Source organism: Natronorubrum sp. A-ect3, assembly GCF_041821125.1.
Lineage (GTDB): Archaea > Halobacteriota > Halobacteria > Halobacteriales > Natrialbaceae > Natronorubrum > Natronorubrum bangense.
The window spans coordinates 55911-112857 of record NZ_JBGUBB010000008.1; the positions used below are offsets into that span (position 1 = coordinate 55911).

54 protein-coding genes (1 of these 54 running past the window's edge) are annotated in these 56947 nt (G+C 60.8%); 30 read left to right on the forward strand and 24 right to left on the reverse strand.

The window, feature by feature from the left end; translation table 11 throughout:
• The first annotated feature begins 42 nt into the window (after positions 1-42).
• A complete protein-coding gene (locus ACERJA_RS17385; RefSeq protein ID WP_373609501.1) occupies positions 43-873 on the forward strand; it encodes a hypothetical protein in 831 nt (276 codons plus the stop codon).
• A gap of 122 nt (positions 874-995) precedes the next feature.
• On the opposite strand, the gene ACERJA_RS17390 is transcribed toward ACERJA_RS17385, so the two are convergent.
• The gene (locus ACERJA_RS17390) at positions 996-1280 is read right to left on the reverse strand and encodes a DNA-directed RNA polymerase subunit L (protein ID WP_373609502.1); all 285 of its coding nucleotides are present in this window, start codon (positions 1278-1280) and stop codon (positions 996-998) included.
• A 115-nt stretch (positions 1281-1395) separates the two neighbouring features.
• Here ACERJA_RS17390 and ACERJA_RS17395 point away from each other — a divergent pair, with 115 nt between their 5' ends.
• The 4 genes from ACERJA_RS17395 (at position 1396) to ACERJA_RS17410 (ending at position 6810) form a co-directional block, all read left to right on the forward strand.
• Positions 1396-3222, forward strand: a complete 1827-nt coding sequence (locus ACERJA_RS17395) for a rhomboid family intramembrane serine protease (RefSeq protein WP_373609503.1) — start codon at positions 1396-1398, stop codon at positions 3220-3222.
• A 312-nt stretch (positions 3223-3534) separates the two neighbouring features.
• Positions 3535-4299 carry an ABC transporter ATP-binding protein gene (locus ACERJA_RS17400; protein ID WP_373609504.1) on the forward strand — a complete coding sequence of 255 codons (765 nt, stop codon included), beginning with the start codon at positions 3535-3537 and terminating at the stop codon, positions 4297-4299.
• Positions 4289-5566, forward strand: a complete 1278-nt coding sequence (locus tag ACERJA_RS17405; protein ID WP_373609505.1) for an ABC transporter permease — start codon at positions 4289-4291, stop codon at positions 5564-5566. The genes ACERJA_RS17400 and ACERJA_RS17405 overlap by 11 nt, the downstream gene beginning before the upstream one ends.
• The gene (locus tag ACERJA_RS17410) at positions 5563-6810 is read left to right on the forward strand and encodes an ABC transporter permease (RefSeq protein WP_373609506.1); all 1248 of its coding nucleotides are present in this window, start codon (positions 5563-5565) and stop codon (positions 6808-6810) included. Before ACERJA_RS17405 ends, ACERJA_RS17410 begins: the two co-directional genes overlap by 4 nt.
• Before the next feature lie 76 nt (positions 6811-6886).
• Here ACERJA_RS17410 and ACERJA_RS17415 read toward each other — a convergent pair whose 3' ends face one another.
• A complete protein-coding gene (locus ACERJA_RS17415; RefSeq protein WP_373609507.1) occupies positions 6887-7519 on the reverse strand; it encodes an METTL5 family protein in 633 nt (210 codons plus the stop codon).
• Between the two features lie 136 nt (positions 7520-7655).
• On the opposite strand from ACERJA_RS17415, the gene ACERJA_RS17420 reads away from it, so the two are divergent.
• Positions 7656-7853 (forward strand): zf-TFIIB domain-containing protein, encoded by a 198-nt coding sequence (locus tag ACERJA_RS17420; RefSeq protein ID WP_373609508.1) that lies wholly within the window; start codon positions 7656-7658, stop codon positions 7851-7853.
• A 60-nt stretch (positions 7854-7913) separates the two neighbouring features.
• Here ACERJA_RS17420 and ACERJA_RS17425 read toward each other — a convergent pair whose 3' ends face one another.
• Both ACERJA_RS17425 and ACERJA_RS17430 read right to left on the reverse strand, forming a co-directional pair.
• On the reverse strand, positions 7914-8945 hold the full coding sequence (locus tag ACERJA_RS17425) for a hypothetical protein (protein WP_373609509.1): 1032 nt from the start codon (positions 8943-8945) through the stop codon (positions 7914-7916).
• Between the two features lie 98 nt (positions 8946-9043).
• On the reverse strand, positions 9044-9949 hold the full coding sequence (locus ACERJA_RS17430; RefSeq protein WP_373609510.1) for a permease: 906 nt from the start codon (positions 9947-9949) through the stop codon (positions 9044-9046).
• Between the two features lie 253 nt (positions 9950-10202).
• Here ACERJA_RS17430 and dph2 point away from each other — a divergent pair, with 253 nt between their 5' ends.
• The 5 genes from dph2 (at position 10203) to ACERJA_RS17455 (ending at position 16050) form a co-directional block, all read left to right on the forward strand.
• A complete protein-coding gene (gene dph2 / locus ACERJA_RS17435) occupies positions 10203-11252 on the forward strand; it encodes a diphthamide biosynthesis enzyme Dph2 (protein ID WP_373609511.1) in 1050 nt (349 codons plus the stop codon).
• Between the two features lie 415 nt (positions 11253-11667).
• The gene (locus tag ACERJA_RS17440; protein WP_373609512.1) at positions 11668-12387 is read left to right on the forward strand and encodes a hypothetical protein; all 720 of its coding nucleotides are present in this window, start codon (positions 11668-11670) and stop codon (positions 12385-12387) included.
• Between the two features lie 77 nt (positions 12388-12464).
• Entirely contained in the window at positions 12465-13298 is an 834-nt protein-coding gene (locus tag ACERJA_RS17445) for an MBL fold metallo-hydrolase (protein WP_373609513.1), read from the forward strand.
• Between the two features lie 70 nt (positions 13299-13368).
• Positions 13369-15057, forward strand: coding sequence for an AAA family ATPase (locus ACERJA_RS17450; RefSeq protein WP_373609514.1), 1689 nt, complete (start codon positions 13369-13371; stop codon positions 15055-15057).
• 54 nt (positions 15058-15111) lie between these two features.
• The gene (locus ACERJA_RS17455; protein ID WP_373609515.1) at positions 15112-16050 is read left to right on the forward strand and encodes a hypothetical protein; all 939 of its coding nucleotides are present in this window, start codon (positions 15112-15114) and stop codon (positions 16048-16050) included.
• 294 nt (positions 16051-16344) lie between these two features.
• Here ACERJA_RS17455 and ACERJA_RS17460 read toward each other — a convergent pair whose 3' ends face one another.
• From ACERJA_RS17460 to ACERJA_RS17495, 8 genes are all read right to left on the reverse strand, one after another.
• Positions 16345-17382: a tyrosine-type recombinase/integrase gene (locus ACERJA_RS17460; RefSeq protein WP_373609516.1), complete on the reverse strand. Its 1038-nt coding sequence runs from the start codon at positions 17380-17382 to the stop codon at positions 16345-16347.
• Positions 17375-17764 (reverse strand): DUF5805 domain-containing protein, encoded by a 390-nt coding sequence (locus ACERJA_RS17465; protein ID WP_373609517.1) that lies wholly within the window; start codon positions 17762-17764, stop codon positions 17375-17377. Before ACERJA_RS17465 ends, ACERJA_RS17460 begins: the two co-directional genes overlap by 8 nt.
• A 1050-nt stretch (positions 17765-18814) precedes the next feature.
• Positions 18815-18970 carry a hypothetical protein gene (locus tag ACERJA_RS17470; protein ID WP_373609518.1) on the reverse strand — a complete coding sequence of 52 codons (156 nt, stop codon included), beginning with the start codon at positions 18968-18970 and terminating at the stop codon, positions 18815-18817.
• A 429-nt stretch (positions 18971-19399) separates the two neighbouring features.
• Positions 19400-19633, reverse strand: coding sequence for a hypothetical protein (locus tag ACERJA_RS17475; protein ID WP_006067551.1), 234 nt, complete (start codon positions 19631-19633; stop codon positions 19400-19402).
• A gap of 275 nt (positions 19634-19908) precedes the next feature.
• Positions 19909-21327 (reverse strand): class II fumarate hydratase, encoded by a 1419-nt coding sequence (locus ACERJA_RS17480; protein ID WP_373609519.1) that lies wholly within the window; start codon positions 21325-21327, stop codon positions 19909-19911.
• Between the two features lie 54 nt (positions 21328-21381).
• Positions 21382-23079: a PH domain-containing protein gene (locus ACERJA_RS17485; RefSeq protein ID WP_373609520.1), complete on the reverse strand. Its 1698-nt coding sequence runs from the start codon at positions 23077-23079 to the stop codon at positions 21382-21384.
• An 8-nt stretch (positions 23080-23087) separates the two neighbouring features.
• On the reverse strand, positions 23088-23549 hold the full coding sequence (locus tag ACERJA_RS17490) for a PH domain-containing protein (protein ID WP_006067548.1): 462 nt from the start codon (positions 23547-23549) through the stop codon (positions 23088-23090).
• A gap of 145 nt (positions 23550-23694) precedes the next feature.
• Positions 23695-23943, reverse strand: coding sequence for a BolA family protein (locus ACERJA_RS17495; protein WP_373609521.1), 249 nt, complete (start codon positions 23941-23943; stop codon positions 23695-23697).
• A gap of 88 nt (positions 23944-24031) precedes the next feature.
• On the opposite strand from ACERJA_RS17495, the gene ACERJA_RS17500 reads away from it, so the two are divergent.
• The 3 genes from ACERJA_RS17500 to ACERJA_RS17510 all read left to right on the forward strand — a co-directional run bounded on the left by ACERJA_RS17500 (position 24032) and on the right by ACERJA_RS17510 (position 26506).
• Positions 24032-24553 (forward strand): hypothetical protein, encoded by a 522-nt coding sequence (locus tag ACERJA_RS17500; protein ID WP_373609522.1) that lies wholly within the window; start codon positions 24032-24034, stop codon positions 24551-24553.
• Between the two features lie 86 nt (positions 24554-24639).
• Positions 24640-25500: an SDR family oxidoreductase gene (locus ACERJA_RS17505; RefSeq protein WP_373609523.1), complete on the forward strand. Its 861-nt coding sequence runs from the start codon at positions 24640-24642 to the stop codon at positions 25498-25500.
• The gene (locus ACERJA_RS17510; RefSeq protein WP_373609524.1) at positions 25493-26506 is read left to right on the forward strand and encodes a patatin-like phospholipase family protein; all 1014 of its coding nucleotides are present in this window, start codon (positions 25493-25495) and stop codon (positions 26504-26506) included. Before ACERJA_RS17505 ends, ACERJA_RS17510 begins: the two co-directional genes overlap by 8 nt.
• A gap of 18 nt (positions 26507-26524) precedes the next feature.
• On the opposite strand, the gene ACERJA_RS17515 is transcribed toward ACERJA_RS17510, so the two are convergent.
• A complete protein-coding gene (locus ACERJA_RS17515) occupies positions 26525-26776 on the reverse strand; it encodes a hypothetical protein (RefSeq protein WP_373609525.1) in 252 nt (83 codons plus the stop codon).
• A gap of 130 nt (positions 26777-26906) precedes the next feature.
• Between ACERJA_RS17515 and cysS the strand changes: the two genes are divergently transcribed.
• Positions 26907-28400 carry a cysteine--tRNA ligase gene (cysS, locus tag ACERJA_RS17520; RefSeq protein WP_373609526.1) on the forward strand — a complete coding sequence of 498 codons (1494 nt, stop codon included), beginning with the start codon at positions 26907-26909 and terminating at the stop codon, positions 28398-28400.
• An 83-nt stretch (positions 28401-28483) separates the two neighbouring features.
• A complete protein-coding gene (locus ACERJA_RS17525; RefSeq protein ID WP_373609527.1) occupies positions 28484-29539 on the forward strand; it encodes an ATP-binding protein in 1056 nt (351 codons plus the stop codon).
• A 153-nt stretch (positions 29540-29692) separates the two neighbouring features.
• On the opposite strand, the gene ACERJA_RS17530 is transcribed toward ACERJA_RS17525, so the two are convergent.
• The 4 genes from ACERJA_RS17530 to ACERJA_RS17545 all read right to left on the reverse strand — a co-directional run bounded on the left by ACERJA_RS17530 (position 29693) and on the right by ACERJA_RS17545 (position 32547).
• On the reverse strand, positions 29693-30724 hold the full coding sequence (locus tag ACERJA_RS17530; RefSeq protein WP_373609528.1) for a presenilin family intramembrane aspartyl protease PSH: 1032 nt from the start codon (positions 30722-30724) through the stop codon (positions 29693-29695).
• A 155-nt stretch (positions 30725-30879) separates the two neighbouring features.
• On the reverse strand, positions 30880-31134 hold the full coding sequence (locus tag ACERJA_RS17535; RefSeq protein WP_373609529.1) for an H/ACA ribonucleoprotein complex subunit GAR1: 255 nt from the start codon (positions 31132-31134) through the stop codon (positions 30880-30882).
• Position 31135: 1 nt separating this feature from the next.
• Positions 31136-31417, reverse strand: coding sequence for a signal recognition particle subunit SRP19 (gene srp19, locus ACERJA_RS17540; RefSeq protein ID WP_006067537.1), 282 nt, complete (start codon positions 31415-31417; stop codon positions 31136-31138).
• A 59-nt stretch (positions 31418-31476) separates the two neighbouring features.
• Positions 31477-32547 carry a PGF-CTERM-anchored ABC transporter substrate-binding protein gene (locus tag ACERJA_RS17545; protein WP_373609530.1) on the reverse strand — a complete coding sequence of 357 codons (1071 nt, stop codon included), beginning with the start codon at positions 32545-32547 and terminating at the stop codon, positions 31477-31479.
• A gap of 60 nt (positions 32548-32607) precedes the next feature.
• Here ACERJA_RS17545 and btuC point away from each other — a divergent pair, with 60 nt between their 5' ends.
• The 3 genes from btuC to gatE all read left to right on the forward strand — a co-directional run bounded on the left by btuC (position 32608) and on the right by gatE (position 37155).
• On the forward strand, positions 32608-33705 hold the full coding sequence (gene btuC / locus ACERJA_RS17550) for a vitamin B12 ABC transporter permease BtuC (RefSeq protein ID WP_373609531.1): 1098 nt from the start codon (positions 32608-32610) through the stop codon (positions 33703-33705).
• A complete protein-coding gene (locus ACERJA_RS17555; RefSeq protein WP_373609532.1) occupies positions 33702-35144 on the forward strand; it encodes a heme ABC transporter ATP-binding protein in 1443 nt (480 codons plus the stop codon). The genes btuC and ACERJA_RS17555 overlap by 4 nt, the downstream gene beginning before the upstream one ends.
• A gap of 142 nt (positions 35145-35286) precedes the next feature.
• Entirely contained in the window at positions 35287-37155 is a 1869-nt protein-coding gene (gene gatE, locus ACERJA_RS17560; RefSeq protein ID WP_373609533.1) for a Glu-tRNA(Gln) amidotransferase subunit GatE, read from the forward strand.
• A 1306-nt stretch (positions 37156-38461) separates the two neighbouring features.
• Here the strand turns inward: gatE and ACERJA_RS17565 are convergent.
• Positions 38462-38944 carry an Lrp/AsnC family transcriptional regulator gene (locus ACERJA_RS17565; protein ID WP_006067530.1) on the reverse strand — a complete coding sequence of 161 codons (483 nt, stop codon included), beginning with the start codon at positions 38942-38944 and terminating at the stop codon, positions 38462-38464.
• 181 nt (positions 38945-39125) lie between these two features.
• Here ACERJA_RS17565 and ACERJA_RS17570 point away from each other — a divergent pair, with 181 nt between their 5' ends.
• Entirely contained in the window at positions 39126-40184 is a 1059-nt protein-coding gene (locus tag ACERJA_RS17570) for a DMT family transporter (RefSeq protein WP_373609534.1), read from the forward strand.
• A 105-nt stretch (positions 40185-40289) separates the two neighbouring features.
• The gene (locus ACERJA_RS17575) at positions 40290-40949 is read left to right on the forward strand and encodes an HTH domain-containing protein (protein WP_373609535.1); all 660 of its coding nucleotides are present in this window, start codon (positions 40290-40292) and stop codon (positions 40947-40949) included.
• A gap of 381 nt (positions 40950-41330) precedes the next feature.
• Here the strand turns inward: ACERJA_RS17575 and ACERJA_RS17580 are convergent, their stop codons facing one another.
• A complete protein-coding gene (locus ACERJA_RS17580; protein WP_373609536.1) occupies positions 41331-42104 on the reverse strand; it encodes an RNA methyltransferase in 774 nt (257 codons plus the stop codon).
• A 1059-nt stretch (positions 42105-43163) separates the two neighbouring features.
• On the opposite strand from ACERJA_RS17580, the gene ACERJA_RS17585 reads away from it, so the two are divergent.
• The 4 genes from ACERJA_RS17585 (at position 43164) to ACERJA_RS17600 (ending at position 47879) form a co-directional block, all read left to right on the forward strand.
• A complete protein-coding gene (locus ACERJA_RS17585; RefSeq protein ID WP_373609537.1) occupies positions 43164-44396 on the forward strand; it encodes a Cdc6/Cdc18 family protein in 1233 nt (410 codons plus the stop codon).
• 99 nt (positions 44397-44495) lie between these two features.
• Positions 44496-45680 carry an AMP-binding protein gene (locus ACERJA_RS17590; protein ID WP_373609538.1) on the forward strand — a complete coding sequence of 395 codons (1185 nt, stop codon included), beginning with the start codon at positions 44496-44498 and terminating at the stop codon, positions 45678-45680.
• 75 nt (positions 45681-45755) lie between these two features.
• Entirely contained in the window at positions 45756-46949 is a 1194-nt protein-coding gene (gene folP, locus ACERJA_RS17595) for a dihydropteroate synthase (RefSeq protein WP_373609539.1), read from the forward strand.
• A 231-nt stretch (positions 46950-47180) separates the two neighbouring features.
• Complete coding sequence (locus ACERJA_RS17600; RefSeq protein WP_373609540.1) at positions 47181-47879, forward strand: 6-hydroxymethylpterin diphosphokinase MptE-like protein; 699 nt, start codon at positions 47181-47183, stop codon at positions 47877-47879.
• A 112-nt stretch (positions 47880-47991) separates the two neighbouring features.
• Here the strand turns inward: ACERJA_RS17600 and ACERJA_RS17605 are convergent, their stop codons facing one another.
• The gene (locus ACERJA_RS17605; protein WP_373609541.1) at positions 47992-48186 is read right to left on the reverse strand and encodes a hypothetical protein; all 195 of its coding nucleotides are present in this window, start codon (positions 48184-48186) and stop codon (positions 47992-47994) included.
• A gap of 414 nt (positions 48187-48600) precedes the next feature.
• On the opposite strand from ACERJA_RS17605, the gene ACERJA_RS17610 reads away from it, so the two are divergent.
• From ACERJA_RS17610 to ACERJA_RS17625, 4 genes are all read left to right on the forward strand, one after another.
• Positions 48601-50352 (forward strand): ABC transporter substrate-binding protein, encoded by a 1752-nt coding sequence (locus ACERJA_RS17610; protein ID WP_373609542.1) that lies wholly within the window; start codon positions 48601-48603, stop codon positions 50350-50352.
• Between the two features lie 138 nt (positions 50353-50490).
• The gene (locus tag ACERJA_RS17615; RefSeq protein ID WP_373609543.1) at positions 50491-51363 is read left to right on the forward strand and encodes a phosphatase PAP2 family protein; all 873 of its coding nucleotides are present in this window, start codon (positions 50491-50493) and stop codon (positions 51361-51363) included.
• 86 nt (positions 51364-51449) lie between these two features.
• Positions 51450-52853: a deoxyribodipyrimidine photo-lyase gene (locus tag ACERJA_RS17620; protein WP_373609544.1), complete on the forward strand. Its 1404-nt coding sequence runs from the start codon at positions 51450-51452 to the stop codon at positions 52851-52853.
• A gap of 203 nt (positions 52854-53056) precedes the next feature.
• The gene (locus ACERJA_RS17625) at positions 53057-53389 is read left to right on the forward strand and encodes a HalOD1 output domain-containing protein (protein ID WP_373609545.1); all 333 of its coding nucleotides are present in this window, start codon (positions 53057-53059) and stop codon (positions 53387-53389) included.
• Between the two features lie 66 nt (positions 53390-53455).
• Here ACERJA_RS17625 and ACERJA_RS17630 read toward each other — a convergent pair whose 3' ends face one another.
• A complete protein-coding gene (locus tag ACERJA_RS17630) occupies positions 53456-54424 on the reverse strand; it encodes a sugar phosphate isomerase/epimerase family protein (RefSeq protein WP_373609546.1) in 969 nt (322 codons plus the stop codon).
• A 145-nt stretch (positions 54425-54569) separates the two neighbouring features.
• Between ACERJA_RS17630 and ACERJA_RS17635 the strand changes: the two genes are divergently transcribed.
• Complete coding sequence (locus ACERJA_RS17635) at positions 54570-55082, forward strand: hypothetical protein (RefSeq protein WP_373609547.1); 513 nt, start codon at positions 54570-54572, stop codon at positions 55080-55082.
• A gap of 49 nt (positions 55083-55131) precedes the next feature.
• On the opposite strand, the gene ACERJA_RS17640 is transcribed toward ACERJA_RS17635, so the two are convergent.
• The 3 genes from ACERJA_RS17640 to ACERJA_RS17650 form a co-directional block, all read right to left on the reverse strand.
• A complete protein-coding gene (locus ACERJA_RS17640) occupies positions 55132-55440 on the reverse strand; it encodes a carboxypeptidase regulatory-like domain-containing protein (RefSeq protein ID WP_373609548.1) in 309 nt (102 codons plus the stop codon).
• A gap of 202 nt (positions 55441-55642) precedes the next feature.
• Positions 55643-56710: a Gfo/Idh/MocA family protein gene (locus tag ACERJA_RS17645; protein WP_373609549.1), complete on the reverse strand. Its 1068-nt coding sequence runs from the start codon at positions 56708-56710 to the stop codon at positions 55643-55645.
• A gap of 233 nt (positions 56711-56943) precedes the next feature.
• Positions 56944-56947 carry the final stretch of an ABC transporter ATP-binding protein gene (locus ACERJA_RS17650; protein ID WP_373609550.1) on the reverse strand. The gene runs 1184 nt beyond the window's last position, so 4 of the gene's 1188 nt are visible here — the last part of the coding sequence; its start codon lies beyond the right edge, outside the window; it ends in the stop codon at positions 56944-56946.

A 56947-nucleotide genomic window follows, 5' to 3' on the forward strand; every position in this document is an offset into this window, starting at 1 on the left:
TTTCCAACATGCTTATATCGACACAGTCGTGCTCTACTACCAGTGAAGTGGCGGTGTACGTGGTGTGGGAAACCACACGAAACGAACGATCCACCCTGTGACGACTGCGGACACAACACCTTCGAGAAGGCAGTCGTCCGCGAGGGAGACGACGAGCCAGCGGTGTCGCCGGCCGAAACGGTCGACACCGGCACGACGTACGTCTGGGCCTGTCCGAACTGTGACCGCGAGCACGTCAAGAACAACCCACCCTGCTCGCGCTGTGGCAATCCCGACCTCGAGAAGACCGAACAGACCTACGACGACGTGGCCCGTGACCTCGAGACGCCGAGCTGGCTCGAAGTAGCCAGACCCTACGCCCCAGTATTCGCCGTCTTCGCGGTGGTCGCTGCACTGTTTGCGACCGGTATCATCCCGCTATCGATCATTCCCGGCATCGGCGCGCCGTCGCCACCCGACGCACCCGGCGAGGGCACCAACGCAGCCGGGATCGACCTCGAGGTGACCGAGCGCGAGGTTCACGAGCGACTCGAGGCCGACCGCGCTGCAGACGAGTCACGAACGTACGACGACGGGCTCGGGGCGTATGCCGAATACATGAATCGCGCACTCGTGGCGATCGAATACGACGATGCAAACCCAGAACGAGTCGACGTGGGCGATTTCGGTGTCGACTGCCAGCGTGATCCGATCGTCGGGCAAGCGGAACCGACGCTCACGCTCTCCGACTACGATGATGAAGCCGCACTCGCTGATGCGGTCGCCGACGCCTTACAGTCGAGCAACAGCCTCGGTGGGGCAGACCGCACTGCTGAGGGAATCGACATCCACGTCGTCGACGAGTCGGTCTACGTGTTCTACGCGGCGTGCTAGTGGGCCGCTTTTCGACGGTCACAAAACTGGTCGCTGACGAGAGCCAACTGAACTCGACACTCGAGTCCGAGTCGAGAAACGAGAGAAAATCGGTCGGGTCTCGGTTCGAGTCTGTGTCGTGGTTATGCAGCTGCTTCGAACGCGTCCCGGAACGAGGTGGCCTTCTCGCGAACGTCGACTGCTGCATCCTCGAGTGCCTCGAGTGGGTCGACGCCGGCTTCGGTTTTGATCGTCAGGATCGGTTCCGTCTGGCCACCCGACTGTTCGGGATTGACGTCGTAGGTGGCGGCGCTGACATCGTCGTGCTCGAGCAGTGTGCCTTTGAGGACGTTCATGAAGGTGTGATCCTCGCCGGTGATTTCGATTGAGAGTTCGTTCTCGCTGCTCTCGGTGACCCGCAGTTCCATACTCCCTTTTCCGTCCGTCGGCCGCTTGTACCTTTCCTTTCAGTCGAGCGATGCGGTTGGCGAGTGAAAACAGAAGGATGTAAATCCATATACACTCGCGCTCGAACCACAGACTATGTTCTCGACTGCGGCCCTCCTGGGAGTGGTCCTCCCTCTTCTTACGGTGGCGACGATGCTCGTCTCCATCGTGGTCATCAGACGGCTTCACCAGCCCGATCGGCAGTGGGGCGCTGTCGCTCGCTCGCGACTCGTACTGGGTATCCCGTGGGGTTCGGTGCTCGTGATCGGCTTCGTCTGTGGAGTCTATCTGTTTGTCCAGGATGGGATCACGGCGTTCGACGATCCGGTGACGATCCCCTACCGTGCGTATTCGTACTTCTATCCGCTGGGAATGCTGACGGCGTCGCTTTCCCACGCCGGGCCAAGCCATCTCATTGGAAACCTCTCCGGTGCCATCGTTGTCGCCCCCATCGCGGAGTACGCCTGGGGTCACTACCCAAACGGACGAGACGAGCACACAACAGACTCGTGGTACACGAATCCATGGGTGCGAGCGCTGGTGATCTTCCCGCTTGCCGTCGTCGGGATTGCGATTCTGACGAGCCTGTTCGCACTCGGCCCCGTCATCGGCTTTTCTGGCGTCGTCTTTGCTTTCGCCGCGTTCGCGCTCGTCCACTACCCGATCGTCACTATCGTCGGCGTCCTCGGTGTTCAGGGCGTCCTCCTGACGCTGTATCGGGCACTACAGAATCCGATCGGCGTCTACGTCGCTGAGTCGAGCCCACCGTCGGCCCCATCGTGGGCCGGAATCGCTATCCAGGGCCACGCACTCGGCTTCTTTATCGGCCTCGTGCTCGGGATCGCCCTGCTGCGAAAGCGTGGGCTCCGACCCGATCCGTTCAGACTCTGGCTTGCGATCTTGCTGTACGGGTTCGCACAGGGGCTGTGGCAACTCTACTGGTTCGGCAGCGAGAACACGTACATCCTCTTTCAGGGCCCCGGCGTCCTCATCGTCACTACACTCGCACTCGTGGTGACACTCGCGATTGCGGCCCCCCAGAGCCTCATCGTTCCACAACGGCTCGAGCACATCCTCACTCGCGGGCGCCGGAGGCGTCCAGATTCACCCCTCGATCGATCGCTCGAGATCGCTCGCGGCGCCGGCGATCGGGCGACGGCCACGCCTCCGCGACTCGAGCGGATCAGCGAACTCGCCACAGGGGCACGATCGCGTGGATCGAGCTGGCTGTGGAACGTCGATCCACGACGGACTGCATCCGTGATCGTCCTCCTCGTGCTCGCGATCCTCGCCGGGATGGCGATCCCGCTCAACCTGTTCGTGCTCGACGATGCGACCGCCTCCTCAGACGCCGCCGTCGAAATCGAGGATTACACGATCCAGTACGCCGAGAGTGCTGAGAACGAGCTTACGGCACCGATTAGAGTGGGGCCACTCGAGGATGCCGTCTCGATCGAATCGAGCGGTGTGATCGTCGCCAGCGAACAGCGACAGCTCTGGTTGGAAGCCGTCCCAGCCCAGCGTCTCTCCTTTACCGGCAACGAGTCGGTCGTCGTCGGCGGCCCCGGCTGGCGCGAGACGGTCCACGTCGAGCGAACGGGCTGGGAGCCGGTCGGCAACGACACGGTGTATCAGGTCGAACTCTGGGCTGACGGCGACGAACCACAACTCGCCCACGAATCCAACAGCTCACGCGCCGACATCCGCATCGATAATCGGACCGTAACACTCACAGCCGAGAACAGTGCGTTCGGTCTCGAGGTCGAATCACTCGAGACTGAGACCGTCGAGACGACGGCGATCCCCGAGGACGGTTCGTCGGCGACAGCTGGTGGGCTCACGTTCGACCGCGACGACGAGACGATCTATGCGAGTTCGAACGGGACCCGGATCGCCGTTGCGAGCAAGGAAACGTACAACTGAGCCGTGGCTGCGGCCGTTCGCCCGGAATCCATCCGACTGGCTCTCCGGAGTCGGTGTGTGTTCGTGACGGCGGCGACAAACACATTTGAAGAACAGACAGTCGCTAGTACGTGTACGTTTCAGCGCTGTCGTCGTCGGTTATCGGTCCCAAACACGTTTGCATAGCAGACGGTCGTGGCTCGAGTACAGTAGTGGCTGCAAACCAGTTCGTTGCACACTGGACACGGAGTTAACCCCGTCCTTGCTGTGGGAAGCCGGAGAGAAACAATGTCCGGCTGTGGCATCGATTCGAGCGAGTTGAACTTCGGACAGATGAGCAACCACACACTGGAGCGGGCGACCGGCACGGATGGCCAGCCAACTGCCGATATCGCGTCGACACCAGCCGTTCGCCTCGAGGCCGTCAGCCACGAGTACGGCTCGAGTGGTGGCCGTACTCGATCGGATGGCGACCGAACGGTGATGGCACTTCGGGACGTCTCTATCGAGGTACAACAGGGCGATATCGTTGGTCTCAAAGGCCCAAGCGGCAGCGGCAAGTCGACGATTTTGCACACGGTCACCGGGCTGTTGGTCCCGACTGCGGGCGCTGTCGAACTGCTTGGGACCGATCTCACCGCCCGCTCGGATCGGGAGCGAACGCGGCTGCGACGACAGCATATCGGGATCGTCTTCCAGCGGTTTCATCTCTTGCCGTCGCTGTCGGCACGAGCGAACGTCGCGTTACCCCTCGTTCAGGCGGGCGTTCCAAGAGCGACGCGACGCGAGCGCGCCGAGACGTTGCTCGAGAAGGTCGGGCTCGCTGATCGAACGGGCCATCTGCCGGGCGAACTCAGTGGTGGCGAACGCCAGCGAGTCGCAATCGCGCGGGCGCTCGTGACTGATCCAGACGTTATCGTTGCCGACGAACCGACGGGCGAACTCGACACGGCAACCGGCGCGGATGTGCTCGAACTGCTGACCGACATCGGCCGCAACCGGGCCGTCCTGGTTGCCTCACACGACGAGGCGACGCTGTCAGTCGCCGACCGCGTGGTCGGATTGCGCGATGGACGGGTGGTCACGGATGGCACGTGACGACGCGTTCGACGCGGATTCGACCGGATCACGCCGCACTCGCTGGCGTGGACTCATCGGTATCTCGATCGTCAGACTGTGGAAACGACTGGCACAGACGCGGTCTAGACGGCTCGTCGCAACGGTCGGTGCCGTCGCGTTGACGATCGCACTACTGGTGGTCGTCACAGGCGTCGCGCTGGGGCTTGCCGACGGCGGTGCAGTTACCGATGACGATGCCGACATCCGGATCACTCCCGAAGAGAGTGCGACGCTGTCGGCTGTCGACGGCGTCGAAGGACCACGGCTCGGAGCGACGAACGAGCGCGCCGAAACGATCCGCGAACAAGACGGCGTCGAGCACGCATCACCGGTTCTCGTCGAACCGGTCCAACTCGAGTCAGCAGACGGCGAGCCACAGACCGTCCTGCTCGTCGGCATCGTCCCCGACGAGGAACCACGGACCATCGGCGGGCTCTCGACGGAGACACTCGAGTCAGGCGACCCGCACTACGCGAACGGCTCCTACGACGGCCCGCGAGAGGACGCGATCGTACTCTCTGACGCTGCTGGCGAGCGTCTCGAGGCCGACACAGATTCGAATCTCACCGTCACGGGGCCACACCGTTCAGACGAGCGACCAGCACCGTCGTTTACTGCAACCACCGTCGAGACGAGCGGCGATGACGAGGATTCGACGCCGATCGCACTCGTTCACCTGAGCGAACTACAGACGATCGCTGGCGCTGACGGTGGCCAGCTCGCCGATCACATACTGGTCTGGGGTGAGCCCGACGCAGCGACGGCTGCTGCCGACGAGACGTACCCCGATGCTGCAGTCGAAACCGTCGGCGGGACCGACCCGTCCTCACTGTTCGGTGACGGGCTGGCGCTCGCGACGAGCCTGCTTGCGCTGGTCGTCGGCGTGGCGATCTGTGCATCGTTCGTCGCAACGACCGCGGGGATGACCGTCAACGAAGATCGCCGAACCCTCGCCGTCCTCGAGTCGGTCGGCTACCCCACACACAGTCGGCTCGTGATCATCGCGGTGTCGACGCTCATCACGACGCTGTGTGGGGCGCTGCTGGGAATCGTCCTCGGCGTGGGCGGCATCCATGCCGTCAACATGGCTGCCAGCGCGACCGTCGCCCCAGGGGCCGTCGCGCAGGTCCACCCGGTGTTCGTTCCCTACGCCATCGTCGTCGCACTCATTTCAGGACTCGTCGCCGTCCCCTACCCACTCGCGGTCGCTGCTCGCACGTCCGTCCTCGAGGAGGTGGGGCGATGAGTCTGCGGCGAGCCGCGGTCCGAGCGCGAGCCGTCGTCGGCCTCGCCTCCGCACAGCTCCGGCGCACCCCCGGTCGGACCGCACTCACGATCATGGCTGTGACACTCGCCGTGCTCTCGGTGACGCTACTCGCCAGCCTCGGTGTCGGCGTCGTCGAGACGGGCGAAGACGGCCTCGAAAACGCCAACCGGGATATCTGGATCTCGAGTGATCCGATCGATCCCTCCGCCAGCGGAACGGCGAACCCGATCGTCGGCTCGCACGGTGTTTCGGCAGACATCACCGAGCGTGATGACGTCAGCTCCGCCTCGCCGATTGCGATGCACGACGTCTACATCGGGACCGACGGCGACGATCTCGAGCGGACATCAGCAGTCGGTGTCCACGAAACCCACGACGACTTTGACTTCGAGTCCGGCGGCGGGTTCGAAACCGAACTGAACGCCTCGGAAGGCGACCACCTCGAGAGCGAACGTGCCGCCGAGCCGACACACGAGGAGATCGTCCTCGATCCCAACACGGCCGAGACACTCGACGTCTCGGTCGGTGACACGGTCTATCTTGGGACCAGTCGTGAGACAGCACGCGACCACGAGTTCACTGTCGTCGGGATCGCTGCGTACTACTCACAGTATCTCGGGTCAGACGCAGAAGCCGTCCCGCTGACTGACCTCCAGGCCGTCGCTGGAACCGCTGGGACGGATCGAGCGACGTTCATCACCGCAAGTGTCGAAGACGGTGCCGATCGAGACGCCGTCGGAGACGATCTCGACGACGAGTATGCGGCCTACGACGTCCGTACCAGCGACGAGCAGGTCAGTGCGATGTTCGAAGAGCAACCGCTCGTGCTCGCCAGCGGGGCGACGCTGGTCGGCCTCGCTCTCGTTGGTGGCGTCGTGTTGACAGTCAATCTGTTTGCCCTCGTGGCCTACCAGCAACGGGACGAACTCGCCGCACTCCGGGCAATCGGGCTCTCCAGGTGGGTGCTCGCGGGAACGATCGGCGTCCAGGGACTCGTCATCGGCCTCGTTGGTGGGATCGTCGGGCTTGCAGCGACACCCATCCTCGCGATGGCGCTCAACTACCTCGCCGCGTCGGTCATCGGCTTTGAGGCACTCTTGCAGACGCCACTCGAGGTCTACGGTGTCGGCCTGGTGCTGGCGATCGTCGTCGGGACGGTCGTCGCCGTCGTCACCGGCTGGCGGGCCAGTCGGTACGCGCGCATCGAACACCTCGAGGGGTAACCAGCGCCCGTGAGCCGTCCATTACATGCCTGCGCTCGGCGTGTGGAGACGCCAGCAGATCGGAAAATCGACGATCTTACTCCCACTCGATCCGGAACACTTCCGCCTCGAGCGTCTCCTCGGCTTCGGTGTGGAACTCGAATCGGTTCGCGATCGGAAACTCGGCCCGAAATGCGTGTGTCACCTCGCCGCCTTCGTCGTCGGCGAACGACTCGACGAATTCCTGACTCCCCTCGTTGTGAATCGTATAAGAGACGCTCGCGATCGAACGCGTCGTCTCGAGAAACTCGCGGTCGGCGTGGCGATTGCCACGCTGTGCGCCAAACGGCGGGTTCGAGACGACAGTCGCGTCAGTCAACGAGAGCGGTGGTCGGGTGGCATCACCGCGGAGCCACTCGAGACAGCCGTGTTTGCCCGCCTCATCGATCCGTGCAGCGTTCTCTCGGGCCACAGCGAGTGCGTCAGGGTCGATGTCGAGGCCGACCACCTGCCTGGCGCCTGCAAGCGAGGCTGCGATCGCCAACATTCCTGTTCCAGTGCCGAGATCGACGACCCAGCCCTCGAGGTCGTCCTGCAGGCGCGCCTGATGACAGATATGCGCAGCGATCTCCGGCGGCGTGAGATACTGCTCGAGCGCCGCAGTTGGGTCAGCAAAGTCCGCGAGCGTTTCGAGCGCTCGAGCGAGGGTTCGTCGCGACGGTCCGGCCATTGTGACGGGGTTTTGCCTCGAGTGTCATAGCTCCGTCGGGTTCACATCTCACGCTCGCGACTGTCCGTCAACCGCGGTGTTCTGTGGACATGACAAGTTCGAATAGAGTTAAGAAGAGTCCGTCTAACAGATGGGTATGGAGTGTCCACGGTGTCAGGGCTCGCTCGAGGAACTCTCGCTGGGTGACGTCTCGACAGTGACGTGTCCACACTGTTCGTTCGCGGACGTTCCCGTCGATCACGTCAGCGAGGACGACGAGCCCGAATCCTGGCGGGACGCGTTCAACCGGTTTTATGAAGACAACGTCGGTCGTGAAGACGCCACTGAGCACTGAAGGCTGCAGTATCGTAAACCGCGAACGTCACAGTGGACGTCCACGGAGAATCTCTCGAGCTTACTCGTTTGCAGCGGCCGCTTCGACTTCTTCGTCGTCGCTGTCGTGGTCGACGTCCTCGTCGGATCGGGCAGCGACGAGGCCACCACGTGCCACGCTGTAGAGTGGCTCGTTGGCGTGGGAGACGCCGCTGATCGAGAACGGAATGTTCGCGTCGCTGAGATGGTCACGGAACAGCGCCTCGAAGCCGCTTGGACTCGAGGTGCCGCCGGTGACGACGACGGGCACGTCGAGACCTTCCTCGACGTCTTCCTCGTCGACTTCCTGAACGATCTTGTCGATGACGTAGTCGAGCAGGTTCTCGTAATAAATCGAGAGCGCCCCTTCGACGCCGCCGACGTCGGTCGTAAAGTCGAGTTCGAAGTCGTCTTCTTTGATCGAGGTCACCTTGTCGACTGGCGTCCCCGTCGCACGGGCGGCCTGTTCGTCGACCCAGTCGCCACCGCGGGCGACGGAGAACTTCATGACGGGCACTGCGTAGTAGGACAGACAGACGTTCGTCATCCCGGCACCGAAGCTGATGCCGAGTCCGGTGAAGTTGTTGTCCGCGAGTTCGCTGTAGATGACGGACATCCCTTCGTTGATCGGTTCGGCGTCGTATCCCATGTCGTCGAGGAACGACTCGATCGTCTTCTGGTGATACAACGTCGAGAGATCCGAATCGATCGGATCTGCAGGGGAGGAGAAGTAGAGCTTCTCGTCCGGATAGGCAGGTTCGCCGACGACCTGTTCGATGATGAGTTTCATCATCGGAATCGCGCTCTTCTCGTCGTTCGAGAGGATCCCGTGTTTCATCGGGCGGCGGGTTTCCTTGTTGAAAATGTTCGCAAAGTTGAGTGCGTCGTCACCGACGACGTACACCTTATCGTCCTTGCGAATGTGAAGTACTTCGCTTCGCGAGAGCATCTGCTCGGCCATATCCGAGTACTCGATCTCTACGAAGGAGTTGCGCTGTTGCACGAAAACCGTGTCGTTGCCATCCTGTTGTGCAGACAGGATGTTCATCGTCCCAACGTCTAGGCCTTTGGCCATAGTTGGGCAAGGCAACCGACGGATTATAAATCTATGTGGAATACCCACATCTCAAAACTAATGACGGAACGGACTATTTTAATCGTCTGCGAACGGGATTACTTTCGGCTAACGAGATCGCGGAGCCGCTCGAGCAGGCCCGAAAGCGGCGTTGATGAGCTGTCGTCATCGGCTGTCGCCAACTCGTCGATGCGCTGTTGTTCACGGAGTTCTTTGAGCTTTGCCGTCTGATCGTCGACCGTCGATTGCGAGGTTGTCTGTTTCGTCTCGCCGCCTTTCAATCCCTTGAGGCCGGCGACCTGTGCGTCGACGCCGGTCGAGCGGGTCGTCTTCGCCGCGCCGTCAGTGTTGACTGAGACGTCGTCGAACTCGTTTTCGGAGAAGCTGAGTCGTTTGTGTTCGGTTTTCTCGACGCCACCCCAGGAGAGTTCGACGTCTTCCATCGCGTCGTCGATATCCTGCTGGACGTCGAAATCGGGCTCGTCGTCTTCATCGTCCTCACTGTCGTCGTCGATCTGGGTGACGGCACGGGCCATATCGAGGTAGTGAGCGATCAGTGCCGCACCGGTCGAGGCAGTGATTCCGGCGAGTCCCACGGCGTACACTGCGACGACTTCTGCCGTGTAATCGTTCCCGTAGCCGTTCCAGTCGTCAGGGTAGGCATAGAGGAACCCGGCGACGGCCGCGAACGTGATCGTGACGCCGGCGATCGAGGCGTACAGCACCCGACGTTCCGACGGCAACAGAACCACAATTCCGAGCATCAACAGCGGCAACGCAATCATGACGATCGCGTACGCCGGCTCGGCCCACGTCACGTGGGCGACGCTGCGGGCCTCGAACGTGCTACTCCAGAGAAAGAGCACCAGCGCAACGATCGCGAGGCCGATCCCGCCGAGGAACAGACCAAACCCGACGTAGACGTCAGTCCGGTCTTCTGGTTCGCCGATGTATCGACGGTAGAGGTCGAAGAGATACCCGTCTGCAGGCTGTTCCGCTGACATTAGCCCCTCGTTTAGACTCCAGTACTATGACTGTTGGGACAATTGTGACTGTCTACGAAACAGACCTGACCGAACGCCAACACACTCGGGTTGCCGTTGTGTGACCCAGGTCCACGCGTCCATGGTCGGCGTCCGCTGACGGCCGACCCACGAGCGAGGGCGAAACTGGCCACCGGTGGCCCGCCGAGTCACATCGATTCGTCGAAATTGGCGAAGCGCCGCTGTTATACGTTCGTGGCCGTTAGGACGGTCAATGAGTCAGGAGTCGGAGTACACCGAGGGAGACCTCCGGAACACCGGAATGCGTCTCAAACACGATCGCGAATGGGACTACGAACTCGAGCAGATCGTCGACGCAATCGAGGAACGAGACGCGACAAAGGTCGGACTGCAGTTCCCCGAAGGGTTGAAGCGCCGGGGACCTGCCGTCGCCGACGACCTGCGCGAGCTGGCCGGCGACGACGTGACGTTCATGCTCTCGGGACAGCCGTGTTACGGAGCCTGTGATCTGGACACCTATCTGATGAAACGCACCGACGTGTTCGTCCACTTCGGCCACTCGCCGATGAAGAACACGGACAAAGTCATCTACGTGCCGCTGTTCTCGAACGTCGAGGTCCAGCCGATCATGGAAGAAGCACTCGAGACACTCGAGTCGCCCGAGGAAACCGAAGGAGTCGGCCTCGTCACCACAGCCCAACACATGAACCGCTACGAGGAGATGCGCGAGTTCCTGGAAGAACGAGGCTATGAGGTCCACAGCCGCCGTGGCGACGAGCGACTGACTCACGAGGGGCAGGTGCTTGGCTGCAATTACGCGAGTGCAGACGTGCCCGCAGATCAGGTGCTCTACGTCGGCGGTGGAAAGTTCCACCCACTCGGGTTGGCGATGGAGCATCCGGACAAACACGTCGTCATCGCAGACCCGGTCAATAACGTCGTCACCGTCGCTGACACGGAAAAGTTCCTGAAACAGCGCTACGGCGCGGTCCACCGGGCGATGGACGCCGAGAAATGGGGTGTTATCTTCTGTACCAAGATCGGACAGGGCCGCTGGGAACAGGCCCAGGAGATCATCGACGACAACGACAACGCCTATCTGATCACGATGGACGAAGTCACCCCCGACCGACTCCGGAACTTCGACATGGACGCGTTCGTCAACACCGGCTGTCCGCGCATCACGACCGACGACGGCCCGCAGTTCCACAAACCGATGCTCACCCCCGGCGAGTACCGAATCGCCGTCGGCGACGAACCCCTCGATAGTCTCTCGTTCGATACGTTCCACGGCACCTGGTAGCGCCACCGAACGTGATCCCCGGTGCGGATATCGTGGCTGTTCAGCGACCGATCTATTATCACAGTCACTGGCCGTCGGTTCACACATCGCACACGACGATGCGTGTGTGACCCGTTTCATACGGACTGCTGTCGTCACTGACCGCCGATCACCGAACCCGTCTCTGGTGATCGGTACAGCAGACCGTATCAGTTGTTCCTGTCGGCGACCCTCAACTGATTCTCGAACAGAAACTACTGGTTAGATGACTATCCTTCGAAATTGAATATCTTCACCAGATAGGGTAATTAGATGCTAGTTGTGACAGAAGAATGCGAATTGGTTCAAGACATTCAGTCGTTAGTCGGTAATTAGCTACTGATTCCAAACCAGTTTGGGCGAGTTCTTTTGCCCGGATAGAATAGAGCAGTAGTCAATGAGTAACCCAGACGGCTCCGGACGACCGAGACACGCTCGAGATGGGCTCTTTAGCGCGCTCGCCGACGAGACCCGGCGCGAGGTCCTCCAGATCGCCCACGAGCAGTCGCCGACTGGGGTCACGAAAGCGGAACTCGCTGCCGAACTCGTCTCGAGAACCGCTGACGACGGCACCGACACGGTGACCGACGACGACCGCAAACGTGCGCTCGTCGACTGTCACCACCGGCTGCTCCCTGTGCTGGCCGACGCTGGCCTCATAACGGAGACCGATGACCGAATCGTAGCGACTGACCACTGGGCGTTCGACGACGCCGAACTCATGGGCGTGATCGCCGGGCAAACAACCGATTACGGAACTGATCTCGACGCGTTGTTCGAGGCACTCGCCGACGCCAGACGTCGAACGGCGATCACCGTCCTCGAGGATCGACAGCAACCGCTTTCGGTTGACACGCTTGCCAGTGAGGTTGCAGCCAGCGAGACGGACCAGACCGAACAGGTCCGGTCGGCGCTGACACACGTTCATCTCCCCCACTTGCACGACGCTGGGCTCATCGGCTACGACACCGCTTCACGTCGCGTCTCGTATGAGGGCCACCCCGTACTGCACACCGGCTGGCTCGAGAAACCACCCGAACACGGCACACACGCGGACGCCAGTGGTCGATCGCCGAAGCTGATTCCAGAACTCGCCCGATCGAGTATCGAACGGTAACCCCGGCCCGTAATCGTTCACATAGCGCGACAACGGATACAATAACACTTACCCACTCGCTCCTCCCACCCTCGCATATGATCGAAAGCGACTGGGGAGACTGGCTCGTTCGCGACGTCGAAGACGCAGACCCAGACGGCGTCGCCGTCTGGTATCTCGGCTGTAACGGTTTCGTTCTCAAAGGCTCCGACGGGACGACGATCTACATCGATCCCTACCTCGGGTTGGGCGATCCGCCACGAACCGTCCGGATGATCCCCGTGCCGTTCGATCCCGAAGACGTCGCCGAGGCCGACGCCGTCCTCGCGACCCACGAACACACGGATCACGTCCACGGCCCAACTCAGGCACCGATCCTCGAGTCGACAGGCGCAACCTTCTATGCACCCGACGACAGCCTCACCGTCGCTCGTGAAGAAGAAGCGTGGGAAGACGAGTGGGACCTCGAGGCCGACCAGTTCGCCGAAGTGAGCGAAGGCGACACCGCCGACATCGGCGAGTTCACCGTCCACATCGAGGTGGCCAACGACCCCGACGCAACCCATCCGGTTAGCTACGTTTTCGAACACGACGCCGGGACGTTCTTCCACGGCGGCGATACGAAGCCGACCGACGAGTTCGAACGCATCGGCGAAACGTACGACATCGATCTCGGCGTGCTCGCCTTCGGTACCGTCGGCCAGATTCCCGACAAACAGACGCGAGAGCCGAAACGAACCCGCTGGTACAACGACGAAAACCAGCTCGTCGAGGCCGCATCCGCCCTGCAACTCGAGCGAGTGCTACCGAGCCACTGGGATATGTGGCGCGGGCTCACGGCAGATCCGAAAGCGCTTCATCACCATGCAAACAGCTTCACGTCGCCACAGCGACTGGAGCTTGTCGAGATCGGCGATCGGGTCGACCTGTAGCGGTCGGCGAATAACTTGATTGTGGGATTGTCCGCACAATTTATAGTAATGGTGTGGTAACGTTGGCCTCATGAGTACCACCGCTGACACTGACGACGTGATCGAGGTCAGTGCTGATGGATTATCCGTCCAGAAGACGTTCACGGCGGACGAATTTCCTGTTCCTGCGATCCGCTTCGAGATCGAATCGGACCACGATGAACAGGTCGCCGTTCGTCTCTCCGAAGATATTCCAGAATCGTTTCCGATGGACAAAGTCGGGTTCCATCCCGACTACCACAGCGATAACTGGACGGCCTTTCAGGACAACCACGTCGAGTTTACCGGCCAACTAACGCCGAATGAGACGCTCGTGACGGTCTATGGCATCCGTGTCGACGACGAGAGCGATGCCGAACCGTTCATGACGGAGCCAGAAATCGTCGAAGTTAGTTCCGATGGAGAGGGTGGCTCCGATGCCGAAGCGATCGACGACGACGTCATCGGTAACATCGTCGAAAACGACCGCAACCAGCCCGTCAAGGACATGATCTCCGGCGAGTCGGACTCCGTCCCCGGGCTCGAGGAGACAGAGACGACCGACGACGATGCTGCTGAGGCGGCCGAAGAGGACGATCAGGACGACGGCGGTCTCGAGCTTGATCTCGATCTCGGCGACGTGGACACGGAACCCGAGCCGGTTGATGACGACGAGACTGACGACAACACACCGGACATCGATCTCGGATTCGGCGAGGACGAGATTCCGGATTCCGACGACGAGGACGAAGAGCACGCGACTGACCTCGAGATCGAACTCGACGACGAAAACGAGGACGACGAGGAAGCGATCGAGTTAGATATCCCCGACGAAGAGGCGACTGACGACGAGACAGACGAGACAGACGAGATCGATCTTGAAATCGACGCGGACTCCGAAGCGGAGGACGAGGATGTGGAGACACTCGAGGAAGACGCAGACTCCGAAGCTGAGGACGAGGATGTGGAGACACTCGAAGACGAAGACGACACAGACTCCAAATCGGAGGACGAGGATGTGGAAACACTCGAGGAGGACACAGACTCCGAAGCCGAGGACGAAGATACGGAGACACTCGAAGACGAAGACGACACAGACTCCAAATCGGAGGACGAGGATACGGAGACACTCGAAGACGACGCGGATCCCGAAACAGTTGCCGACCCGGCAGCCGATACGGCGGCGGAGCCGACCGCGTTCGATGGCTCTGTGCTCGACCAGCTCGTAACGGAGCTTCGCGACGGCGAGATCGACGAAGCAGATCGGGAACTGCTCCGGTCGGAACTCGATCTCGAGCCGTCCGGCCCCGAGATCGCGAAAGTCGAGCATCTCCAATCTCGAGTCGAAGAAGTCGCCGCGTACACTGACGCGCTCGAGCAGTTCCTCGAGGACAACGGCACCGGAAAACAGCTCATCGAGGACGTGCAGGCAGATCTCGAGTCTATCGATGCCGACCTCGACGAGATGGACGACCGGGTTGGCGGTACCGAGGGACGTCTCGATGACGTCGAGGATGATCTCGAAGCTGTCGACGACGATGTCGAAGCCCTCGAAGACGACGTGACTGACCTCGCGGACGATGTTGACGATCTCGAGGCAGACGTCGACGACGTCGGGGACGACCTCGAGGACGTCGAAGAGAGTCTCGAAGACGTCGAGGACGACCTCGAAGACGTGCGAGCGGACGTCACCGACATCCAGGAGTGGCGCGACCAGCTCGGCTCGATGTTCTCGAACTAACCCGTCGTTCCCGAAACGCAACTCGTTTATCCGTCGCCAGTCGACAACCAGCCGATGGGCGAGACGATCCCGATCGCAGTTCCACGAAAAGGGCGACCACTCGAGTCGGTACTCGACCGGCTCGCCGGTCGGCTCGACGTTCCCGAGCTCGCAGACGACATCACGTCGACACTTCGTCACGAGAAGGCGATCACCAAGGGAACGATCGATCCCGAGGACGATACGGCTGCAAACGACGTCTACCATCGTCTCGCCACGTACAGCTCCGTCGACGATCCGACCGAACCGGAGTATACGCTCTTGCGAGACGACCGTGCCGGCAAGCCTCGGCGAATCGTCTTCGATAGCGTCACGATCCCACTCGATGACGTCGAGGGCGTCGCTGACGGCGCAGCGATTCAGTTGATCGGTCGCGAGGAACCGTTTCGAGCGCTTCGCACCCACGAGTTTGCACTCGGGTTCGACAGTGCCGACCTCATTCTGGAGGAAGTCGTCGAACTCCGTCCGGAACCACTCGGCAGAATCGAAGACATCAACGCCCGAATCAACCCTTCCGATACTGACGTTCGCGTCATTACGGGGCTTGGCGACACGGTCTATCACACCCTGATGGCAACGCCCGACGTTGCTCCAGCGGCCGACTCACTCGACCGACCGTTCCTCGAGGCCTACGAGGGACCGCTGTGTATCGAGCCCCGGTACGAACGACTCGTCCAGGCCGTGCTCGGAACGCAGACACTCGACGGAATCCACTTTGCGTATCCCGAGGACGGCCGCGAAGAGGAAGCCGCGATCGCTGATACCGGACTCGGCGTCTACCTGACAGTGACTGGATCGACGGCTCGAGACCACGGTCTCTTGCTCGGCGAGCAACTGTTCCCCAGCGAGACGGTGCTGTTGGAAAGTACACCAGAGCCGACCGAGACGATGACAGCCGTTCGCTCGCTACTGAACGGTACCGACCTCGAGACGGAGCTCACGGTCGAACAGTAACGGTTCGGCTGTAGTTTTGTGACACGGCCAGCGAAGAGTGACAACTCGAGACTCGGTCCGTGTTTTTGATCACACGCAGAAACCGCGTGCCGAGTGGACACTGGCGTCGAAACGCTCGCGAGACACTCCGAACCGGCCGACAGCCCGCGAATGGGGCTGTGTCGAGCGGACGGAACCCAACCAGTTTTGATATAGCACTCTGGAGTTTATTTGCTCGAGTGGGGGCACATATATTGACTATAGAACGAGTGACTGCCTACGTATAGGGGCCAAACACAGCGAAAACCACACTCACTACACGGAGAGTGAGTAGATGTGCTCGAGATACGTTTCCCGAACCCGATCGCCCCAGTTGTGGGTGTAGGTGTCGATCACGTCACTGGCGACGTCCCCGCGAAGATACTGGACAATACCGCGGTCGCCTGTTCGGTCCCGCAGATGCGTGGTAAAGAAGTGTCTGAAATAGTGTGGAGTAACGTTCTCGGCAGCGCCGCCGCCGGTTCGATACCAGCCTCGCTCTCGTGCGTACTGCTCGACCACGTGGTGGACGACGTTTGGCGTCAGTCGCTCACCCCAGCTGTCTGCCGTTCCGACGAACAGTGGCTCTGTCGCTGCTCCTGTCGTCGTTCTCGAGGGCGTGTCCGGTCGCACTGCGAGCCACCGGACTAACACGGCTTTCAGCTCCTCGTCGATCGGGACGACGGTCTCGCGTTTGCGTTTGTTCGATGCCGTCCGCAGCTCGCCGCCGGATTCACGCCCATAGGTGTGTTCGGTGGCGACAAACAGTGAGTCCGGGCGGCCGGCGATATGTGCTCGGGGCTGCCACGTCTGGGCGTCGTGTGCGAGATTGAGGTCGACCAGATCGAGGTTGCAGAGTTCGCCGGCTCGGATCCCGGTTTTCAACAGCGTGGTCACGAGCGCTCGATGGAGTGGATGGCGAATATCCGTGACGAACGACCGCATCTGGGCCAGCGTCACGTCACGTCGGGTCGGATTCGACTCGATCGATTCGGTCATCTCCTCTAAGACGACCGTCATCGGATTCTCTTCGGTGTGGCCAACCCGCTCGAGATAGCTGTAAAACCGGTTGAGATACGACGCATACGTCGCGACTGTGCTCTCTGAGTGTGTGGTTCGAAGCTCGTGTACCCACGCCATACAGTCCCGGTAGCTGGCTGCTGGTGGCGTCTTATCAAAGCGGTCGTCGAGGAACTGCTCATACTCCGAGAGCACGCGCTGATAGGCCGCTGCAGTGCGCTCGTTGCGGCCGTGGTGTTCGATGTCCTGCAGGAAGTATTCGACCGTCCCCGACTGTTGGTGGCTCTCAGTCATGCTTGGTGACCACGTAGCCGCCCTCACGGCCGCTGTATCGAATCGTGTTCTCGTCTTGCAAACGCTGTAGCTCCGCGTCGAGATCAGCTTCGACGTCGTCGATGAGTGCCTTGACGAGGCCATCCCAGCCGAGGACACCGTTTCGCTCGAGTACCTCGAGAATCCGGTCTGCGAACTCGTCATCAGGTGCGGACTCGGTGCCGGTTGGAGCGCCGGCTGAAGACTGGTCGGATGGTATCTCGAACTCCTGGCGCCCCGCCTGCACCATCGTTCTGATGAACTCGCTTTGACTCATCTCGAGGGCGTCGGCCTGGGCCTTCCAGATTTCCTTTTGATACTGTGGCACGTACGTCTTCACAGCGACACGATCGTCGTCGGCCATACGCTGGTGCTCACAGCGAAGACACTTCAATCTATCCTACATTCACAAATAAGGGCATTTATTTTGATCTACAGTGCCCCAGTCTGGCCGGTGACAGTGCATTATATTGTTACACAGGACTACAAAATACCGGGTGGTAGGACTATATTTGAACCTAAACAGTTGGCCCGACGTCGATGCCAGCATCGGTCAAGGGGACACATCGCCGATCAGAAATGAAAGAGATTCTACAGCCTTCCAGTTGCAATATCTCGTGCTGTATCGATGAGTGTCCCCGACCGAATGACGCCAATCAGCACACAAAAGCGGCAATATTTGAGTGGCGATCTCGATGCCCAGACCCTAGGGGTCACGGGCCGAAAAGAGGGGTCTACAGATCGCCGTAGCACACCACTTCGAGTATGTTATTTGATAGGAGATTGGAGGTTGTGTCACAGTCTGTGTGATTGGGTAGCTATCGGAGTCACTGAACGTCAGTGCACACCAGATCACATGATGGGAGTGCGCTTCGGAGCGTGCGCGGTTCGGAGCGAACGACGTGAGCGAGAACCGCGGAAAGTGAACGGGGAGGAACGACCCGTGAGCGAACGAAGTGAGCGATGCGATCTGTGTGGACATCGGTTCAGGTGTACTATAGAGCTCGAATTATCGGTCCGACCGCCACGTGAATCGTTGTGGCCTGACGAATCGTGACCATCGCTCGAGTCAGTGGGTTGACCAAGCATCGGTCGCAGGTCGCCAAGACACGACCCGACGGCCACCAGTCTTCGACGATGTACGGAGGACTCCAGAGAGTCGCTTGCAGACCGACCGAGTTGAACCAAGCATGGTACATTTCGCCGATCGCTGCTCGAGAGAAATCGTTGTTCTCGCGGAACTCACGGGCCGTCGCCGTGATCGAGTCGATGAACGCGTTCACGCATCGGGAGCGGGTGTGTGGTGTCGCGGAGATATTGTCGGCCTCGTTTTCCAATAGTGTCGGTGGCCGATCTCGAACTGGTAGTCGAGACACGTCTTATTGTATACCGTGTCACAGCTATCCCGAATCCACTATCCGAACCGCTTACGGGGCCGTTCAAGCGAGTCGTTGATCGGTTCGTTGGTGTCGACTGCTGCAACGTACTGCAAGAAATCGCGATCATCGACGAAGCCGTCCCACGTCTCGAGGCACTCGTCGATCTGTGACTCGAGTTCGTCGCCCGCCAACTGGAGCGTCGCATCGTCTGTGGACTACATCACGGACTGCTTCAGGCGTTCGAACTCGCCGGTGTCGCTGACAGACTCATCGCTGTGCGTGTGTCCGGGAATCCGGTGGTCACCATCAAAAGATCGAAGGCCCGAAAGCCGTCACAAGACCGCTCAACGCGTTGTGACCGATCGCAATGGGAACGCACCACGAGGCCCGCGTTGGCAGCGTTTCGAAACGCTTGTCGGCCAGCGATGTACCAGCCGGTTCGAACGAGGTCGAACACATATATCGTATACTGCTATATCGAACGATTCCGTGTCCAATCCAACAACTCATTGCTGTCACATGCACCTCCCTGGAGGACCGTTAGGAGATCTGAAAGCGAGCGCGTCCGTCCCAGCGGGCAGTCGAACGCAGAAAGAGCCGTTTCGAGATCGGCAGTTGGTTCAGTGTGTTGCGGTGCGTACGTCGTCGACACGATACAGGTCTTCTTGTAGTCCATCACCCTCACAGCCCTCGGTTGGACACTCGTAGTGCCAGCCGTCCTGGGTTGCCTCGCCTTCCCGGAATCGGTCACCACAGACCTGACAGAAAAGCTGTCCCTTTTTGCATGTGTCTCGGTGTAACTCGAGGGCGAGCTCCGTCTGGAAGGACTGGTTGCAGTTGCGACAGGTGTGCATATTTCATCTGACGCGAGCATCCATCAAAACTGCTTGGGTTCTTTTATTACGCCGATATCGGGCTTGATTCGGCTCCACTGTGCCGATTTAGCGTCAACAGTCAGGGAATAAAGAAGGGGTAGATTCGCTAGTTACTCAGAACCGGATTCGTTGTTTCCTGTCAGATCCGATCACGCCCACCTCGTGTGATTGAATCGCACGATACTATGTAACGTACTCGATACGATCCGGTTCGGAGAGGGGGTCCAGCGATCGTCTCGCAGCAGTGACTCGAGTCAGTCGTCCTGCCCGAGGATGCCGCGTTGGGCCATCTTGCGGGGGTCGAGCACCTCGTCGGCTTCGTCTTCGGTGAGGTAGCCTTTCTCGAGGACGACTTCGCGGACCGTTTTGTCCTCTTTGAGCGCGGTCTTTGCGACTTCGCTGGCTTTGTCGTAGCCGATATGGACGTTCAGCGACGTCGCCATCGCCATCGACTGCTCGACCTGGTCGGCGCAGTAGTCGGCGTTGGCTTCGAGCGGTGCGACAAAGCGTTCGGCGAAGACCTGACTCGAGTTCGAGATGAGTTCGGCGGACTCGAGGAAGTTGTGGGCCAGCACTGGCTTGTAGAGGTTGAGATCGATCTGACCCTCGGCAGCGCCGGCGGCAACGGCGGCATCGTTGCCGACGACCTGCTTGTGGACCTGGTTGACGGCTTCGGCGATCACGGGGTTGATCTTGCCGGGCATGATCGACGAGCCGGGCTGGTTCTCGGGCTGTTCGATCTCGCCCAGACCGTTACGTGGGCCGGAGGCGAGCAGTCGAAGGTCGTTTGCAATCTTGTTCAGCGAGCCGGCGACGACGCGGAGTGCGCCGTGGGCCTCGCTCATCGCGTCGTGGGCAGCCTGGGCCTCGAAGTGGTTGTCGGCCTCGCGGAACTGGACGCCGGTCTCTTTGGTGATGTATTCGGCAGCACGGCCGGGGAACTCCTCGTGTGTGTTGAGTCCCGTCCCGGTCGCGGTACCACCGAGGGCGAGTTCGGAGAGATGATCACGGACGTTGTCGACGCGGCCAAGTCCCTTCTGGATCTGGGTCCGGTAGCCGCCGAACTCCTGGCCGAGCGTGACTGGCGTCGCGTCCTGAAGGTGCGTGCGGCCGGTCTTGACGACGTCGTCGAACTCGTCTTCTTTCGCCTCGAGTGCTTCACGAAGCGTGTCGAGAGCGGGGATGACGTCTTTCTCGACGGCCTCGAGGGCGGCGACGTGCATCGCCGTCGGGATAACGTCGTTACTGGACTGACCGTAGTTGACGTGGTCGTTGGGGTGGACGACGCGGTCGCCGATTTCGGCACCCATGAGTTCGGCGGCACGGTTGGCGATGACCTCGTTGGCGTTCATGTTCGAGGACGTGCCGGAGCCGGTCTGGAAAACGTCGACCGGGAACTGGTCGTCGTGTTCGCCGGCGATGACCTCGTCGGCAGCCTCAATGATGGCTTCCGCGACGTCGTCATCGACCAGGCCGAGGTCGCGGTTGGCCTGTGCGGCGGCCTTTTTGACGACACCGAGTGCGCGGACGAAGCGGCGACTGAACGAGATGCCCGAGATCGGGAAGTTCTGGATCGCACGCTGGGTCTGTGCGCCCCAGTAGGCGTCCGTTGGAACCTGCATCTCGCCGAGACTGTCCTCCTCGATACGGTAATCCGTGTCTTCGTCACCCATAGCTAGGCGTTGGAGCGTGTCAGGTAAAACCCACCGAAAGACCCGCGGGGCTGTTCAGGTGAAGTCGACCGACAGTCCGAGATCGTCGTCGCGTGCGCGTTCACGCAACGCCGATTGGAGCCGTTTTCGGCTGGTCATGTTCACCTCGCGAGCGTCCTCGAGGTCGACGTCGTAGATCGTCGGTGTCGCCCAGAAGAACGTCCGCGAACTCGCCGTATCGACGACCAGCGAGGCCAGTCCGAGGCGGCGCTGGAAGATCGAACGCTGTGTCGAGACCGTCTGGATCCGGTAGTAGGGAATCACTGTCGTTCGCCGACTCCAGAACCCACGCCGGATGACCACATGGTCGTCACCGACAAAATAGCCCAGATGAACGTATTTGAGGTGCGCTGCCGGCGGAACCGCCGCAAAGACGACCGCGGCGAAATACCAGCGCTCGAGCGGTGTAATCTGTGCAATAGCGAACACAGCGGCGACGACAACGGCGGCGATCAGCGAGTACCGAGCCAGATATCGCCGTCGGGCCATCGTCGGCGGGCTACGAAACGTCGGTGTCTCGACGTCAGTGAGGTTTTCAGTGAACCGGTGGACACGACCCTTCTTGGCGAGTGGAACGGCCGACTGGCTGCCGCCGCTGCTTTCGGGACCGTAGCCGGCTGTCTCGACCCAGAGCCCGGCGTAGCCGATCAGTCGCTGGAGCGGGTTTTCAGTTACCGTCACCGACTGGACCTTTTCGACGGGTATCGAGCCGCTGTAGCGCTGGAGTAGCCCCCGCTCGTAGACGAAGTCCTCGTCTGCGCGACCGAGCTGAAAGCTGTAGTACGTCGCAAACGTGTAAGCGACGCTCAACAGATACGTGATGAGGATCCCGTTTATTGCCGACACCACTGTCAGGATCCCGTAGCTGGTTGTCGTCCCCTCGCCGAGGTCTGCCGGGCCACCAAACGGCTGAGCGGTGGTCACGAACAGATCGATGATCGGCTCGGTCGCAAGGAAGAAGACGAACAGGACGGCTGCCACGGCAGCGGGTCGAAACGAGGTAAACGAGTACAACAGGAGTTCCCGCGCCTCGAGGTCGAACAGACGCTGTCGGCGTGGGCGGCTCGGTTCGGTGATGCGATCCTGAGGTGGTTCCTCAGTCGCCGATTCGTCGAGCACGGTCGACTCCGGACCCTCCTCGCCGGGAGGTATCTCGGTCTCGTCTCCGAGGGCAGCGGTTTCATCCTCGACGCCGGATGAGATGTTCGGAGTCGATTCCGTTCGGTCGCCGGCCGCCGCGTCACGGTCTCGTTTGCGGCGGCGATCTTTCACTTCAGCAGTTCGTCGGCGAATCTGCTCTTGGAGTCGGTTTGCCTCGGACTCGCTGACGAAGTTCAGCGATGCTTCGGTGTTCCCGCCGCCGGCGGTCTCGATCGACACGACAGCAAGGCCGAGTAGTCGCTGCAAGACGCCCTGTTTGACGTCGACGTTCTGGATTCGGCCGTAGGGGATCTCCCGTGAGCGGCGGGCGATTACACCCGAGGCGACGTCGAACGTATCCGGCGTGATCCCGTACTCGAACCGGTAGTAGTAGACGATGCCGTAGGCCGCGCCGGCGAGGAATCCAATCGGTGCGGCGATCGGCGTCCAGGCTGGACTAATTGGGTCGAAGATCCCGCCGAGAACGAGGACGAGAACGATCGGGACCCACAGCCACATGAATCCGTACTGGATGGCGTAGGTGACCGCGCTGAGTGGGTGAAGTCGGTTCATAATCGAGCTTATACTGCGTCGTCGGCTTCACTTTCGACGGCGAGTTCTCGAAGCGTATCCTGTAGCTCTCGCGCACGGTCAGGAGTCAGCCCCGGAATCCGAACGTCGGCGTTTCGCGTTCCTGCCGTGTAGACGACCACACTCGAGAGGCCAAGCGCCCGTTCGATAGGCCCAAACTGCGTGTCGACGTGTTGGACGCGAACGAACGGAACTGCCGTCTCGACGAGCGTGATCACACCGCGCTCGAGATAGAGCGCGTCCGACTGGAGTTCGAACGTCCAGATCTGGTAGAGTCGAACGGCGTACGCGATCCCGAGACCGAGCACGAGGGCGACGACCCCGGCAATAGCAGCCGTCGGAACGTCGATAAACCACTGATCGACGGCAGCGAGGACGACGCCGAAAACAAGCGCTCCGATCGCCATCTGTGCGATCCAGAGCAGCCTGATACGGGGATGAAGCGATTCCATATGAATATCCTATCAGGACCGAAGGATAAAGCTGCGGTTCCGGTAGGCAGTGCTGTCTTCCAATCGAGCGAGGGTCATACGGACTGCTCGAGTCACGTGCTGCCGATCACCGACCCCGCTCTGGCGGTCGGGACAGCAGGCCGCATCAGGCGTCGTCGTACTCGTCGGGCGTGTACGTCGAGAGCTCGAGCGCGTGGATATCCGTCGTCATGTGGTCGCCGAGGGCGTCGTACACCGCCTGGTGTTGCTGGACCAGCGGCATCCCCTCGAACTCGGGTGAGACGACTGTTGCTGCGAGGTGGTCGTCGTCGTGTTTGTCGCGTGCGTGTGTGACCGTTGCATCGGCGTCCTCGAGTTCTGTCTCGATGAGGGCTTCGATGTCGGAAAGATCCATATGCAAGCGTTGGGCGCTCACGGCAAAAGCGCCGCGGTCCCGGTTACAGAGACCAGCGAACGTCTGGAAGCCGCTGGTCGTCGAATTTATGCCGACACAGTCCGCGCTCTGGAGTATGTCACTGGCAGCCGAAACCCGCCGCGTCGCCGAGTCGCACCCGTTTCTCGTCACGGCGCTACGAGCGGGCGTCGTCAACTACACCGCCGCTGCCCGATTTCTCGAGGTCAATGGCGAGACCGACGCGGTCGCAACGGCGCTGCGTCGCTACGCCGAGGCGTCGCCGGCGTACGAAACCGAGTCGCGAGACGTCCGAGTCACGATGAAAAGCGGGATCGGACCGGTCGAGCCCGGAACGGACGAGGCGCTGCTTTCGCTTGGTGGAACGGCGTTCGGCCCCGACGGCAGTGACCGGACGGGCATCCTCGCGACCGGCGACGTCGACGCGGTCGCACTCGCTGACACCCTGCAGCACCTCGCGCTCGAGGAGATCACACCACTCGCAGCCGCCGTTGCCGATGGCTCGATGCTCGTCGTCGTCAAGCGTCTCGAGGGAGCCAACGCGATCCGTGCGGTCGAAAACGCCCTCGAGAGCGTCCCTCGGACGACGTAGCTGGTTCTCGCCCGTTCGTTTCGACTGTCCCACGTCACGTGCACGCTGAAGCTATTTATAGCGTCGCTGACAGTGTTGTCGTAGAGATGTCATCGACCCCCGAACTGGAACCACCAGAGCTGACTGCGGATGATCTGCTCGTGCTCGAGGACCTGGCGTTTACTCCTGATACCGTCGCCATCGTCACCGGGGCGGCGTCGGGAATCGGCGAGGCGCTTGCGGTTGCACTCGCGGTCAACGGCCTGACCGTCGTCGGTGCCGATATCGACGGCGCAGGGCTCGAGGAGACGGCCGCGACGGTCGAGTCGTTCGATCCCGAGGGCCGATTCCTCTCGGTGCCGACAGATCTGACCGACGACGGCGACGTCAAGGCAGTGGTCGATGCAGCCGCCGAAGAGGGCGACCTCGCCTTTGTCGCGAACATCGCCGGCATGCAACACATCGATTCGATCGCCGAGTTCCCGGTCGAACAGTACGATCTGCTCACGTCGGTGATGATCAGGGCGCCGTTTTTGCTCTCGAAATACGCCATGCCACACATCGAAGAAAGCGGCGACGGCACAGGTGCCATTGCGAACATGTCCTCGGTCCACGGCCACTACGCGACACAGGACAAGGCCGCGTACATTACGGCCAAACACGCACTCAACGGATTGACGAAGTCGATCGCTGCAGAAGGTGGCGGCGACGTTCGCGGCTTCAGTGTCAGCGTCGGCTACGTGCTGACACCACTGATGGCCGACCAAATCGCGGATACAGCAGCCAGCCGCGGACTCTCCGAGACGGAAGTCGTCGAGGACGTGATGCTTGGGCCCGCACGCACCAAGACGATGATGACACCTGCAGAGGTCGCGAACCTCTTCGTCTTCGGCTTCTCTACGCACGCAACCCACCTCAACGGCGGCGATCTGCTGTTCGACGGCGGCTACACGACCACGTATGAGTGATTCAGAGACCGACGAACCGACACAGGTCGCGATCGCGTGTCAGGGTGGCGGCAGCCACACGGCGTTTACGGCCGGCGTACTCCGAGCGCTCCTCTCGGAGGCGGACTGGGACAACGAGTTCGAACTGGTCGGGATCAGCGGCACGTCCGGCGGCGCGTTCAACGCTCTCGCGGCGTGGTACGGGCTCGTCACCGCCGACGAAGCAACCGCAGTGGAGCTACTCGAGGGAATCTGGGCCGACATGGCGGCAAGTGACTACCCCGACGGCGTGCTCAACCAGTGGGTCTCGCTCGTCTCTCGATTCCAGAGCGAGGGTGTCGGCGTGCCACAGGTCAGTCCCTACCACTCACCGGGGTCCGACTGGGGCAAACAGCGAATCAGGGACATTCTCGAGCGCCACATCGACTTCGACGCGCTGCCGGCCCTCTGTGCGTACGAGGAGCCAGAACTCGTCGTCGGCACAGTCAACGTCTCTGATGGCGCCTTCGAGACGTTTACAAACGAGGACGTCACCGTCGATGCGGTGCTCGCCTCCGCGGCGATCCCGACGCTGTTCGAAGCGGTCGAGATCAACGGCGAAGCCCACTGGGACGGGCTGTTCTCCCAGAACCCGCCCGTAAAAGACCTCATGTCGGTGCCTGGCGAGCGAACGCCCGAGGAGCTGTGGGTCATCCAGATCAACCCCCAAGACAGGGACGAGGTGCCGACCGGACTCGCAGAGATCACCGACCGACGAAACGAACTCGCGGGCAACATCTCGTTGAACCAGGAGCTACGGACCATCGAACGGATCAACGAGTGGATCGAGAACGGCCATTTCGACCATCCAGAGTATACGACGACAACGATCCGCCGTCTTCAGTTGCGGGGGTATCACCACTCGAGTAAACTCGATCGCGACCCTGAGTTCCTCGCGGAACTGATCGAACAGGGCCACACGCAGGGCGTGGCGTTTCTCGAGGGACTCGATCTCGAGGACGACGTGGAGTACCCCGCCCGAAACTGAAGGCGCTGGTTCGAGTCGTCAGGCCTGCCCGCCGTGTTGGCGGTACCAGACCTGTTCACCGATCGGCGACTCGTGGCTGTCGATCTCCAGGCGGCTCAGAAACAGCTCCCTGATGGCGAGGGTGACGACGAGTTCGACCGTCTCACCGGCGTCGGTTTCGACAGCGACCACACAGTGTCCATCCTGCGTGTCGATTCGCTGGATCGTGCCGACCGACCACCGGTCGAGGTCGTGTGTCGGTTTACGGGCGTGGATACGGTCGTGGGTCACAGTCGTTCGACGGGTGCCAGCGACGTATACATCACGCTCCCATCGGCTTGCGACGGAGCCACTGGGCTTCGCTCGAGTCCGAACCACCGATTGGCAGTGTTTAACTGCGGGCCGGAGGTACACGTTCGTAATGACCCTACACGTGACCAACACGTTGACGGGCGAAAAAGAACCGTTCGAGCCACAGGACCCCGAGAACGTTCTCCTCTACTACTGTGGCCTGACGGTTTCGGATCCGCCACATCTGGGCCACGCCCGCTCGTGGGTCCACGTCGACGTCATGCACCGCTGGCTCGAGTACATCGGCTATGACGTCCGCCACGTCGAGAACTTCACCGACATTAACGAGAAGATCGTCGCCCGCGTGGGTGAAGACGACCTTGGCGAGGACGAAGAAGCCGTCGCGAAGACCTATATCGAGCACACCCTCTCGGATATGCGCGCACTCAATCTCTTGCGGGCGGAGGTGTACCCGCGCGTCTCCGAACACGTCCCCGAGATCATCGACCTCGTCGAGACCCTGATCGAGAACGGCTACGCCTACGAATCCAACGGCTCGGTCTACTTCGACGTCGCCAGCTTCGAGGCGTACGGCAAACTCTCGAATCAGGAACTCGAGGAGATCGAGTCCCAGGGCGAGCCGGATGAACGATCCGAAAAGCGCAATCCGGCTGATTTCGCGCTCTGGAAAGCCGGCGGCGTCGACGAAGACGCGGTCGTCGAACACCGCCACGAAGGCGTCGACCACAGCTGTTCGATGCCGACGGGACAGACGTGGGACTCGCCATGGGGCGAGGGCCGCCCCGGCTGGCACATCGAGTGCTCGGCGATGAGCATGACCCATCTCGGCGAGACGCTCGACATCCACGTCGGCGGCCGGGACCTCGTCTTTCCCCACCACGAAAACGAAATCGCCCAATCTGAGGCCGCGACGGGACAGCAGTTTGCCAACTACTGGCTCCACTGTGAGCTGTTCCAGATGGGCGACGAGAAGATGTCCTCGAGTCTGGGTAACTTCGTCACCGTCGACGAGGCCGTCGACAAGTGGGGGACGAACGTCTTGCGAACGTTCCTCACTGCGGGTTCGTATAATAGCCAACAGCTCTACGCCGACGAGACGATCACCGAAGCCGAGGAGCGCTGGGATCGACTCGAGCGCGCGTACGAGACGGCCGTCGAGGCAGTCGACTCGCCCGACGCTCGGACGAAAGTCGAAGCCGAAGCGTTCCGTGCCGAGGTCGATGCGGCCCGAACGTCGTTCGTCGACGCGATGAACGACGACTTCAACACGCGCGAAGCGCAGTCGGCGCTGCTGTCGATTGCGACAGCGATCAACTCCCATGTCGATGACCGCGAGGAGTACGACTACCGCGGCCTCCGACGGGCCGTCGAGACGCTCGAGGAGTTGGGGTCGGTGCTCGGCCTCTCGTTCGTCGGCGAGACGACTGGCACCGCGGAGCTAGCGGGCGATGTCGTCGACCTCGTCCTCGACGTGCGCGAGCAAGAGCGCGGGGCGGGCAACTACGAGCGTGCCGACGAGCTCCGCGACGAACTCGAGGCACTGGGGATCGAGGTGCAGGATACGGACGACGGCGCGACCTACCGGTTGCCGTCCGACGAGTGAGCATCGAGTGGCTGCACTCGCAGATCGGTTCAGCTGGTCTGGGAGCGAAATCGTTCAAGTAGCATGAGTTCCTGTATCCGGTAATGGACACCCACGGCTCGTTCGTTGGTGCTGGATTCGACGCGCTTCCCGCACACGTTGCAATCCTCGACGATGAGAGCACCATTCTGTACACGAATCAGTCGTGGGACTCGTTCGGCGACGAACAGGGGTTGGTGGCGGGAGCAGCCGGTGTCGGCGTCAACTATCTCGACGTCTGTGATGCCAGTGCGGGAGACGACGCGGCCGACGCCGCACGTGGGATCCGAGCGATCCTCGCCGGCAAACGCGAGACGTTCTCCTTCGAGTACCCCTGTCACACACCCACGGAAAAACACTGGTTCACGATGAACGCGACGAGCTATCACCACGACGGCGACCGGTACGTCCTCGTGATGCACGTCGATATTACCGAGCGACGACAACTCGAGCAGCAGGCTCGAGAGCAGGCCGAGCAGATGGAGGCGTTCGCCACGTTGCTCTCACACGATCTCCGAAACCCGCTGTCGGTCGCACTCGCAACGGCACAGTCGCTCGAAAACGTCGACGACGGTCTCGAAGACGAGACCGATTGGGAAGCGCTTCACTCGTCGCTCGAGCGCATGGAGGCGATCATCGACGACGCACTGATGCTCGTCACGACCGAGGACACTGAACAGCTCGAGCCAGTTCGGCTCAGAGATGCCGCCGAGAACGCGTGGTCGCATGTTCAGACGGAGGCTTCGACGATGTCGGTCACGGATTCGGTTACCGTCGAGGCGGACCCGAACCTACTGCAGCATCTCCTCGAGAATTTGTTTCGGAACGCCGTCGAACACGGTGGCCAGAGGCCGACGATCGAGGTCGGGACACTCGAGACCGCAGACGAGGCTCAGCCGTCCGTCGATGGGTTTTACGTCCAAGATGACGGACCGGGCGTTCCGCCTGCAGATCGTGAGCACATCTTCGAATCCGGATACACGACCGAGGCGGCCGGCTCCGGCTTCGGGCTTGCGATCGTAAACCGCGTCGTCGACGCGCATGGGTGGTCGATCGTAGTGACTGATGCCGACAGCAGCGGTGCCAGGTTCGAGATCCGTTCGGTGACGACACTCGAGTGAGCATTCTGGTTCGGTTCGGCGGCCCACAGCGTGAGGACGGCCACGAACGCGACGGCTCGAAGTCAGTCGAATAATGAACGAGGCGATGACGCCGGCACGGATGACGACACTCCGTTTGCCAGCCCCGTTCGACTGGCGGTCGCTGTCGTCCGATCAGAGGCCGAGTGCCGTTGCAAGCGAGAGCCCACTGGCGACCGCGCCGAGGAGGTAGCCACTGATCGCCCCGCCGTTTAACAGTGGCAGTCCGGCATGCGGTTTTCCTTTGAGAACCATATGCATGAGCACGAGGAGCCCAGCAATCGTCCCGATAATCGCGCCGAGTGCGGGGACGTTCAACGCGATTCCCGGGACCGCGATCATTCCGACATCGAGGAAGTACGCCGCACTCGCGACGAGAATCGTTGGGATCACGGCGTCACCGAGCCCGATGAACAGCGCATCTCGCTCGATCGCATCCGCGTCCTGGTCGTCGGTTTCGGCATCCGCATCCGACTCCTCGGTCGCGGGTGAGTCGGCCTCCGAACCCGTCTCATCGTCACTCGAGTCGGTGTCATCGTCAAGGACGTCGTCGGTGCTCCCCGACTCGAGATACGAAAAGGAAAGCGACGTCGGGATGACGAGGACGACGGGGATTTTGAGATCCATGACGCCTTCGGCGAGGTCGAGCATGTGCTCGGTTCGGTAGACGCTGATCGCGTCGTAGACCGCGAGAACGGTGAGCAACAAGATTGCGGGCAACAGGCCGAAGCTGATCCCGAACAGGGCCGCAGCGCCAGCGCCCATGATCACCCCTGTACTGTCGATGACGTACCACTCCGGATAGAACAACAGCCCCGCGCCGACGGCGATCGCGCCAAGCGCGGCGATGGCGTTCACCGAGCCGACGGTCGCGACGGGCGGAACGAGTTCAGCGAAGACGAACCACGCGAGCATCACGCTGACGCCGATGATCAGCGCCTTGATCAGCCACTCGACGTCGTATTTGAACGTCACGAGCATGAACGCGGTCGCAACGAGAATAATCGCAAAGTAGACCACGCTGTTTGTCGGGTCGTCAGGGTTCTCGACAGCCTGACGCTCCGACTCGTGGAAGGGCTCGATCAGCGCCAGTGCACCGAACTGGACGCCCAGAAAGAGCACCACGGTCACGCCGACGGCGAGAAGGACCCGTGTCCGATGGTTCATAGAGCGGGGTTTGTCCCCCGCTCGTATGGGTGTTTTCGTCTTCGCTCGAGGCAGCGACACCCGGGAAGCTCGGAACCCACTCGAGCGTCCTCATACGGATGCTGTCGTCAGTTACCGCTGATCACCGATCGTGGTGATCGGGACAGCAGACCGTCTCAGCGGGCGTACAGCGTCGAACCGACGAGCGACGGCAGGTGGACGCCGGCGTCGGGCGTCACCGCGATATAGGGCCGCTCGACCGGCCCGAAAACGTCGACAACACGGCCAACTTCCTCGAGGGAGTCGTCGAGGACCATCGTGCCAATCTCGTGGCGGAGTTGATCGTCCGACTCGGCGTCACTGTCGCGTTCGTCCGCCCGCAAGACGGCGAGTCCCTGTGCGGTGCGGACGACTGAGCCAACGCGGCGCATATTATTCGCGCATCGCGACGACGTAGGCCGCGACGGCTTGGACGAGGTCGTTTTTTGTCGAATCGTCGGCACCGCGGACGACGACGCGGCCCCGGTCGGCCCAGGGCTCCCGGGAATAGGACTTGTCCCGCTCGATCGTGGCGTCGTACCCGATCTGCTGGACTGCCTTGGCGATTTCATCGACCGCTGGCTCTTCGACTGCGAGCTCCTGAGACACGCGCCGACCCTCGGCGCGTGACAGGCCCGCATCGAGATAGGCGGGCCAGATGACGTTCTCGACCATACACCTCTCTCAACGGGCCGACGGGTAAACGCTTTTCAAAAAACGTGGCTGTGTGGCGGTTATCGACGGTGCGCGAGGAACGCAACGGCAAGCAGCGCAGCGATGGCTGCTGGCACGCCGAAGCCAGGGATCGAATCCTCGCCGTCGTCGGTTTCTTCGGCGCCGTTCTCGTCGGATTCATCTGTGTCCTCGAGGCCCTCAACTGCCTGCTCGTAGGCGTCAGGATGGACCGTCTCGACGATGTCGACGACGGCGTAGATGACCTGTGGTGCCGGCTGGTTGAGCTGGTTCGCGTTGACCGCAAAGACGTTATCGTTCTGGTAGGCAGTCGTCGCCTCGGCTGCTTCGGGGATCGGTACCTCCGATCTGTCGTCGGAGTAGATGATCCACTCGGGGTCTTCGTCGACGATCATTTCGCTGCTGAGTGGCTGGTAGAAGCCGATGTCGGCCCGTTCGGCGAGATTCTCGACACCAGCGGTCGTCAGCACTTCGTGAATGAACGTGTCGGTTCCAGCCGTCATGCCATCCTCACCCATCGCATAGTATGCGAGCGGGCGGTCTGCATCCTCGAGTGCCGCTTCGACGACCTCGAGACGCTCGTCCATCCAGTCGACGGTTTCGGTGGCGCCGTCACATTCGCCGGTCAGTTCGCCGGTTCGGAGCACGTTGTCACGAACGTCGTCGATCGACCCTGCGTCGTCGAATTGGTAGACAGTGAGGCCAGCCTCGCGAAGGGTCTCGATATCTTCTTCATCGGTGATGTTCGCGGCCAGAACGACATCGGGGTCGAGGTCGATCACGCGCTCGTGGACGATGGCGTAGTTGTCGGTCACGTCCTCGCGGTCACCAATCTCGAGGCCGCTCGTTGCTTCCTCGTCGGGCATGCCGACGAGTCGGTCTTCGGCACCGATCTCGAAGACAGTCTGTGCGTCGCTTGCCTGCAAGGCGACGACGGAATCAGGGGCTTCCTCGAGTGTGATCTCTTCACCAGTGGCATCAGTCAGTTCGATCGGGTACTCACAGTCCGCGGTCTCGTCGGGCGTTGCCGACACGCTGCTGGCCGCAGCGACTGGGGCAACCAACGAGAGCGTCAATAACGCAGTAAGCAAAATTACGAGTTTCTGTCGCATCATCCGCTAGATAGAGACTCTTCAACAAATATTTGTCTAACCCAACCGAGGTTGTGATGTATGACGTACTCGGCCCGAATCCTCTCGTGGTCGGCGGGGCTGACAGCGTTGCTCGTCGCCGTCATCGTCGTCAGTGCCGCGCTCGGGCCAGTCAGAGTCGACCCGTTGACGGTCGCGCTGGCGATTTTGAACGCCATCGTCGTTCCCTCGAGCGTCACGGCCGGAACTCTCACGATTCCCATCGTCGGCGTCGGCGTGCCGGTTCCGAGCTTTGAGTATACGTCGATGTTTGCGTTCGACGTGCCGAACACCCACCAGATCATCGTCGCGGATATCCGCCTGCCCCGGATCGCGCTCGCGGCAACGGTCGGGTTCGCACTCGCCGCAGCCGGGACGGTGATGCAGGGGTTTTTCCGAAATCCGCTCGCTGATCCATCGATCATCGGTGTCTCGACTGGGGCCGCTGCAGGTGCCGTCGCAGCCATCGCGTTTCCCATGCTCGTCCCGTTTGGGAGCCTCCATCTGGCGGCGTTTGCCGGCGCGCTCCTGACGGCGTTTCTGGTCTATTCGATCGCGACGGAGGGTGGCCGAACGCCTGTCGCAACGCTGTTGCTCGCGGGCGTCGCCATGCAGGCGTTTCTCGGCGCGCTCATCTCGTATATGCTCGTCCACAGCGGCGATAGCCTCCGGCAAGCCGTCGTCTGGATGATGGGCCATCTCAGCAACAGCACGTGGAGCGACGTCGGCTTTGCACTCCCAGTGGCAGTGCTCGGCGTTCTCGTCCTGGGAAGCTACACGCGAGACCTGAACGTGCTCTTACTCGGCGAGGAAGACGCCCACCACCTCGGGACCGAAGTCGAACGAACGAAGTTCCTCCTGCTCGCGGTTGCGAGCATCATCACCGCCGCGGGCGTTGCTGTTGCTGGCGTCATCGGCTTCGTCGGCCTCGTCGTTCCCCACATCATGCGACTGATCGTTGGCCCGGATCACCGGATTTTGCTGCCGACCAGCGCCCTCGCGGGTGCTTCGTTTCTCGTGATTACGGACACCATCGCTCGAGCCGGCCCCGCCGAGGTGCCGGTCGGCATCATCACGGCCTTTGTCGGCGCGCCGTTTTTCCTCTTTTTGCTCGTCCGGCGGGAGGTGCATTCGGTATGAGGTTCATTGGCAGCGGCGGCGAGACGAAGACGCCACGACCCACCGGCGTCGATCCGGCGGCGATCACCGTCGAGGACTGCTCGATTTCGTTCGGCGAGCTTTCGGTCCTCGAGGACGTCTCCGTAACGATCGAGCCCGGTGAGTTCGTCGGCTTCGTCGGTCCCAACGGGGCCGGGAAGACAACGCTCTTGCGAGCGATCAGCGGCGCACTCGAGCCCGATTCCGGAACGGTATCGATCGACGGTGTTGATATTCACGGCGTCTCCTCGAAACGCTCGAGTCAGCTGGTCTCGGTCGTCCCGCAGGATACGACGCTCTCGTTTTCGTTTCCCGTCCGTGACGTCGTCGAGATGGGGCGCCATCCCCACCGCTCGCGGTTTTCCTCGCCAACGCAGGCGGACCACGAGGCGGTCGAGCAGGCGCTCGAGCGAACACGGACGACCGATCTCGCTGAGCGGCCGATCGACGCGATCAGTGGCGGGCAACGCCAGCGAGTCGTGCTCGCACGGGCGATTGCCCAGGAGACGCCAGCGATGTTGCTCGACGAGCCAACCGCGAGTCTCGACATCAACCACCAGCTCGAGACGCTCGAGTTGGTCCGTGAACTCGTCGATGACGGCCGAACCGTCTGTGCGGCGATCCACGATTTGGATCTGGCCGCCCGCTACTGCGATCGACTCGTGATGCTCGCCGACGGCGGCGTCTATCGGAGCGGGCCACCGACCGACGTGTTGACTGGCGAGTCACTCGCCGACGTCTTCGATGCGACCGCGACGGTGACGCCGAACCCGATTACGGGCGCAGAGACCGTAACAGCGCTCCCAAGTCGTCGGACCGACGTGGCCGATGAGGACGAAACGACAATGCAATTACAGGACGCCCGGATTCACGTCGTTGGGACCGGACCGACTGCAGCGTGCGTGCTCGCCCAACTCGAGCGCACCCATCCCGGACCCGACCTCTCGCTTGGCCCCGTCACGCACGGTGACACGGCCGCCGAGACGGCTCGAACGCTCGAGGTCGACTGCCTTGAAGTCCCACCGTTCGAGTCGCTTTCGACGGCGACACTCGAGACAGTCAGTGATCGGGTCGAGAACGCCGACGTGGCGGTCCTAACCGGGTACGCACTCGCCGACAGTCCCGGCATCACAGAGCTGCTCGAGACAGTTGAAACCGCAGCCGAGTCGATCGTCTGTGTCACACGCGAGTCGGACGACAGGGCGAGCGCCACGGACGACGGACAGCGACGGGCCACAAACGCGACGGTGCCGATACACGCCCTCGAGGCGACGTCGGAGACGGCTCTCGAACGGATCGAGACGGCGCTCAATCGGACCCACTCGCGACAAGTCGTGGATGGCGACTCGAGCGAAACCGAACTCGGCTCCTCGGATAGCGACTCGAATCCAGGGCTGCCGGCGGGGTCCTCGAGCGACTAAGACTGTCGAACAGCGGTCGCGAACAGCCAGCCATCACCTCGGAGACGGCAAATGTTGCGGAACGAACTCTGCAACGAGTGCGCTCCGACAGGAGAACCGCAACTGGACGGTTTTTTACCCCTCCGCCTCCGAGTGGCGGCCAATGAGCGAGCACGATTACGACGAGCTCGGACTCGTCGCCGGGCTGGAGATCCACCAGCAACTCGATACGGCGACGAAGCTGTTCTGTCAGTGTCCAACCGAGCTTCGCGAGCCCGAGGAGTCGACGCGGACGTTTACCCGCTATCTGCATCCAACACGGAGCGAACTGGGCGAGATCGACCAGGCCGCCTTAGAAGAGAGTCGCGTCGACCGCGAGTTCGAATACCTCGCCTACGATACGACCTGTCTGGTCGAAGAAGACGACGAGCCGCCGGCCACACTCGACGACGAAGCCCTCGAGACGACCCTCGAGGTCGCTCAGCTCATGGACATGAACCCCGTCGATCAGGCCCACGTCATGCGCAAGATCGTCGTCGACGGCTCGAACACGACAGGCTTCCAGCGCTCGTCGCTGATCGCCACCGGCGGCGCGATCGAGACCAGCGAGGGCGCAGTCGGCATCGAAGACCTCCTGCTCGAGGAAGAAAGCGCCCAGCGCGTCGAGGAAACCGACGACGGCGTGCGCTTCAGTCTCGACCGACTCGGTATCCCGCTCGTCGAGATCGGCACGAAACCGGATATCTCGACGCCCGACCAGGCCCTCGAGGCCGCCGAACGGATCGGCATGCTGCTTCGCTCGACCGGGAAGGTCAAACGCGGGCTGGGGACGATCCGCCAGGACGTCAACGTCTCCATCGCCGACGGCGCGCGCGTCGAGATCAAAGGCGTCCAGAGCCTCGACGACATCGACGATATCGTTCGCAACGAAGCCGCACGGCAGGTCGAACTCGTCGAGATCCGAGACGAACTCGAGGCCCGCGAGGCCTCTGTCGGTGAGACCCAAGACGTTACCGACGTCTTCGAGGGCACTGACAGCGGCGTTATCGGTGGTGCACTCGGTTCAGGTGGCTCCGTGATGGCCGTCCCACTGTACGGCTTCGACGGACTCGTTGGCCGGGAAATCGCACCCGACCGCCGGCTGGGAACCGAGTTCTCCGACCATGCCAAACGTCACGGCGCGGGCGGGATCTTCCACACGGACGAACTGCCGGCCTACGGCGTCACCGAAGCTGAAGTGGAGGCCCTGCGGGACACTGTGGGTGCCAGTGAAGAAGACGCAGTGGCGATCGTCGCCGCCGACACCGACATCGCAGAAGCGTCAATCGATGCCGTTGCCGAACGCGCTGGCACTGCACTCGAGGGCGTCCCCGAGGAGACCCGCGACGCACTCGAGGACGGGACGACGCGCTATCTCCGCCCACTCCCCGGCGCGGCACGGATGTACCCCGAAACCGACGTTCCGCCCGTCGAACCGGACCCGAGCGAGGTTCCCGAGCCGGAACTGCTGACCGAGAAGGTCGAACGCTATCAAGCGGAGTTCGACCTCAGTGCGGGGCTTGCCGAACAGGTCGCCTACGGCACACACATGCCGCTGTTCGAGTCCGTCGTCGCCGATGGCATCGACCCGACGCTGGCCGCGACGACGCTCGAGTCGACGCTGACCGAACTCCGGCGTGACGACGTGCCCGTCGAGGCGCTCACCGAGACGCACATCGAGGCCGTCCTCGAGATGGTCGAAGACGGCGACCTCCCGAACGAAGGCGTCACGGATCTGCTCGAGGCACTGGCCGAGCAGCCGGATCGAACGGCCGAGGAGGCAGCCGAAGACGCCGGACTCGGCGGTGCCGACGAGGACGAAGTCCGCGAGGCCATCGCCGAGGTCGTCGAGCGGAACGAAGCGCAGGTCGAAGAAGAAGGGATGCAGGCGTTTTCGGGCCTCATGGGCGAGTGTATGGGTGCACTCCGGGGCAAGGCTGACGGCGACCTCGTGAGTCAGTTGCTCCGCGAGGAGATCCAAAAGCGAGCGTGAACGACCCCTGCCTACTTGCCCGATAGCGCGGGCTCCTTGAGACAGAGGCTTCCTGATTCGACGACGTTGTCAGACTGTCGAGGTTCCCTCGACAAACGCGACTTGCAGACACAGTAATCATGTCCACAGTGGTCGCAGTCTCCACAGGCGTGTTTTCGGAGTAGTTCACTCCTATCGTAGCCACTGACCGTCACTGCACACCAGCTCGCATGACGGCTCTGCGATCCGTGTGTCCATCGGTTCAGTTGTTACTATAGCTTGGCGAGACCGCGAGAAAGAACGTTCAACGACGCGTTGAAATTCAGGTCCAACTACTAAGGAGTGTGCGTATTCGCCACAATATACGTTACAAACATCACCGCGTATAGCAGGGTCGTGACGCCGACAAACGCGATAACGACACTCCTGTTCAGTCCGATCGGGGCGAGTCCAGTGACAGACCCGATTACCAGGAGCGCGGCACAGCCCACGATCAGTCCGACATACATCGAAACGAGCTTTTGTCGGTCTTCATCCATATGGGTATAAATCGGCTGTATTGACTTAATTTGGATGCGTATTGCGGTTTACGACGCGAACTCCAGAAGGGGTTGCTCACCTCGTTCACAGTGATACGTGTGCGTTTGGATCACCGAACAGCACGTCTCAAGTTCTGACGATTCAAATGGTATCTCTGATTCTCATACTGGACACGATCCAACGAAGGTCCGCATGCTAGAAACGAGATGTCCACGCTGCTCAGGCAGGTGCGACATTCACTCATCGACCTCCTGAGAGAGACTGTTAGATCACGGTATCCGCGATCAATGCGATGGCGCGCGCTGAATCGTGGTGAGCGATGCGCGAACCACGATTCGAAGCTGCGCGAGGGATGAGCGAGTGAACTCGTGAACGAGCGAATCGGTTGGGGAGGACGTGGCAATCAGTGTTGCCAGTATAGTAGTGTCATAGAACGGTTCACAAACCTACTATGAACGTGTCCTGATTCGATCAGTACAGGTGGTTCACATATCACCCGATGCAAGGTACAGTGATAGTCTACGACTGTGCGGAACTCCAGAACCGTATGATGAGTTTGTAAATAACGTAGAGCACGGCGAGATTCAGAAAGGCAATGAAAGCAAGTATTAGCAGTTCAATCCCGATATATTCTTGAAAACCCATACTCTGGATAACACATCAATGATACTAACTCATAGGTTTTTCGTAAAATGGAGGTTGACCGGCCAGTCACTTCGCACCTGGAGTTACTGGTGTATTCGGATAGATACAGTGTGGAATATACTCTGTGAATTGTCTATGAAATCTATTCGTCGACCAACTCCTCGAGTAACGTCTCGAGGCTGTAACTCTGCAAGGCGTCGCGTTCTTCGATCGCCGAGATGACGAACGTCGAGTCGGTTCGGTCGACGCCCTCGAGCTGTTCGAACTCGGCGATCAGGCGCTCGACCATCTCGCTGCTGCTCAGACGGGCGACGACGATGAAGTCAGTCTCGCCCATCGTGAAGTAGACGTTCGTGACGCCTTCGACGGTCAGCAGTCGATCCGAAAACTCCTCGTAGGAACCCTGATAATCGGCGTGAACCTCGACGAGGACGGTCACGCCAAGACCGAGTTCATCGAGATCGATGTCGTAGCGGTCGTTCGTAATGATCCCCTCCTCTCGAAGATTGGACAGCCGATAGTGAATCGTCGACACCGGGATGCCGGTTGCTTCGTGAAGCCGCTCGGGGCTTCCCGTCTCGAGTTCGGAGATTGCCTTGAGCAGTCGCACGTCGCGTTCGTCCATGGAGGAGTGGTTGGTGGAGGCGAAATAAATGTCCTACGGCTGATGAAATTGGAGATATCTACAAGACTCATGACTCACATGGCGGACGATTCGGATGCAATCCATATGTGTGGTTTTGATTTCTGCGATATCGGGCTGCTTGTAGAAGGATCTAAATACAACCGTCTGTTCCGAACTGGATATGATTACGCTTGGATCTATTCCATCGGAGTACCGCCAACCGGTGCTCTTTTCGATACTCGCGCTCTGCTGGGGGAGTTCGTTCGTGGCGATCGAGATCGGTCTCGAGTACGTCCCGCCGCTGTTGTTCGCCGGCCTCCGCTATGCGCTGGCAGGCGCGATCGTCCTTGGCTACGCAGTCGTCGTCACTGATCAGGTTCGTCCCACAGGTCGAGCAGAGTGGCTCGTGGTCGTCGTTGCCGGTGTGTTCGTCATCGCACTCTATCACGGCCTGCTGTACATCGGTGAGCTATACGTCTCAGGTGCAGTCGCCGCCACAATCGTCAGTACGGCACCCATCCTCACCGTCGCGTTCGCGGGCGCGTTGCTGCCGAACGAGCGACTCAGCCTCGTCGGTGTCATCGGCTTCGTACTCGGCTTGATCGGCGTCATCCTCGTCGTCCAGCCGTCTTCGGCGGCGCTCGGTGGCGATATGGTGGTTGGTGCAGCAATCGTCTTCGCCTCCGCGATCGCGTTCGCACTTGGGAGCGTGCTCGTGCGGCCGATCGAATCTGACCTCCCGCTCGAGACGCTTCAGGCCTGGGCGATGTTGCTCGGTGCTGGGGTGTTGTTCGGCTGGGCTGGCCTGCGTGGCGAATCGGTAGCCGCGATCGAGCTAACGCGGACGGCACTGCTCTCGTACGCGTACTTGACGTTCGTCTCCGGCGTCTTCGCGTTCCTGCTCTACTTCGAGTTGCTCGAGGAAAGCGGCGCGATACAGGTCAACCTCGTCGGGTACGCCGAACCAGCAGTTGCGATCGGCGTGAGTTGGATCATCTTTGGCTCCGTCGTCGACTCACTGACGATCGTCGGCTTGCTAACGATCCTGGCTGGCTTCGTCGTCATCAAGCGCACCGCGATTCGCTCGGTCCTGCGCTCGAAATGGGGATCGACACCGCTCGAGCAACCACCGCACACGGGCGAGCCGACAGCCCGAACCGACGGTGGGATTCCGATCGAGTCCGAATCCGACGCTTGTGAGGCGGATGCTGGGCGACCACCGGTCGATCCTCGAGAGTAGCGGCCCCGTGTTCGAAACGACTGGGTGGAAACGCTCAACCGCGAGTGCGTTCGGTGGGAGGAATTCAGGGAAGATTTATGCGTGAGAACGTGGCCGCTGTGAACGATGCCAGAATCGACGATTACAGCCGTGTGTCACGTGCGTGCGCCACTGCTGCTCGAGCCAGTCGACAGACAGGTCGAAACCCTTCGCGCCTGTGAGTCAGAGGGGACGATCGATGACCTGTTGTTGCGCAGTTGGCCAAAAGAGATCGCACTGACTGACAACAGCCCCTATCAGGAGTCCCTCGAGAGCTTCGAGCGGTTCGAGGAGTGGGCAGACAAGCAAGGGGTGAGCATTCGCCCGCCGTTCAAAAAGCGGACGACGACATCCCAACTCTCCGGGGCGACCAGAGCGCTGCTCGTGATGCCGCTTATTTGTCTCGAGATCTACGCTGATGACGAACTGGTTGGCGTGTTCCCCCACACCGACGAGGAACTCGAACAGACGTACACGACGGACGAAGTCATCGCCTCGCTTCGGACCGGGGAGCTCCCAACGCCATTGGGTAGTGCCAGCGAACGCGAAGTGTCAACGGAGTCAGTGGCGGATCAGCAACCCGGAACCGACTGTCCCGACTGTGGCGACTCGTTGATCAACGGGCAAGGCCTGTTTGCCTGCTCCAGTTGTGGCTGGATCGGCACGCTCAGCGAAACGGGCGCATACGTCTCACAGTCGAACCGGCGAGCAACGCAGACGTCGACCGTGTCGCCCGCAGAGCAGTAGGGCGATTTCTGTGACCCTTCGAGTCGAGTCACAGCAGCGTTCGATCGATGGCGACAGCCGTCTCGAGTTCGCCACTAGTTAGTGACGAGGTCGCCTGCGTACTCTGCCTCGATCTGGACGCTCCCCCATCGTAATCGATCTCGCAGGAGTCAGCCTGCGTTCCAAAGGCAGACTCGAGGCGCTCGAGTCGTCCTCAACGTCGGTGCTTTCCAAACAGCCGGCTACAAACGCCATTCCAGCACCGAGTAGCCCCATCGTGTATCATCGGTTGACGTCAGTCATCTCCTGGTGATGGTCGACAAGAGGCGATCAGCGTGTATGGGTCAGCGGGTCCAACAGGAGCCATCAGCGACCGCGCTCCATGTGACAGCCGGTTCCAGATCACTGTTCGGCCGGCCGTTCAGTTGCCCGACGGAGCAATCCGAGGAGCGCGATCGCCTCACCCGTCGTCAGATCAGCCCGGCCGTACACGCGCCGGAGCATACGCATCGTTTTCTCGCGTTTTTCGACGGGATGGTTGAGTTCCTCGAGCAGTTCGGCCCACTGGTCGTAGACGCGATCAATGGTCGGTTCAGGAGCCCGAACACGCTCGAGGTCGGGTAGCTGTGTCTCCTCGTCCGTGAGGGTGAGCGAGCGGAGTTCGTAGAGAGTGATGGTTGCGGCCTGCCCAAGATTGAGAACGGGGTAGTCAGCAGCGGCCGGAATCGAGCAGATTTCGTCGATTTGGGCGAGTTCGTCGTTGGTGAGCCCGACGCGCTCACGGCCGAACACGAGTGCCGTGGGTGCCTCGACAGTCGCCAATCGATCCGGAAGCTCGGACGGTGTCGAGTACGGAAATCGAACGTGGCTGTGGTCGTCTTCGTTGGTCACCGCTGTACAGCCGATGGTGTGATAGTTCTCGACGAGGTGGTCGAACGAAACCTCCGTCGCGTTCGGCAGGATATCCTCTCGAGCATGTCCCGCAAACCCGTATGCTTCGCCGTCAGGATCGAGTGCTGGTGGATCGACGAGCAACAGTTCGTCAAACCCGAAGTTCTTCATCGCACGGGCGATCGTTCCAACGTTGCCCGGCGACTGGGCATCGACGACAGCGACCGTCGGCGGTGTCCGTGACCGATCGGCCAATCCATCGATATCGGATGTCTCAGCAGTCATCGGTCCTCGAGTGACCCCGTTCCAAAAGTGAGGGAGGAAGTGTTCGTCACGATACCGTTCGGTTGCGGTCGCGAACCGAAACGATTGGGCCACAAGATCGCTGTGGTGTCGTCCATACCGGGCGAACGTACTGACCGGCCAAAAGAGACGTGTTCGCCGGGGACAGGATGCTAATGAGTGAACGGACCTGTGTGAGTCGTGACCGTCTGGGAACGCGGTGTTTGATACACTGTCTGTGTGGTGTTCTCTGTCATCTCATCTAGAGAACGTTCTTCCTAGTATACTAGTACTAGATCTAGGATACTAGTGTGTTGTATTGATCTCTAGAGCAAACACAAGACAGCTAGTTACTGTGCTAATTCTTGAATCTCATTGGAACACTGCGTGGACTTCACTGGTGTTGTAACCGGAGTTGCTTCTGCTATTCGGGAGGTAATTGGCTTCTCTCGGCCGATATCGTGGATTTCCACGTTGAATCGGATTCAACGAAGGGGACACACACCCCCCTCGCGTTTGTAACGGCACAAAGGCAGGGGGGTCTCTACGTGGAACACACCACAGTCGCGGATGTAAAATCGGGCCGATAGCATCTCAATCGACACAAAATCGAGAATAATCGAACACCCACCCCACCCATTCGGCGTTACAAACGCGAGGGGGGTGTGTCCCCCCTCTAGTAACCGCGAACTCCGTCGGTTACCGGGAGTTTCGTGCTTCTTCGGCGGCTTTCACGACAGTACCGACACGCTATGGGTAATAGTGCTGTCATAATCACGTCTCGATCCATCACGTCTGTCCCGCCACTCTCAGTTCACTCCCGGCCGTTCACTGGGACACGCCCCCTCGCGTTACATCCGCGACGGGGGTGTCGGTGTTTCACATACTCGACTCCTCTCGAGCAACCCACACCCGATGTTAGAAACGCGAGACTGCTGTTCGACAGCTATCTCGCATAGTGGGTGAAATCCGCAGGTATTATGGCCTATCACTCGATTTTTACATCCGCGATCGATCTCCATAGCTTTATTTCAATCCAGTTGGAAGCCACGGGGTAACGAAATGTCCGCCAACGACGATCGTGATCCACTCTTTCGGTACGACGATCCGGTCTTTGCCGACGAGCGCTTGCTCGAGATCACGCACCTTCCCGGTCCGGACCGGATCGTCGGACGCGATGAGCAAATGCAACGGGTGGCGGACGCCCTGAACCCCGCGATTTTCGGGAGCGAACCGAACCACCTGTTCATCTTCGGCAAGACTGGCACCGGCAAATCGCTGATCTCCCGGTCGGTCACCCAGCGAGTGATCTCGGAAGCACGACGTGACGACGTCACGGTCAAGTACGCGTTCATCGACTGTGGCGAGCAAAACACCGAGGCGTCGATCGTCAAGACGATCGCCCAGATCGTCAACGATCCCGACGAAAGCGGCGTCACCGTTCCCGACCGTGGCCTCGGCACCGGCGACTACTACAAACGCCTCTGGCAGTCGGTCGACCACTGTACCGACGTTACCATCGTCATCCTCGACGAAATCGACATGCTCGAGGACGACGAAGTGCTCCGAAAGCTCTCCCGTGCCGGCGAGAACCGACGGATCTCAGACTCGAGTATCGGTATCATCGGCATCTCGAACAAGATCGATTTCCCGGATCATCTCTCCGAACGGGTCAAATCGAGTCTGTCCCGGGACGAACTCGTGTTCTCGCCGTACGACGCCAACCAGCTCGTCGAAATCTTAGAGAAACGACGGGACGCGTTCCATGAGGAGGTGCTCTCTGACGACGTGATTCCGCTGACTGCCGCGCTTGCAGCCCAAGAACACGGCGACGCGCGCAAGGCGATCGACATCCTTCGAAACGCCGGCCGGATCGCAAAAAAGCAGAACGCGGCACAGGTCACTGCAGATCATGTCCGCGACGCCAAAGAGAAGACCGAAGCCGACCGATTTAACGAGCTGATCGAGGGCTCACCCCAGCAGGCCAAAGCGATTCTCTACTCGCTGACGCTGCTGACCGAAAACAGCACGGAAAAAGAGTTCCCGACGAAAATCATCTACAACCAGTACAAGGAAGTCGCTCGTCGGCTCGATTTCGACGTGCTCTCGGAGCGTCGCGTCCAGGAGATCCTCCAAGAGCAGAACTTCCTCAACGTGATCCAGTCCGAACGCGAGGGTCGTGGACGCGGCCGCGGTGCCCACGCCAAACACCGGCTCCTCGAGAACCCTTCGATCGTCAGGAAGGTGCTCTTGCGCGATTCACGACTGGCCGTCCTCGAGGAGGACGCTGCGTAACTCGGTCTTTTAGGAAATATTGATACTTTGGTCTGTTGACCAGACTGCTGTACTGTATTGAGTAAACGTTCAACAGACAGTGCCCAAAACTCGCCAGCGATGGCGAATATCATCAAAACGCTGCAAGAAGTGACGATGGACAACCAGGCAGCGACGGCGATCGGTGGCGACGACTCACTGACGTTCTCGAAGTTTTGGTCGCTGACCGATAGGTTCGCTGGCGGTCTACAGGCTCGTGAGATTACTGCCGGCGACGCCATCGCGATTCGGTTGTCGAATCCTCGAGCGTTTCTCATCGCCTTCTATGGAACACTCAGAAACGGCTGTGTACCGGTGTCCATGCCGACTGACTACCACACCGACGACATCATTGCGGTACTGAACGAAACTGGCTGTGACGCGTTCGTCACCGACGAGACACCGTTTCTGACGATTTTGAACCGGGCTGACGAGACACGTGTCGCGATCACGGTCGACTGTGATGCACGGATGGGAGTCACGTTGTCGGCATTTCTCGACAACGACGGCATGAACAGTGCTGGCTCACGGACTGGAATCGACGTCGTGCGACAGTCAGACAGCGATCGCGGGCTGATCGCGTACGTCGGACACGACGATGGCGAGCCACTCGGTGTAACCTACACACACGCGGCGCTGGCTGGCGCTGCCAGCGTCGGCCGCTCGATACTCGAGCGAGACGGCACACAGTGCCATCTCGGGAGTCTCCCACTGTCGAATCCACTCGAGTTAATGTATGGCACAACAGCCACCATACTCGACGGTGGGACGTACCTGCCACACCCACAGTGGGACCCCGAGACGGTCCAGTCGTTGTGCTATACAGACCGTGTCGATCGGACGTTTGTCTCACCGTCGCAGTACGAGACGCTTGCGGCACTCGAGATTGATGCTGACGAGACTGTCGCCGTTCTCGAACCGACGACGGCGGCGCTCGAGGAGCACGAGGACGCTGTGACGCGCCTCCGTGGTCGTCCGGAGACGGGACTAACGCACGTGCGAACGTCGGCTACCGCCGACACCTCGCCACGCTGGGAGACAGTTCCGATGGTCGAGAGCTGTGTGCTCGAGGACGGTGCTGACGGCGAACTCGCCGTCAGCGGTCCGGCAGTGATGGATAGCTACGTTGGCCGCCCGGCGCTGACCGACGAGACCATCGAGACGAACGATAGCACTCGATGGATCCGAACTGGTGTTACCGGCGACGAGCCGGCCCTGTCCCAGCCCGGAGACACTACCAACCTCGCTGACAGCATCTCGAGCTGATGTGATCGCCCTGCGAACGCCCGCCCAGTTCTCCGCAACCGCGGTACATTTCAGGCTGCTCTCCACAGACAGCGTATGAACAGTGTCGACGCGGCGGGGTTGGGAATCGGCGACGAGTACCCGCCTCGGATCATGGGTGTGTTGAATATTAGCGAGGAGTCGCCCTACGATCCAAGCGTATACGACGACCCCGGGGAAGCGGCCCAGTACGTCGACGAAGAACTGATCAGTGAGGGTGCCGACATCGTCGACATCGGCCTCGAGTCGGCGAACAAACGCTTTGATGTGCTCTCCGCCGAAGAGGAACTCGAGCGGCTTCATATCGCACTCGAGACGATCGACCGCGTCTCCGGCGATGCGATTTTCTCGATCGAGACACGCTATGCGACGGTGGCCGAGGAGGCGCTTTTACAGGGATTCGACATGGTCAACGATATCGCCGGCTTCGCCGATCCGGAGATGCCAGCCGTCTGCGCAGAACACAACGTCGCTGTCGCGAAGATGGCGAGTCCACCGGACCTCGAGCGCCCGGGCGCAGTCGGAGAAACCGACTGGGCCGCACGAAAGTCGCCGGAGTGGGCGGCACAGGCCGAGTACGTCGATCAGGTCTACGAAGCACTGAAACAGAACGGGATCACCGAGAAGACGATCGTTGACCCGGCCTTCGGGGGGTGGAGTGAAGCCCAGACGCTCGAAGACGACCGAGAGACGTTCCGCCGACTGCGGGAGTTCCGCGCGCTTGGCCAGCCCATGCTGGTCTCGATCAATCGGAAGAACTTCCTCGGGGAGATTGCTGGCCGCGAAACCGACGAACGGCTGCCGGTTAGTCTCGCAGCTACGTCGATGGCTGTCGAACGTGGCGCACACGTTATTCGGACCCACGATGTCGCCGACACCCGTGATGCAGCCCTCATCGGACATGCGTTTACCGAGCGCGCAAGCACGGCTACGGCCGAATTTTCGGTCTCCCGACTCGATGTTCACTCGAGCCGTGACCTCCGTGCACACCTCTCGACACGTGGCATCGATCCGACGGCTGCCGACGACTGGTCGACAGTCGCGATCGAAATCGACGGACTCGACGAGGATGCACGAACTCGACTGCTGTCTGCTGTCACCGACGTCGAATCCAACGTGGAGTATGTGGACACCGAACATGTCCTCCTCGTTGGATCGAGAACTGGTATTTTGGACGTTTCAGCCCACCTTCTCGAGGAAAGCGGCGACGGACGCGCACTTTCTGATGCACTCGCAGAAATGATTGAGTAAGAGAAAGCTTATGCCGGAGGATTCGAAAAGTGATGGTGGACGCCGGGCGGCCTCCCGGGTAGGGGTACTTTGGAGGCGACCCCCGGCCCACAACACGAATTATTGTGGTACTACGTCGACCAGTGATAACTCGAGCACTGAGTTAGTTGCTCGAGATACCGCTGTCGCGCTGTTGGCCCACCACTGGCTCTAAGCCCGAACACGGATACGACTCCACGTCTCATTTCGAGTATGCACTTCGACGAGTGGGAACCCGTCTACGAGGCGATTCTGGACGACTTCGGCTACGATCGGGCCGGTGACGAGCGAGCCCGAGACGTGCTGGCGTCGCTGACCGACGAGTTCGATCTCGACCGGCTCTCGAGTGTTCGAGATGCCACCGTTGCGATCGCCGGGGCCGGACCATCACTCAGCGACGAGTCGTCTCTCGAGCGGGCTCGAGACACAGACCTCGTCTTTGCGGCCTCGACGGCCGCCGACACGCTCGCAGAACACGGAATCGGTGTCGACTGTATGGTGACGGATCTCGACAAAAACCCCGATACGGTTCGGCAGTTGACCCATCGAGGAGTACCGGTCGCGGTCCACGCCCACGGTGACAACGTTCCCGCGGTCCGGGCGGTCGTTCCCGACTGTGCAGCCGACGCCGTGTTGGCGACGACACAATCTACACCACGGGGGTCCGTCCGGAATTTTGGTGGCTTCACGGACGGCGATCGGGCAGCGTTCCTCGCAGACCAGCTCGGAGCTGCCCAGCTCGTCTTCGTCGGCTGGGATTTCGACGATCCTGCGGTTGACCCGGTGAAGGCACGAAAACTCACGTGGGCCGAACGACTGCTGTACTGGCTCGAGTCGCGCCGAAGAGAGCGCTTTGGCCTGTTAGACGGTCGCCGGGAGACGATCGAGACGCGTGCGCTGCCGCTCGAGTGACGGTTTTGGTTCGTTCTCCACGACCGAATCCCGGTTCTGCTCATACGGACTGCTGTCGTCACTGACCGCTAATTACCGACTCCATCGCGGGTGATCGGGACAGCAGACCGTATCAGTCGATCCGGTAGCTGGCGATCTCCGTACAGCCACAGGTCGGACAGTTCGAACTGCCCGACTCGAGTGTCGTCCCACAGTGTCGACACTCCTCGATGACTGTCTGTCCGCCGTCTCGGATGAGAACTGCCGTGAGTGCCGTTCGCAGTCGTGAGGTGTTCGATTCTTGGGACGATTGATGCTGGCGCTGCATGTACAGCTAGCCGTGTGTATCATGTTTCGTTATTATACTCTTACCATGAATAACATAATAGCTGATACTACATCATCTCGTTACTATCATCCATACTTCGAATAATGGGGTAATTTATTGGCGCCGGCGACTGTCTCTCCACTCCTCGAGCCACGATTTTGCTGCCCTACACCGACTCGGCTACTGGTGAGCCGCTGGACCAACGGTAGCACCGACTTTACAACAGATTGATTCGCCGACTCGACGCGTTTGAGCTGAGACGCACTGCACTGTCCTAACATGTAGCTACAGGAGGGCACGTTCTCGAGTCAAACACGCGCTTGATCGACGCTCCTGCTTGCCCGAAGAGCCGTCTCACCAAACTATCGCTTCGGGAGTAAGTCCTATACGCTGTGGTGGCATAGCCGGGGACACATGGCTGACGTCGCTCCATCGGTGACTCGTCGAGGGCTGCTCGCTGCAGTGGGTGTTGGGACCAGTGCCCTCGCTGGTTGCTCGGAGCGACTCTGGTCGCAAGCGGAAACCACCGGCTCGGACCAGGTTTCGCTGCGGATCAAAGCCGTTCCTGCGGACGACGATTATTTCGCTGCGACGATCGCGAGCCAACTCCGTGAAAACTACGCTTCGGCCGGCATCGACGCAACACACGAGCCAGTTGCCAAAGCGGAACTGTACCGTGATATCCTCCTCGAGGGCGACTACGACGTCTTCGTCGCGAGACATCCTGGACTCGACGAGTACGATGCGCTGTACGAACTGTTACACTCCCGGTTCGTCAGCGAACCTGGATGGCAAAACCCGTTTCACGTCTCCGATGTGACGAGCGATGACTATCTCGAGATCCAGCGGGAAGCCGACGAATCCGAACGCCAGGACGTGCTCGTCGACCTGATCGAGCATCTGTTGCGGACGACACCGTACACTACGGTCACGTTTCCGTACGTCGTTAGCGGTGTGGCGGAGTCGTTTTCGCTTCCCACTCCACCCCGTCGACCCCACGAGTATCTCGAGTTACTGTCTTATTCGGAGAACGAGTCACGGGATGGTCCAATCGAGGTGGGTGTCTTTGGCGAACACCTTACCGAGCGACTGAACCCAATCACTGTCGACCGAAACCGAATCAGCGGGCTGTTGGGGCTGGTGTACGATCCGCTGGTCAGACAGATCGGTGACGAGTACGTCCCGTGGCTGGCCGAGGACGTCGAGTGGACGACAGAGGGCCGCGTTCAGGCCCGTGTCACACTCCGAGAGGGTGTCGAGTGGCACGACGGCGAATCACTCGACGCCGAGGACGTGGCGTTTACGCTCGATTTTATCGGGGACACGTCGATGGGCGAGGTCGACGGTGGCGTCCCTGCACCACGCTATCGGGGCCGACAGACGCTGCTCGGGGGAACGGACGTGATCGATAGCCGGACGATTGAACTGTCGTTTCCCGCGGCGAGTCAGATGGCTGCTCGCCGGCTGCTCACGATCCCCGTGCTTCCAGCACATATCTGGGCAGATCGATCGGAAGTCATTGCCGATCGACAGACACGGGCGATCACGACCAACAACGAGGACCCAGTGGGCTCCGGGCTGTTTGCGTTCTCAGAGGTCACGACCGACGTCGAAGTCGAACTCGAGCCGTTCGACGGACACGTTCTCCGCGAGACGACGGACCGTCCGGCAGTCCTCGAGAACTTCTCCCAGTTCGAGGGACTCACGTTTCGGATTGCACCGAACCCGGGCGCGATGGGTGACGCACTCATCGATGGCGACACCGACGTGACAGCAAGCGAACTGCCGCCCGGAACTGCTCGTGACATTCGAACAGCGGCGACCGCCTCGACAGTCACTGGAACGACTGATTCGTTCTACATGATCGGCTACAACAGCCGGCAGGACGAACTCGGAAACCCGAACTTCCGACAACTTTGCTCGCGACTGATCGATCGCGAGCACGCCGTCCGTGAGTTTTTCGAAGGATTCGCGCAGACGGCGACGACCCCTGCGGCGCTCGTCGGAATCAGTGAGTCCATGGCGTTCGACAGCGACCTCGAGGACAGGTTCGAATCCGACCCGCTGAGCTTTCCTGGCACCGACGGGGAGCTCAACACGTCCCGCGTCCAGTCACTGTTTGAGGATATCGGCTACAGATACGAAGACGATCTCTTACTCGAGTAAGCCGTGGTTGTGAGACACGAACTGGGCGGCGACTGACGCGTCGCGTGTGGACTGTTCACGCGAAGGCGGCTGATCGTGCTTGCAACCCGTTTGAAAGAGTTAATGGCTCGCAGACTGTAGGGTTAGTACACGAACCGCATGGCACTTGCCGAAGTACTGCTCGAGCTTGCCCTCGTCGTAGTGACAATGCTCGTGACTGCGACGCTCGTCATCATCGGGCCACGCAACGTGGCCGCCGCGTTCGAGGATTTTCGCTGGCGTCTCGAGGCGTGTCTGCTGCCGTTTGCCGCGCTCGTGGTTGTCCTGCTGTTACGGTGGTCGACACAGGACGTCGTCCAGCGACTCGAGCGACGCGTCCTCCGAAACAATATCACGCCATACCTGTTTGAGTTCGATCAGGCGCTTTTCGGGACGGATCCCGTTGCCGTGCTCCAGTCGCTTCAGACCGACGCTGTGACGTCGTTTTTCGTCTTCATCTACATCTATGGCTACGCGTTCTTGCTCCTGTTTCCCTTTATCGCGTACTTTGCACTCAAGCAGATGGACGAGCTGTCGATGCTCGTGGTTTCGTTTACCGCAAACTACGGGATCGGACTGATATTCTATACGCTGTTCATTGCGTTTGGGCCTCGAAACGTCGATCCACTGCTGTTCGACGGGCTGTTGTACGATGCGTTCCCCCAGTCTCGGACGCTAACAAACGAGATTAATCAGAATACGAACGTCTTTCCATCGCTGCACACCTCGCTGGCGATGACCGTGTTCTTCCTTGCGTGGGTTACCCGAGACAAGTATCCGCTGTGGCTTCCTGTCGCCGGATTTCTCGCGATTAGCGTCAGTCTGTCGACGATGTATCTGGGTATCCACTGGTTTTCCGACGTCGTCGCTGGCACGGCTCTCGCGCTTGTCAGCGTCTACATCGGCGTCAACTACACGGTCGAGGGGCTCATCGCGTCGGTTCGGCGCTTTTTCGAGACGAGGTTCGGACCGCCTAACGCCGATGGTGAGTAACTCGGCGACGAGCTACCCGATCCTGCCTCGTTGACGCACCTCGCCGCTACCCCGATGTTTTCGACACTCGAGTCGTCAGTTCGGACATGGACCTCTACTGGCATCGTCGTGACCTCCGTGGCACCGACAACCGGGGCCTCGCTCGTGCCGCCTCGCTCTCGACAGAACCGATCGTTCCCGTTTTCGTCTTCGATCCGACTGTTCTCGAACACGCTTCACCGATCCGAGTCGCCTGTCTGCTCGAGGCTCTCGAGGGGCTTCGGGCATGGTATCGCGAGCGCGGCAGTGACCTGCTCGCCGTCCGTGGTGAGGCAAGCGACGTGATCCCCCAACTCGCTGCTGAGTACGACGCCGAGACCGTCGTCTGGGCGACCGACTACAGCGGGCTCGCACACGAGCGCGACCGGGCCGTGACGGCGGCACTCGAGGACGACGGCGTTACCTGCGAGTCAGTCCACGACTCGATTCACCACGAGCCGGGATCGATCACGCCCAACGAGGGCGAGCATTACTCCATATTTTCGTACTTCTGGAAGAAGTGGCGCGACCGGGAGAAACGGGAGCCGGTCGAGCCGCTGGCCGCCGATGCGCTCGCGGACGTCACCGGCGACCCGCTGCCGTCGCTCTCGGCGTTGGGGTTCGACGAGCCATCCTCGACGCCGCCATCGGTCACACAGGCGGCCGCCCGCGAGCACGTCACCGAGTTCTGTTCGGGTCCGATCTACCGGTACGCCGACGACCGCGACAAGCCGGCCGTCGATGGCACCTCCCGGCTGTCAGTCCACCTCAAGTGGGGCACTATCGGGATTCGCGAGGTGTACGAGGCGACCGAGCGGGCAGCGACACGGGCAACAACGGACGACGACCGCGAGAGCGTCAGTGCCTTTCAGCGCCAACTCGCCTGGCGGGAGTTCTACGCCCACGTCCTCGAGTTCAATCCCGAGACGGTCACCGAGAACTTCAGCGGGTACGAACACGATATTCCGTGGCGAAACGACCCTGAGGAACTCGCAGCCTGGAAAGCCGGTGAGACGGGGTATCCGATCGTCGATGCCGGAATGCGTCAACTGCAGGCCGAGGGATGGATGCACAACCGCGTTCGGATGCTCGTCGCCTCCTTCCTGACGAAAGACCTCTTGATCGACTGGCGCGAGGGGTACGACTGGTTCCGAGCGAAGCTCGCAGACCACGAGACGGCAAACGACGTCGGCGGCTGGCAGTGGGCCGGCTCGACCGGGACCGATGCCCAGCCGTATTTCCGGGTATTCAACCCGATGAAGCAGGGTCGCGAGTACGACCCGGACGCCGACTACATCCGCGAGTATATTCCCGAACTCGAGGGCGTTCCGGCCGACGCGATCCACGACTGGCACGAACTCGAGTCGGCTCGTCGGACCAGCCTTGCGCCGTCGTACCCGGAGCCGATCGTCGACCACGGGGAGCGCCGAGAGCGTGCTATCGCGGCGTTCGAACAGGCTCGTGGGGAGTGAGACGGTCAGCTATCGTAACAACTGAGCCGATCTATATCAACCGCACGACGGCTGTGCGAGTGGGTGTGCGGTGAGGTAGTGGCGACGAGAGCTTCGGTCGAAACTCGGCCCCGTCACCCAGTTCGTCGGCTTCCGTCTGACGGGTTTATCATATTGGCATGTCTGACAGTATCCTTATCAAACATACCGATGTAGCGACAGCCATGACACCACCACAGCAACCATCGTCTGCTGAACTGGGCGCCCCAACCCAGCGCATTACCGAAGCAGTTGCCGCTCACGAAGGCGTCGATGTTACTGCTATCGAGCCACCAGCGTACGAGCCGCTGTACACTGTCATCGATCCGGAGGCACTCGATGCTCTGTTCCGAACGTCGTCGCCTCACTCGGAGACGACAGCCCGTGTCATCCTCGAGTATGCGGGATACGAGGTCGTTGTCCACGCCGATGGGCACGTCGAGGTGAGTGAGCTGTCGCCGACAGAAACGCAACACACCGACTGCCGACTGAAACGTGACACACCGACTGCCGACTGAAACGTGACTCGAGCGACCGGCGAACTCCCAGTAGTGCGACCAGCAGCGGGACGCTTGTGCTGTCGATTACTCGGCCCAGTAGGCCGCACCCGGCTCCGTCTCGAAGATCGCGCGCTCGAGCAGATCGATCGCTTTCTCTAACCCTTCGCGCGAACTGGTCAGTGAATCCTCATGTTCGATGCTCAGTGCACCGTCGTAGTCGACCATCCGCAGCGTCGAGACGATGTCTTTCCAGTGGGATTCGCCGTGGCCGTAGCCCACGGATCGAAAGAGCCACGAGCGGTTTGGCTCGTCGTCGTAGGCCGTGGTATCGAGAACGCCTTTCTCACGCGCCTGTGACTCGTATATCTTGGTGTCCTTGGCGTGGAAATGGTGGATCGCGCCGCGCTCGCCGAGATACCGGATTGCGTCGGTGATCGTGATCCCCTGCCAGTACAGATGCGAGGGATCGAAATTTGCGCCGATGCGATCGCCCGTCTCCTCGCGCAGCCGGGCCATTCCGTGGGGTTCGTAGATGAGCATGTTCGGATGCATCTCGATGGCGATATCGACATCGTGGTCGTCGGCGTACGACTCGAGGTCGGCCCAGTAGTCGACGGCTTGCTCCCATTGATACTCGAGTGCGTCGGCGTGTTCTGGCGGCCATGGTGCGGTAATCCAGTTCGGGACCTCGTCGTTTGGCCCTCCCGCGGGCAGCCCCGAGAAGCAGGTGACGACGCCGACCTCGAGTTGATTTGCGAGTTGGATCGCCTCACGGAGCTCTGTATCCGCCGTCTGTGCCCGTTCGTCGTCCGGGTGGAGCGGATTGTTGTGGGTCGCCAGCGCGCTGATCCGCATATCGTGTTCCTCGAGTCGGTCCTTGATTTCCTGTTGGGCGCTGCTGTCGTCGAGGGAGGCCGCCCGGGGGAGGTGGTCCTCTCCGGGGTGGCCGCCGACGCCCGGCTCGATTGCGCCAACGCCGAGATCCGAGAGATACGACAGCGCGCCCTCGAGCGATTCGTCCGCCAGCGGTGGGGTGTGAACGCCGATTTCCATACGGGCACGGACAACGAGTGGGAAAATAAAACGGGGGCCGGCAGAGAGATGTGAGCCGGTGTGTCTCCCTCGGCAGGAACCGACCGCGACGTCCCACGCAAGTGTCGGCCAGTGACTTATTTTTCTAACACGACTATCTTGGACAATGGCTCGAGACAAGCGGCTTTCACGGCGGTCAGTGCTACGTTTCGGTGGCGGAACGGTCGCCACCGTCCTCATCGCAGGGTGTACCGACGGTGGCGGAGAGGTCGAAGACGACCCCGAAACTGACGACGAACTCGAGGAAGAAGCCGACGATGCCGACCCGCCGGAAACAGGGCAGGACGACGACTGGGAGGCTGTCGAGACGATCGAACTCGAAGCCGACGCTGAAGACGGGTGGGTGGGGCGGCAACCGGATGCGATCGAGGGCAACGAGAACCCTGACATCGTCCTCTATGAGGGTACTGAGTACGAGTTCATCTGGACGAACATGGACGGTGACGGCCACAATCTTGCCATCTGGGATGATGCTGACCCGATTGTCGCGTCCAGCTTCGTCGACGACGAAGACGAAACGGTCGAGTTCACCGTTGAGGCAACCGACGAGATGGAGATGTATCTCTGTGAGGTTCACAGCGACGATATGGTAGGTTCGATCGAAATCCGATCCGAGTAAGCCGTCGATACACTTTGGTACGCCCGCAAGCCGATCTGCCCTCCCTCGTTTACGGACCAACTCGCCGTCCAGTTCTGGCTACCGTTGATCGTGGCAGCGCCCGCACCAGCGTCGCGTCCGGCGTGTACGCGACGCGGTCGGTCGGCGATTTGACTGCAATGAGTTTCCAGAACCCGGGCGAGTGAAACGTAATCTTACACCGCCCGCTCTCATCAGTTCGTTTGCGCTTCGAGCCGGCCTCGACGATCGCTCCCTCGACCGGCTGGTTCCTGTTGTCTCGAACACGAACGGTGAGTGGACGCCCCACAGGGAGTTCGCGACGGCTGATCTCGAGGGCAAGTGACCGTTCAACCTTCATGTGGGACGTTACCATGACGATGCGGAAAAATACCACCCTGCAAACGATCGCATCTGGCGGCCCCATCTCTCGAGTGTGTCGTCGCGTTCGACTATCGCCTGATCGAGTTCACGACTGCCAGTGCGACCGCACGACAGGTCGCGATCGCACCGGCACATCGTACAAACCGCGAGCGCATACCCGCGTCTGGACAGCAGCCCTCTCACTCGTCGACACTGATCGTGTGTCCTGCTTCGCTCGAGCGATAGATCGAGTCGATCACTCGCTGGACAGTGATCGCCTGCTGGATGCTTTCGTCGTCGATATCGTCGCGGCAGATCCGATCGAAAAACGCCTGCTGTTCCTCGGAGTGGGTATCGTTCTGGCGTGTCTCGATGGCAGTATCCTCCAGATGGTCCGGGCCGACATTGCTCGCCGAGTGGAAGGTAAGATCTCCCTCGAGCAGATCGAAGCGAGCGGCTGCTTTCGTTCCGCGAATGACGAACTCGTGGGTTGCCGGTCGGTTCGTTGCCCACGCCACTTCCAGCGAAATCGTCTGATCGCCCGTACAGCGGACGAACGCACTGGCAGAGTCATCGACATCGAAGCCGGTTGGACCTTCGTCTTCACCCCACATCTCGAGATACGCGTACTCCTCGCTTGAGCCGAACTCACCGCGTGTAACACCGGTCACCTCGTTGATGGCGGGGTAGTCGAGCAAAAAGAGGGCGAGATCGATTGCATGGACGCCGAGATCAATCAGGGCACCGCCGCCGGCGATCTGTCGTCGAGTAAACCACGAACCACGGCCCGGAATTCCACGGCGACGGACGTAGTTGGCTTCGATGTGAGTCACCTCACCAAGTTCGCCACGGTCGATCCGGTTGCGGATGATCCGGACCGTGTTTGAGAACCGATTGTTGAAACCAACCATACTGTGACCGTCCGAGTTGGCTGCTGCGTCGGCGATTCGGGTTGCACTCTCGATCGAGTGTGCCAGTGGTTTCTCTAAAAGGACATGGAGATCGCGTTCGAAGGCGTCGACGGCGTACTGTTCGTGATATTTGTTCGGCGTGGTGATAATGATGGCATCGACGTCGTCGTACAGCTTGTGGTGATCTTCGTAGACATCGGCGTTGTATCGACGAGCAAATCGTGATCGGGCCTCGCTGGCGACGTCCATGCCACCGACGAGGGGAACGCCGAGCTCAACGAGTCGCTCTGCGTGATACTGGCCGATGTTACCCAGGCCGACGATACCTGTTTTGATGTCGATTCGGTCCATTGTCATTGGCATGGTGTCATGACTGGGGTGTCCATTTTCGTACTTATACAGTCAATACTGCTATATTAAATCGTGGTGCCGAAGGGTCTTTTGTCCGTTGCCAAACGATTGCTGATCTCACTCCACGGTTCGCTTTCGACCCCCGTCGGTATCGTGACGATAGTAACAACTGAACCGATGGACACATGCATCGCACAGCAGTCGTGCGATGCGGTGTGCGGTGACGTGCAGTGTAGAGGTCAG

Excerpts from the sequence above, each read along its gene's own strand:
- ACERJA_RS17390 (WP_373609502.1), bottom strand. The coding sequence starts at position 1,280 with ATGGAACTGCGGGTCACCGAGAGCAGCGAGAACGAACTCTCAATCGAA.
- ACERJA_RS17395 (WP_373609503.1), top strand. The coding sequence starts at position 1,396 with ATGTTCTCGACTGCGGCCCTCCTGGGAGTGGTCCTCCCTCTTCTTACG.
- ACERJA_RS17400 (WP_373609504.1), top strand. The coding sequence starts at position 3,535 with ATGAGCAACCACACACTGGAGCGGGCGACCGGCACGGATGGCCAGCCA.
- ACERJA_RS17405 (WP_373609505.1), top strand. The coding sequence starts at position 4,289 with ATGGCACGTGACGACGCGTTCGACGCGGATTCGACCGGATCACGCCGC.
- ACERJA_RS17410 (WP_373609506.1), top strand. The coding sequence starts at position 5,563 with ATGAGTCTGCGGCGAGCCGCGGTCCGAGCGCGAGCCGTCGTCGGCCTC.
- ACERJA_RS17415 (WP_373609507.1), bottom strand. The coding sequence starts at position 7,519 with ATGGCCGGACCGTCGCGACGAACCCTCGCTCGAGCGCTCGAAACGCTC.
- ACERJA_RS17420 (WP_373609508.1), top strand. The coding sequence starts at position 7,656 with ATGGAGTGTCCACGGTGTCAGGGCTCGCTCGAGGAACTCTCGCTGGGT.
- ACERJA_RS17425 (WP_373609509.1), bottom strand. The coding sequence starts at position 8,945 with ATGGCCAAAGGCCTAGACGTTGGGACGATGAACATCCTGTCTGCACAA.
- ACERJA_RS17430 (WP_373609510.1), bottom strand. The coding sequence starts at position 9,949 with ATGTCAGCGGAACAGCCTGCAGACGGGTATCTCTTCGACCTCTACCGT.
- dph2 (WP_373609511.1), top strand. The coding sequence starts at position 10,203 with ATGAGTCAGGAGTCGGAGTACACCGAGGGAGACCTCCGGAACACCGGA.
- ACERJA_RS17440 (WP_373609512.1), top strand. The coding sequence starts at position 11,668 with ATGAGTAACCCAGACGGCTCCGGACGACCGAGACACGCTCGAGATGGG.
- ACERJA_RS17445 (WP_373609513.1), top strand. The coding sequence starts at position 12,465 with ATGATCGAAAGCGACTGGGGAGACTGGCTCGTTCGCGACGTCGAAGAC.
- ACERJA_RS17450 (WP_373609514.1), top strand. The coding sequence starts at position 13,369 with ATGAGTACCACCGCTGACACTGACGACGTGATCGAGGTCAGTGCTGAT.
- ACERJA_RS17455 (WP_373609515.1), top strand. The coding sequence starts at position 15,112 with ATGGGCGAGACGATCCCGATCGCAGTTCCACGAAAAGGGCGACCACTC.
- ACERJA_RS17460 (WP_373609516.1), bottom strand. The coding sequence starts at position 17,382 with ATGACTGAGAGCCACCAACAGTCGGGGACGGTCGAATACTTCCTGCAG.
- ACERJA_RS17465 (WP_373609517.1), bottom strand. The coding sequence starts at position 17,764 with ATGGCCGACGACGATCGTGTCGCTGTGAAGACGTACGTGCCACAGTAT.
- ACERJA_RS17475 (WP_006067551.1), bottom strand. The coding sequence starts at position 19,633 with ATGCACACCTGTCGCAACTGCAACCAGTCCTTCCAGACGGAGCTCGCC.
- ACERJA_RS17480 (WP_373609519.1), bottom strand. The coding sequence starts at position 21,327 with ATGGGTGACGAAGACACGGATTACCGTATCGAGGAGGACAGTCTCGGC.
- ACERJA_RS17485 (WP_373609520.1), bottom strand. The coding sequence starts at position 23,079 with ATGAACCGACTTCACCCACTCAGCGCGGTCACCTACGCCATCCAGTAC.
- ACERJA_RS17490 (WP_006067548.1), bottom strand. The coding sequence starts at position 23,549 with ATGGAATCGCTTCATCCCCGTATCAGGCTGCTCTGGATCGCACAGATG.
- ACERJA_RS17495 (WP_373609521.1), bottom strand. The coding sequence starts at position 23,943 with ATGGATCTTTCCGACATCGAAGCCCTCATCGAGACAGAACTCGAGGAC.
- ACERJA_RS17500 (WP_373609522.1), top strand. The coding sequence starts at position 24,032 with ATGCCGACACAGTCCGCGCTCTGGAGTATGTCACTGGCAGCCGAAACC.
- ACERJA_RS17505 (WP_373609523.1), top strand. The coding sequence starts at position 24,640 with ATGTCATCGACCCCCGAACTGGAACCACCAGAGCTGACTGCGGATGAT.
- ACERJA_RS17510 (WP_373609524.1), top strand. The coding sequence starts at position 25,493 with ATGAGTGATTCAGAGACCGACGAACCGACACAGGTCGCGATCGCGTGT.
- cysS (WP_373609526.1), top strand. The coding sequence starts at position 26,907 with ATGACCCTACACGTGACCAACACGTTGACGGGCGAAAAAGAACCGTTC.
- ACERJA_RS17525 (WP_373609527.1), top strand. The coding sequence starts at position 28,484 with ATGGACACCCACGGCTCGTTCGTTGGTGCTGGATTCGACGCGCTTCCC.
- ACERJA_RS17530 (WP_373609528.1), bottom strand. The coding sequence starts at position 30,724 with ATGAACCATCGGACACGGGTCCTTCTCGCCGTCGGCGTGACCGTGGTG.
- ACERJA_RS17535 (WP_373609529.1), bottom strand. The coding sequence starts at position 31,134 with ATGCGCCGCGTTGGCTCAGTCGTCCGCACCGCACAGGGACTCGCCGTC.
- srp19 (WP_006067537.1), bottom strand. The coding sequence starts at position 31,417 with ATGGTCGAGAACGTCATCTGGCCCGCCTATCTCGATGCGGGCCTGTCA.
- ACERJA_RS17545 (WP_373609530.1), bottom strand. The coding sequence starts at position 32,547 with ATGCGACAGAAACTCGTAATTTTGCTTACTGCGTTATTGACGCTCTCG.
- btuC (WP_373609531.1), top strand. The coding sequence starts at position 32,608 with ATGACGTACTCGGCCCGAATCCTCTCGTGGTCGGCGGGGCTGACAGCG.
- ACERJA_RS17555 (WP_373609532.1), top strand. The coding sequence starts at position 33,702 with ATGAGGTTCATTGGCAGCGGCGGCGAGACGAAGACGCCACGACCCACC.
- gatE (WP_373609533.1), top strand. The coding sequence starts at position 35,287 with ATGAGCGAGCACGATTACGACGAGCTCGGACTCGTCGCCGGGCTGGAG.
- ACERJA_RS17565 (WP_006067530.1), bottom strand. The coding sequence starts at position 38,944 with ATGGACGAACGCGACGTGCGACTGCTCAAGGCAATCTCCGAACTCGAG.
- ACERJA_RS17570 (WP_373609534.1), top strand. The coding sequence starts at position 39,126 with ATGATTACGCTTGGATCTATTCCATCGGAGTACCGCCAACCGGTGCTC.
- ACERJA_RS17575 (WP_373609535.1), top strand. The coding sequence starts at position 40,290 with ATGCCAGAATCGACGATTACAGCCGTGTGTCACGTGCGTGCGCCACTG.
- ACERJA_RS17580 (WP_373609536.1), bottom strand. The coding sequence starts at position 42,104 with ATGACTGCTGAGACATCCGATATCGATGGATTGGCCGATCGGTCACGG.
- ACERJA_RS17585 (WP_373609537.1), top strand. The coding sequence starts at position 43,164 with ATGTCCGCCAACGACGATCGTGATCCACTCTTTCGGTACGACGATCCG.
- ACERJA_RS17590 (WP_373609538.1), top strand. The coding sequence starts at position 44,496 with ATGGCGAATATCATCAAAACGCTGCAAGAAGTGACGATGGACAACCAG.
- folP (WP_373609539.1), top strand. The coding sequence starts at position 45,756 with ATGAACAGTGTCGACGCGGCGGGGTTGGGAATCGGCGACGAGTACCCG.
- ACERJA_RS17600 (WP_373609540.1), top strand. The coding sequence starts at position 47,181 with ATGCACTTCGACGAGTGGGAACCCGTCTACGAGGCGATTCTGGACGAC.
- ACERJA_RS17605 (WP_373609541.1), bottom strand. The coding sequence starts at position 48,186 with ATGCAGCGCCAGCATCAATCGTCCCAAGAATCGAACACCTCACGACTG.
- ACERJA_RS17610 (WP_373609542.1), top strand. The coding sequence starts at position 48,601 with ATGGCTGACGTCGCTCCATCGGTGACTCGTCGAGGGCTGCTCGCTGCA.
- ACERJA_RS17615 (WP_373609543.1), top strand. The coding sequence starts at position 50,491 with ATGGCACTTGCCGAAGTACTGCTCGAGCTTGCCCTCGTCGTAGTGACA.
- ACERJA_RS17620 (WP_373609544.1), top strand. The coding sequence starts at position 51,450 with ATGGACCTCTACTGGCATCGTCGTGACCTCCGTGGCACCGACAACCGG.
- ACERJA_RS17625 (WP_373609545.1), top strand. The coding sequence starts at position 53,057 with ATGACACCACCACAGCAACCATCGTCTGCTGAACTGGGCGCCCCAACC.
- ACERJA_RS17630 (WP_373609546.1), bottom strand. The coding sequence starts at position 54,424 with ATGGAAATCGGCGTTCACACCCCACCGCTGGCGGACGAATCGCTCGAG.
- ACERJA_RS17635 (WP_373609547.1), top strand. The coding sequence starts at position 54,570 with ATGGCTCGAGACAAGCGGCTTTCACGGCGGTCAGTGCTACGTTTCGGT.
- ACERJA_RS17640 (WP_373609548.1), bottom strand. The coding sequence starts at position 55,440 with ATGAAGGTTGAACGGTCACTTGCCCTCGAGATCAGCCGTCGCGAACTC.
- ACERJA_RS17645 (WP_373609549.1), bottom strand. The coding sequence starts at position 56,710 with ATGACAATGGACCGAATCGACATCAAAACAGGTATCGTCGGCCTGGGT.